Source organism: Metabacillus sp. 22489, from assembly GCF_052044855.1.
GTDB lineage: Bacteria > Bacillota > Bacilli > Bacillales > Bacillaceae > Metabacillus > Metabacillus niabensis.
This window is the reverse complement of record NZ_JBQENT010000034.1, coordinates 1-57,006: the sequence shown is the minus strand read 5'-3', so window position 1 is coordinate 57,006 and position 57,006 is coordinate 1. Positions and strand designations below refer to the sequence as shown.

General features: G+C 35.0%; 48 protein-coding genes, 1 pseudogene and 1 riboswitch. Of the genes and pseudogenes, 42 read left to right on the top strand and 7 right to left on the bottom strand.

Annotated elements, in window-relative coordinates:
• The 17 genes and pseudogenes from ACTJJ9_RS18095 to ACTJJ9_RS18015 all read left to right on the top strand — a co-directional run.
• The coding region (locus ACTJJ9_RS18095; protein WP_440768791.1) for an IS1182 family transposase at positions 1–1,330 on the top strand (1,330 nt) is incomplete at its 5' end.
• A gap of 452 nt (positions 1,331–1,782) precedes the next feature.
• Positions 1,783–2,280: an acetyl-CoA carboxylase biotin carboxyl carrier protein gene (accB, locus tag ACTJJ9_RS18090; protein ID WP_095299880.1), complete on the top strand. Its 498-nt coding sequence runs from the start codon at positions 1,783–1,785 to the stop codon at positions 2,278–2,280.
• 13 nt (positions 2,281–2,293) lie between these two features.
• The gene (accC, locus tag ACTJJ9_RS18085) at positions 2,294–3,646 is read left to right on the top strand and encodes an acetyl-CoA carboxylase biotin carboxylase subunit (RefSeq protein WP_095299881.1); all 1,353 of its coding nucleotides are present in this window, start codon (positions 2,294–2,296) and stop codon (positions 3,644–3,646) included.
• A 49-nt stretch (positions 3,647–3,695) separates the two neighbouring features.
• A complete protein-coding gene (locus tag ACTJJ9_RS18080; protein ID WP_145582604.1) occupies positions 3,696–4,079 on the top strand; it encodes an Asp23/Gls24 family envelope stress response protein in 384 nt (127 codons plus the stop codon).
• Positions 4,080–4,386: 307 nt separating this feature from the next.
• Positions 4,387–4,779 (top strand): transcription antitermination factor NusB, encoded by a 393-nt coding sequence (gene nusB, locus ACTJJ9_RS18075; protein WP_095299882.1) that lies wholly within the window; start codon positions 4,387–4,389, stop codon positions 4,777–4,779.
• A gap of 21 nt (positions 4,780–4,800) precedes the next feature.
• Positions 4,801–5,658: a bifunctional methylenetetrahydrofolate dehydrogenase/methenyltetrahydrofolate cyclohydrolase FolD gene (gene folD / locus ACTJJ9_RS18070; RefSeq protein ID WP_095299883.1), complete on the top strand. Its 858-nt coding sequence runs from the start codon at positions 4,801–4,803 to the stop codon at positions 5,656–5,658.
• 105 nt (positions 5,659–5,763) lie between these two features.
• A complete protein-coding gene (gene xseA, locus ACTJJ9_RS18065; RefSeq protein WP_145582601.1) occupies positions 5,764–7,116 on the top strand; it encodes an exodeoxyribonuclease VII large subunit in 1,353 nt (450 codons plus the stop codon).
• On the top strand, positions 7,109–7,354 hold the full coding sequence (locus ACTJJ9_RS18060) for an exodeoxyribonuclease VII small subunit (RefSeq protein ID WP_145582600.1): 246 nt from the start codon (positions 7,109–7,111) through the stop codon (positions 7,352–7,354). Before xseA ends, ACTJJ9_RS18060 begins: the two co-directional genes overlap by 8 nt.
• Complete coding sequence (locus ACTJJ9_RS18055; protein ID WP_440768790.1) at positions 7,351–8,235, top strand: polyprenyl synthetase family protein; 885 nt, start codon at positions 7,351–7,353, stop codon at positions 8,233–8,235. Before ACTJJ9_RS18060 ends, ACTJJ9_RS18055 begins: the two co-directional genes overlap by 4 nt.
• A gap of 252 nt (positions 8,236–8,487) precedes the next feature.
• Entirely contained in the window at positions 8,488–10,389 is a 1,902-nt protein-coding gene (dxs, locus tag ACTJJ9_RS18050; RefSeq protein WP_145582599.1) for a 1-deoxy-D-xylulose-5-phosphate synthase, read from the top strand.
• Positions 10,386–11,207 (top strand): TlyA family RNA methyltransferase, encoded by an 822-nt coding sequence (locus ACTJJ9_RS18045; protein WP_145582598.1) that lies wholly within the window; start codon positions 10,386–10,388, stop codon positions 11,205–11,207. Before dxs ends, ACTJJ9_RS18045 begins: the two co-directional genes overlap by 4 nt.
• A gap of 232 nt (positions 11,208–11,439) precedes the next feature.
• On the top strand, positions 11,440–11,889 hold the full coding sequence (ahrC, locus tag ACTJJ9_RS18040; RefSeq protein ID WP_095299888.1) for a transcriptional regulator AhrC/ArgR: 450 nt from the start codon (positions 11,440–11,442) through the stop codon (positions 11,887–11,889).
• 56 nt (positions 11,890–11,945) lie between these two features.
• The gene (gene recN / locus ACTJJ9_RS18035; protein WP_145582597.1) at positions 11,946–13,646 is read left to right on the top strand and encodes a DNA repair protein RecN; all 1,701 of its coding nucleotides are present in this window, start codon (positions 11,946–11,948) and stop codon (positions 13,644–13,646) included.
• A gap of 224 nt (positions 13,647–13,870) precedes the next feature.
• A complete protein-coding gene (gene spoIVB, locus ACTJJ9_RS18030) occupies positions 13,871–15,148 on the top strand; it encodes a SpoIVB peptidase (RefSeq protein ID WP_255451930.1) in 1,278 nt (425 codons plus the stop codon).
• A gap of 297 nt (positions 15,149–15,445) precedes the next feature.
• Positions 15,446–16,237 carry a sporulation transcription factor Spo0A gene (gene spo0A / locus ACTJJ9_RS18025; protein WP_095299891.1) on the top strand — a complete coding sequence of 264 codons (792 nt, stop codon included), beginning with the start codon at positions 15,446–15,448 and terminating at the stop codon, positions 16,235–16,237.
• Between the two features lie 276 nt (positions 16,238–16,513).
• Complete coding sequence (locus tag ACTJJ9_RS18020) at positions 16,514–16,873, top strand: hypothetical protein (RefSeq protein ID WP_145582595.1); 360 nt, start codon at positions 16,514–16,516, stop codon at positions 16,871–16,873.
• Between the two features lie 789 nt (positions 16,874–17,662).
• Positions 17,663–17,779, top strand: a pseudogene (locus ACTJJ9_RS18015) (sporulation initiation factor Spo0A C-terminal domain-containing protein); the annotation flags it as partial.
• 72 nt (positions 17,780–17,851) lie between these two features.
• On the opposite strand, the gene ACTJJ9_RS18010 reads toward ACTJJ9_RS18015, so the two are convergent.
• The 3 genes from ACTJJ9_RS18010 to ACTJJ9_RS18000 all read right to left on the bottom strand — a co-directional run bounded on the left by ACTJJ9_RS18010 (position 17,852) and on the right by ACTJJ9_RS18000 (position 21,507).
• Positions 17,852–20,080 carry an alpha-galactosidase gene (locus tag ACTJJ9_RS18010; protein ID WP_145582594.1) on the bottom strand — a complete coding sequence of 743 codons (2,229 nt, stop codon included), beginning with the start codon at positions 20,078–20,080 and terminating at the stop codon, positions 17,852–17,854.
• Between the two features lie 143 nt (positions 20,081–20,223).
• Entirely contained in the window at positions 20,224–21,201 is a 978-nt protein-coding gene (locus ACTJJ9_RS18005) for a ketoacyl-ACP synthase III (protein WP_145582593.1), read from the bottom strand.
• A gap of 153 nt (positions 21,202–21,354) precedes the next feature.
• The gene (locus ACTJJ9_RS18000; protein ID WP_145582592.1) at positions 21,355–21,507 is read right to left on the bottom strand and encodes a YycC family protein; all 153 of its coding nucleotides are present in this window, start codon (positions 21,505–21,507) and stop codon (positions 21,355–21,357) included.
• Between the two features lie 48 nt (positions 21,508–21,555).
• Between ACTJJ9_RS18000 and ACTJJ9_RS17995 the strand changes: the two genes are divergently transcribed.
• The gene (locus tag ACTJJ9_RS17995) at positions 21,556–22,278 is read left to right on the top strand and encodes a glycerophosphodiester phosphodiesterase (protein ID WP_440768789.1); all 723 of its coding nucleotides are present in this window, start codon (positions 21,556–21,558) and stop codon (positions 22,276–22,278) included.
• 103 nt (positions 22,279–22,381) lie between these two features.
• Here the strand turns inward: ACTJJ9_RS17995 and ACTJJ9_RS17990 are convergent, their stop codons facing one another.
• A complete protein-coding gene (locus ACTJJ9_RS17990; RefSeq protein WP_095299897.1) occupies positions 22,382–22,618 on the bottom strand; it encodes a DUF2627 domain-containing protein in 237 nt (78 codons plus the stop codon).
• Positions 22,619–22,804: 186 nt separating this feature from the next.
• Here ACTJJ9_RS17990 and ACTJJ9_RS17985 point away from each other — a divergent pair, with 186 nt between their 5' ends.
• From ACTJJ9_RS17985 to ACTJJ9_RS17910, 16 genes are all read left to right on the top strand, one after another.
• Positions 22,805–24,871, top strand: a complete 2,067-nt coding sequence (locus ACTJJ9_RS17985; RefSeq protein WP_440768788.1) for a sigma 54-interacting transcriptional regulator — start codon at positions 22,805–22,807, stop codon at positions 24,869–24,871.
• 186 nt (positions 24,872–25,057) lie between these two features.
• On the top strand, positions 25,058–25,951 hold the full coding sequence (gene yqiS / locus ACTJJ9_RS17980; RefSeq protein WP_095299899.1) for a phosphate butyryltransferase: 894 nt from the start codon (positions 25,058–25,060) through the stop codon (positions 25,949–25,951).
• Between the two features lie 30 nt (positions 25,952–25,981).
• Positions 25,982–27,076 carry a branched-chain amino acid dehydrogenase gene (gene bcd, locus ACTJJ9_RS17975; RefSeq protein ID WP_145582589.1) on the top strand — a complete coding sequence of 365 codons (1,095 nt, stop codon included), beginning with the start codon at positions 25,982–25,984 and terminating at the stop codon, positions 27,074–27,076.
• Positions 27,077–27,221: 145 nt separating this feature from the next.
• Positions 27,222–28,301: a butyrate kinase gene (gene buk, locus ACTJJ9_RS17970; RefSeq protein WP_095299901.1), complete on the top strand. Its 1,080-nt coding sequence runs from the start codon at positions 27,222–27,224 to the stop codon at positions 28,299–28,301.
• A gap of 116 nt (positions 28,302–28,417) precedes the next feature.
• Positions 28,418–29,845 carry a dihydrolipoyl dehydrogenase gene (gene lpdA / locus ACTJJ9_RS17965; RefSeq protein ID WP_095299902.1) on the top strand — a complete coding sequence of 476 codons (1,428 nt, stop codon included), beginning with the start codon at positions 28,418–28,420 and terminating at the stop codon, positions 29,843–29,845.
• Positions 29,846–29,927: 82 nt separating this feature from the next.
• Positions 29,928–30,923, top strand: coding sequence for a thiamine pyrophosphate-dependent dehydrogenase E1 component subunit alpha (locus ACTJJ9_RS17960; RefSeq protein WP_095299903.1), 996 nt, complete (start codon positions 29,928–29,930; stop codon positions 30,921–30,923).
• A 12-nt stretch (positions 30,924–30,935) separates the two neighbouring features.
• Positions 30,936–31,919 carry an alpha-ketoacid dehydrogenase subunit beta gene (locus ACTJJ9_RS17955; RefSeq protein ID WP_095299904.1) on the top strand — a complete coding sequence of 328 codons (984 nt, stop codon included), beginning with the start codon at positions 30,936–30,938 and terminating at the stop codon, positions 31,917–31,919.
• Positions 31,920–32,024: 105 nt separating this feature from the next.
• Positions 32,025–33,287: a dihydrolipoamide acetyltransferase family protein gene (locus ACTJJ9_RS17950; protein WP_145582588.1), complete on the top strand. Its 1,263-nt coding sequence runs from the start codon at positions 32,025–32,027 to the stop codon at positions 33,285–33,287.
• Positions 33,288–33,488: 201 nt separating this feature from the next.
• Entirely contained in the window at positions 33,489–35,393 is a 1,905-nt protein-coding gene (locus tag ACTJJ9_RS17945) for a methylmalonyl-CoA mutase family protein (protein WP_440768787.1), read from the top strand.
• 25 nt (positions 35,394–35,418) lie between these two features.
• On the top strand, positions 35,419–37,515 hold the full coding sequence (gene scpA, locus ACTJJ9_RS17940) for a methylmalonyl-CoA mutase (RefSeq protein ID WP_255451929.1): 2,097 nt from the start codon (positions 35,419–35,421) through the stop codon (positions 37,513–37,515).
• Between the two features lie 2 nt (positions 37,516–37,517).
• On the top strand, positions 37,518–38,528 hold the full coding sequence (gene meaB, locus ACTJJ9_RS17935; RefSeq protein ID WP_145582585.1) for a methylmalonyl Co-A mutase-associated GTPase MeaB: 1,011 nt from the start codon (positions 37,518–37,520) through the stop codon (positions 38,526–38,528).
• A gap of 104 nt (positions 38,529–38,632) precedes the next feature.
• Positions 38,633–39,070, top strand: a complete 438-nt coding sequence (locus ACTJJ9_RS17930; protein WP_095299909.1) for a BrxA/BrxB family bacilliredoxin — start codon at positions 38,633–38,635, stop codon at positions 39,068–39,070.
• 372 nt (positions 39,071–39,442) lie between these two features.
• On the top strand, positions 39,443–40,234 hold the full coding sequence (locus ACTJJ9_RS17925) for a transporter substrate-binding domain-containing protein (protein ID WP_145582584.1): 792 nt from the start codon (positions 39,443–39,445) through the stop codon (positions 40,232–40,234).
• 187 nt (positions 40,235–40,421) lie between these two features.
• A complete protein-coding gene (locus ACTJJ9_RS17920; protein WP_145582583.1) occupies positions 40,422–41,081 on the top strand; it encodes an amino acid ABC transporter permease in 660 nt (219 codons plus the stop codon).
• Positions 41,074–41,796: an amino acid ABC transporter ATP-binding protein gene (locus tag ACTJJ9_RS17915; protein WP_145582582.1), complete on the top strand. Its 723-nt coding sequence runs from the start codon at positions 41,074–41,076 to the stop codon at positions 41,794–41,796. The genes ACTJJ9_RS17920 and ACTJJ9_RS17915 overlap by 8 nt, the downstream gene beginning before the upstream one ends.
• Positions 41,797–42,064: 268 nt before the next feature.
• Complete coding sequence (locus ACTJJ9_RS17910; RefSeq protein WP_145582581.1) at positions 42,065–43,018, top strand: FUSC family protein; 954 nt, start codon at positions 42,065–42,067, stop codon at positions 43,016–43,018.
• A gap of 128 nt (positions 43,019–43,146) precedes the next feature.
• Here the strand turns inward: ACTJJ9_RS17910 and prli42 are convergent, their stop codons facing one another.
• On the bottom strand, positions 43,147–43,239 hold the full coding sequence (gene prli42 / locus ACTJJ9_RS17905; protein ID WP_170944318.1) for a stressosome-associated protein Prli42: 93 nt from the start codon (positions 43,237–43,239) through the stop codon (positions 43,147–43,149).
• Positions 43,240–43,631: 392 nt separating this feature from the next.
• On the opposite strand from prli42, the gene mce reads away from it, so the two are divergent.
• From mce to ACTJJ9_RS17880, 5 genes are all read left to right on the top strand, one after another.
• On the top strand, positions 43,632–44,054 hold the full coding sequence (mce, locus tag ACTJJ9_RS17900; protein WP_145582580.1) for a methylmalonyl-CoA epimerase: 423 nt from the start codon (positions 43,632–43,634) through the stop codon (positions 44,052–44,054).
• On the top strand, positions 44,044–45,597 hold the full coding sequence (locus ACTJJ9_RS17895) for an acyl-CoA carboxylase subunit beta (protein WP_145582579.1): 1,554 nt from the start codon (positions 44,044–44,046) through the stop codon (positions 45,595–45,597). Before mce ends, ACTJJ9_RS17895 begins: the two co-directional genes overlap by 11 nt.
• 34 nt (positions 45,598–45,631) lie before the next feature.
• The gene (locus ACTJJ9_RS17890) at positions 45,632–46,750 is read left to right on the top strand and encodes a tripeptidase T (protein ID WP_145582578.1); all 1,119 of its coding nucleotides are present in this window, start codon (positions 45,632–45,634) and stop codon (positions 46,748–46,750) included.
• Positions 46,751–47,237: 487 nt separating this feature from the next.
• Positions 47,238–47,918 carry a CAP domain-containing protein gene (locus tag ACTJJ9_RS17885; protein ID WP_440768792.1) on the top strand — a complete coding sequence of 227 codons (681 nt, stop codon included), beginning with the start codon at positions 47,238–47,240 and terminating at the stop codon, positions 47,916–47,918.
• Between the two features lie 240 nt (positions 47,919–48,158).
• The gene (locus ACTJJ9_RS17880; RefSeq protein WP_440768786.1) at positions 48,159–49,307 is read left to right on the top strand and encodes an FtsW/RodA/SpoVE family cell cycle protein; all 1,149 of its coding nucleotides are present in this window, start codon (positions 48,159–48,161) and stop codon (positions 49,305–49,307) included.
• A gap of 111 nt (positions 49,308–49,418) precedes the next feature.
• Here the strand turns inward: ACTJJ9_RS17880 and ACTJJ9_RS17875 are convergent, their stop codons facing one another.
• Entirely contained in the window at positions 49,419–51,113 is a 1,695-nt protein-coding gene (locus ACTJJ9_RS17875; protein WP_145582575.1) for a hypothetical protein, read from the bottom strand.
• Between the two features lie 121 nt (positions 51,114–51,234).
• Positions 51,235–52,527, bottom strand: a complete 1,293-nt coding sequence (locus tag ACTJJ9_RS17870) for an NCS2 family permease (protein WP_145582574.1) — start codon at positions 52,525–52,527, stop codon at positions 51,235–51,237.
• Between the two features lie 157 nt (positions 52,528–52,684).
• Positions 52,685–52,785, bottom strand: a riboswitch (purine riboswitch).
• A gap of 233 nt (positions 52,786–53,018) precedes the next feature.
• Here ACTJJ9_RS17870 and ACTJJ9_RS17865 point away from each other — a divergent pair.
• The 3 genes from ACTJJ9_RS17865 to gndA all read left to right on the top strand — a co-directional run bounded on the left by ACTJJ9_RS17865 (position 53,019) and on the right by gndA (position 56,429).
• The gene (locus ACTJJ9_RS17865) at positions 53,019–53,486 is read left to right on the top strand and encodes a chemotaxis protein CheW (protein ID WP_145582573.1); all 468 of its coding nucleotides are present in this window, start codon (positions 53,019–53,021) and stop codon (positions 53,484–53,486) included.
• A 125-nt stretch (positions 53,487–53,611) separates the two neighbouring features.
• Positions 53,612–54,847: a DNA polymerase IV gene (locus tag ACTJJ9_RS17860; RefSeq protein WP_145582572.1), complete on the top strand. Its 1,236-nt coding sequence runs from the start codon at positions 53,612–53,614 to the stop codon at positions 54,845–54,847.
• Between the two features lie 169 nt (positions 54,848–55,016).
• A complete protein-coding gene (gndA, locus tag ACTJJ9_RS17855) occupies positions 55,017–56,429 on the top strand; it encodes an NADP-dependent phosphogluconate dehydrogenase (protein ID WP_095299922.1) in 1,413 nt (470 codons plus the stop codon).
• Positions 56,430–57,006: the final 577 nt, after the last annotated feature.

Sequence of the window (57,006 nt, the reverse complement as noted above, 5' to 3'; positions counted from 1 at the left end):
AGATCAGTTAGAAGTAATCGCAATTGACCAATTAGTACCACAAGATCATTTGGTGCGTAAAATTGAATCTGCTATTGATTTCTCCTTCATTTATCCATTGGTTGAAAAACTCTATTCAAGACTAGGCCGTCCGAGTATTGATCCTGTTGTATTGATTAAAATGACATTTATTCAATATGTATTTGGTATACGCTCTATGAGGCAAACCATTAAAGAAATTGAAACAAATGTTGCATATCGCTGGTTCTTGGGATTCGGTTTTTATACAGAAGTTCCTCACTTCTCTACCTTCGGTAAGAATTATGAGCGTCGTTTTAAAGAAACCGATCTATTTGAGCAAATCTTTTATCGTATTCTAAAAGAGATTACAGATAAAGGTTTATTGAGCGCAGATCATGTATTTATTGATTCAACTCATGTTAAAGCTAGTGCTAATAAACGTAAATTTGAAAAGAAAACAGTAAGAAAAGAAACTCGAGCTTATGAAGCGAAACTTCAGGCTGAATTAAATCAAGACCGTATTGATAACGGAAAGAAACCTTTTCCACCTGAAAAGTTTGAAAAGGAAGAGAGAAAGGAGATTAAGGAAAGTACTACTGACCCTGAAAGTGGGTACTACGTAAAAGATGAAAGGACAAAACAGTTTGCTTATTCTTTTCATGCTGCTACTGACCGGAATGGTTTTGTGTTAGGCTCCATTGTAACGCCAGGAAACATTCATGATAGTCATATGCTTCAACCATTAGTAGAGAAAATAATGGATAAAGTAAAGAAACCTTTAGCTGTTGCTGCTGACGCGGCATATAAGACTCCTGCAATTTGTAATTTTCTTATAGAGAATGGCATCACTCCTGCACTTCCTTATACTCGACCAAAAACAAAGGAAGGGTTCATCCGTAAACATGAATACGTTTATGATGAGCACTATAATTGCTATATCTGTCCGCAAGGAGAGATATTATCATACACAACAACCACGAAGGAAGGATATCGGCAGTACAAATCCAATCCCTTGAAGTGTTCAAAGTGTCCTTTACTAGAACAGTGTACTCAGAGTCAAAATCATCAAAAGTTAATCCAACGCCATATCTGGGAAGACTATTTAGAAGAAGCCGAACACCTTCGTCATAAACAAGAAGTAAAAGAAATATATGCACGTCGAAAAGAATCCATTGAACGAGTCTTTGCAGATGCAAAAGAAAAGCATGGTATGCGATGGACAACCCTACGGGGACTTAAAAAATTGTCCATGCAGGCGATGCTAACTTTTGCTGCAATAAATCTTAAGAAATTAGCCAATTGGACTTGGGGAAGTCCAAAAATGGCATGAAAAATATGAATAATAGGTAATTTACACATATTTTTAAGATAGATTCTAAGAAGAAATTCAAAAATCAAAAAGGCATTTGGGAAAGAAAGCTTTCCCAAATGCCTTTTGTCTTCAATCTGAGGTCAATCCTTTGGAGGATTGACCTTTTTATATTATTATTTAACATAGTAAGATGACTAATCCAGTGAAAATGTTTGCAGTAAATAATAAAGGGGATCATTATCGTTCGCATTTCCAAATGTGAAAAAAATTTAGTGTGAGTATATAATGAAAAAATATAGGAATAACAAGTATTTTATCCTAGGTGTAGAAGTTGGAGTTAATAGTAATGGTTGAATTTCTTATATAACTTATCGTAAGATGTAATTATGAGACTAACTTTTAGTACTAGATTATAAATTTTACGATCATGTTTACTCATGCATGATCATATGATTAAGGGGTGCCTAAGCATGCTAAAAATACAAGAAATTAGAGAAATTATTAAACTTATTGATCAATCTTCTATTCATGAATTTTCATTTGAACACGAGGGTTCAAAGTTAAAATTAAAAAAACAACAACAAGAAGTTGAAACGATTGTTCGCAATGTAGTTTCTTCACCAGTACAGGAAGCGATCCAACCTCAAGTTGTGCAAAATCAAGCACCAATTGTTGAGACTCCTGTCCAAGAATCAGTAGGTGAATCTACAAAGGCTGATACAGCAAATTTACATAAAATTGTATCCCCAATGGTTGGGACATTTTATTCAGCATCCTCACCTGAAGCTGGTAACTATGTAGAAGTAGGCTCAAAGGTTACAAATGATACAGTTGTTTGTATTGTAGAGGCTATGAAGTTATTTAATGAAATTGAAGCAGAAGTGAAGGGTGAAATCGTTGAAGTTCTTGTTCAAAATGGACAACTTGTCGAGTACGGTCAACCTTTATTCCTTGTAAAGCCAGAGTAAGGAGCTATTAATCATGATAAAGAAACTATTAATTGCTAATCGAGGAGAAATAGCTGTTCGAATTATTCGAGCATGTAAAGAACTTGATATAGAAACGGTTGCTGTTTTTTCGGAAGCAGACAGAGAGGCCTTACATGTCCAGCTTGCAGATGAAGCATACTGTATTGGACCTACATCTTCAAGAGATAGCTATTTAAATTTTACAAATATTATTAGTGTAGCAATGTTAACTGGCAGTGATGCTATCCACCCAGGCTATGGATTTTTAGCGGAAAATGCCGATTTTGCTGAACTATGTAAAGAGTGCAATATTATCTTTGTCGGACCTAGTGCTGATGCAATTTCGAAGATGGGAACAAAGGATGTTGCAAGAGAAACAATGCGTGAAGCTGGAGTGCCAATTGTACCTGGCTCACGAGGAATTATTGAAAATGTCGATCAAGCAAAGCAATTGGCCAATGAAATGGGCTATCCTGTAATTATAAAGGCTACAGCTGGTGGCGGCGGAAAGGGTATTCGCGTTGCTCATGATGAAGAAGCTTTAATTAAAGGAATAGAAATTACTCAACAAGAAGCTGCAACAGCATTTGGAAATCCAGGTGTTTATATTGAAAAATATATTGAAGATTTTCGTCACGTCGAAATTCAAGTATTAGCTGATTCCTTTGGAAATGTTATTCACTTAGGTGAACGTGATTGCTCTATTCAGCGACGTCTGCAAAAGTTATTAGAAGAAACTCCATCCCCTGCTTTAGATGAATCAATTCGTGAGCAAATGGGGGAAGCTGCTGTTAAGGCTGCTGCAGCTGTTAATTATACTGGTGCAGGTACAGTTGAATTTATATTTGACCATATCAATAAGAAATTTTATTTCATGGAAATGAATACGCGAATTCAAGTAGAACATCCGGTTACTGAGATGGTAACAGGTATTGATTTAATTAAAGAGCAAATTAGAGTTGCTTCTGGAGAAAAGTTATCAGTTACACAAGATGAAGTTGTTTTTAATGGATGGGCTATTGAATGTCGAATAAATGCTGAAAATCCTGAAAAGAATTTTATGCCATCTCCAGGGAAAATAGAGATGTACTTGCCGCCTGGCGGTCTAGGTGTTAGAGTAGATTCAGCGGCATATCCTGGATATTCTATTCCACCGTTTTATGACTCAATGATTGCTAAACTGATTACATATGGTGCGACTAGAGAAGAAGCGATTTCTCGAATGAAACGTGCGTTAAGTGAATTTGTTATTGAAGGTGTTTCTACAACAATTCCGTTTCATTTAAGACTTCTTGAGCATGAAAAATTTGTTTCAGGTGATTTTAACACGAAGTTTTTAGAAATGTATAAGGTCATGGATTCATAAAATTAATTGGAGGTGCTGACTTTTGAAAGAAACCAATAATGTTTTAGAAATGAATCAAGATTATAATGGTTTAGGTAAAGTGGAGATCGCTCCTGAAGTTATTGAGGTCATTGCTGGTATTGCAGCATCTGAAATTGAGGGAGTTGCCTCAATGAGAGGGAATTTTGCTGCAGGTGTTGCTGAAAGACTTGGGAAAAAGAATCACGGTAAAGGTGTAAAAGTTGACTTATCCGAAGAAGGGATCATTATTGATGTATATTGTGTAATGATTTTCGGTGTATCAATTCCTTCTGTAGCCCAAAAAGTCCAAGATAATATTCGTCAAGCACTACTTAACATGACTGCTTTAGAAGTGAATGAGGTTAATATTCATGTTGTTGGTGTACAGTTTGAATCAAAAACACAAGAAACAGAAGTAGATCAAGAAATGTAATTTTTGTTGATGAGTTTGTTTATACTCGTCTACTCTAGGGTGAAAGATAAAACCAGAGGGTTCATTCCCTTTGGTTTTTTTAAATATATCGATAAATGTAAAATTATCATTGTTAAAGAATCGTAGGTCTGGTTATATTGATAATAGAGGATTACGAAAAATTACGAATGTTTAAAACGATGTAGGTGCTTTTTATTCGGAAAATACATAAAAAAAGTGATATTTTACATGAATCTAACCAGTAGATATGGTATGATCACGTTATGACATTCGAGATAATTTTTATATATTAAAGGAGCAAGAAAGAATGAAACGTAGAACAGCGAGAGAAAAGGCACTTCAGGCATTATTTCAAGTAAATGTAAGTAAAACGGATCCAAATGAAGCAATCGTACATGCGTTGGACGAGCAAAAGTCTGATCAATTTATGGAGTCTCTTGTTTTTGGCACAATTGAGCATGAAAAAGAACTTGATGAGCTAATAACTCCACATCTTGTGAATTGGACAATTGATCGATTGGCAAATATTGATAAAACGATATTACGTATGGCTGTTTACGAATTAAAGTATGAACACGATATCCCAGCGAATGTCACACTAGATGAGGCAGTTGAATTGGCTAAAGCCTTTGGAGATGAACAATCAAGTAAATTTATCAATGGTGTTCTTTCTAAAATAAAAAAAGACATAGAAAATTGATATTTAGAGGAGGAAATAGGTATGGTTGCAACAATTATTGATGGAAAACAATTATCACAACAAAAGAGAAGTGAACTAGCTAAGGAAGTAGAACAGATAAAAGCAAAAGGATTACTTCCTAAGCTTGTTGTTATCTTAGTTGGGGATAATCCTGCATCAGTTTCATATATTCGGGGAAAGCAAAAAGCATCTGAAGAAATAGGAGTTGGCTTTAAATTAGAGCATTTCCCATCAACCTTAACTGAAAAAGAGCTTCTAGATGTTATTGAAAGTTATAATAATAATGATGAATACCATGGAATATTAGTTCAACTACCTTTACCTGATCATATCAATGAAACAGCGGTTGTTGAAAAGATTTCTCCTTTAAAGGATGTTGATGGTTTCCATCCAATTAACATTGGTCGAATGATGACAGGGCAAGAAACATTTCTTCCTTGTACACCAGCAGGGATTGTTGAGATGATTAAATCTGTAGGTGTAGAAATCGCTGGTAAAAATGTTGTAGTTGTCGGTAGAAGTAATATTGTTGGTAAACCTGTTGGACAGCTCCTTTTAAATGAGCATGCAACCGTAACATATTGTCATTCCAAAACAAATAATTTATCTTCCTATACTAAGGAAGCAGATATCCTTGTCGCTGCTGTTGGACGGGCTAACTTTATTAAAGGCTCTGATATAAAACAAGGTGCAGTTGTTATCGATGTTGGTGTGAATAGACTTGACAATGGTAAATTATGTGGTGATGTAGTATTTGATGAAGCAAAAGAGATTGCAAGCTACGTAACACCAGTTCCAGGTGGGGTTGGTCCAATGACAATTACAATGTTAGCACATAATACTGTTCAGTCTGCTAAGCAATTTTTGAATAGAAAATAAACCTCTTGTACGTTTGAATAAAAAAAGCTATATGATGTTGTGGACGGGGTAGTTGCTCCGTCCTTTCCTTCATTAGGTATTAGAACGGAATAAGGAGGTTGTTTTATGAGCGAAATAAAATATGTAACTGTTACAGCATTAACAAAATATATAAAGCGAAAATTTGATGTTGATCCTCACTTATCAGATATTTGGATAAAAGGGGAACTTTCTAATTTTAATCTACATAGCCGTGGACATATGTATTTTACTCTTAAGGATGAAAAGGCAAGAATCCAGGCTGTAATGTTTGCTGGGGCTAACAAGTCTTTAAAATTCAAACCCGGAAATGGAATGAAGGTTTTAATTAGAGGGGAAATAACGGTTTATGAACAAAGTGGAGGGTATCAAGTATATGTAAAAGAAATGCAGCCTGATGGAATTGGCAGCCTTTATTTAGCATATGAAGAATTAAAAAACACTTTGCAAAAGGAAGGGTTATTTGACCCGATTCATAAAAAACCAATACCGAAATTTCCTAATCAAGTAGGAGTTATTACATCTCCAACTGGTGCAGCCATCAGAGATATTATGACAACAATTCATCGACGTTACCCACTTGCAAAAATAATTCTTATACCAGCCCTTGTACAAGGGGATCATGCAAAAGAGTCGATCGTAAAAGCAATAAAACGTGCAAATCAAATAGAGGGAATGGATGTATTAATTGTTGGCCGTGGTGGTGGTTCGATTGAGGAGCTGTGGGCATTTAATGAAGAAATTGTTGCAAGAGAAATATTTGCTTCTTCTGTTCCTATTATTTCTGCCGTTGGTCATGAAACAGATTTTACCATTGCAGACTTTGTCGCAGATTTGCGAGCTCCTACGCCTACAGGTGCTGCCGAAATGGCTGTACCCCACTTTTCAGAATTGTTAGATCGCCTTTTAGATAGGAAGAATAGATTAAAAAGAACGATGCAAGAAAAAGTCTCCTCAAAAAGGGAAAGATTAAAACACTTTCAAACTTCCTATGCGTTTCGATATCCAAAACAATTATATTTACAAAAGGAGCAGCAGCTAGATATAATAGTTGAACGACTTTTTAAAGATGGACAAAGGGCAATTTCATCTAAAAAAGACGCTTATATAAGCATTAATAATCGCTTGAAGAACGTACATCCAAAAGAGCAAATTAACCGGTCAAAGGATGCGTATCGTACGTTAGTGAATTTATTAAATCGAGAAATGAAAGCAGTTTTATCAGAAAAAGATGCTCAATTTCAACAAATGATAGCAAAATTAAGTGCTTTAAGTCCTTTAAAGGTTATGGAACGCGGATATAGCCTTGTCTATCAGGATGATAAGCTGATAAAAAGTGTAGACCAATTAAAAATTGATCAACAGATAAAGGTTCAATTTATGGATGGAAAAATTGACTGTCAAGTAAAGGGTATAGAGGAGCGAACTGTTAATGAGTAAAGAAATTCAATCTGAAATTAGCTTCGAAGCAGCTATGCAGCAATTAGAAGAAATTGTCGGTAAATTAGAAGAAGGCGATGTACCGTTAGAAAAAGCTATCGAATATTTCCAAAAAGGAATGGAACTTTCTAAAATATGTAATGATAAGTTGCAACATGTTGAAAAACAAATGGATTATATTTTAAGAGATGATGGAGAGTTGAAGCCATTTGAACTTCAGGAGGAAGATAAATCTTGAAGATGAAATTAAGTGATTTTTTAGATCAGAGTAAAGAGAAAATTGAAGTGGCGATGTCAAGTTATGTTGAGAGCTTAAACACTCCAGATTTGTTAAAAGATGCAATGCTCTATTCATTAGAAGCTGGAGGGAAAAGGCTGCGTCCTATCCTTGTATTAGCTTTGCTACATACTTATAACAAACAAGAAGACATTGGGATTTCTACAGCTTGTGCAGTGGAAATGATTCATACTTATTCGCTAATACATGATGATTTACCATGTATGGATGACGATGATTTACGCCGAGGAAAGCCTACTAATCACAAGGTATTCGGTGAAGCGATGGCTGTACTTGCAGGTGATGGGTTGCTTACCCAAAGCTTTTCATTAATAGTAAATGATTCGAAACCTTCACCAGAGAAAAGGCTTCGGATTATTTCCGAATTAGTGTATGCTGCTGGTGTAGAAGGAATGGTCGGAGGGCAAGTAGCGGATATGGAGGGGGAAGCTAAAAGTCTTTCCTTAGAGCAATTACAATATATTCATGAACATAAAACAGCAAAGCTACTAGGTTTTTCAATTGTTTCAGGAGCTATTTTAGCTGATGCACCTGAAGATGATATTGAGAAATTAAGAACATTTGCTTATCATCTTGGAATTGCATTTCAAATACGTGATGACATTTTAGATATAGAGGGACAGCAAGAGCTAATTGGTAAACCAATTGGTTCAGATATCTTAAATGAAAAAACAACATATCCATCAATCTTAACAATCGATGGTGCTAAAGAAAAACTAGATAGTCATATTAAAGAAGCGAAATCGTTATTAAACAGTTTATCTGTAAAATCAGATTTGTTAATAGAGATTTGTGATTTAATGGCAACGCGTAATCATTAATTTAAAATAAAATGAGGAACAAAACCGTTTCCGTTTGGCAGCGGTTTTTGTTCTATAAATAGACCAAAGTATGATTATATATTGTCACCACTAATATTATATGGTAAGTTTTTTTTCTACACGTAAAAGAAACTAAAAATAATTATTCGTTTTCAATAAATGAAGTTTACGATAAAATAAATAGATAAGACTAGTAATAATAGATCAAATACGTATTATAGAATCAAACTGAACCGAAAGTGAGTGATCCATTTGGATCTTCTATCAATAAAAAACCCGCGTTTTCTAAAAAAACTATCAAATAATGAGCTTGAACAGTTAAGCGCAGAGATCCGTCAATTTTTAATCAATAAACTTTCTGAAACAGGTGGACATATTGGGCCAAACCTTGGTGTTGTTGAGCTAACAATCGCTTTACATAAAGTATTCGATAGCCCAAAGGATAAATTTATTTGGGATGTTGGTCACCAATCATATGTTCATAAAATTTTAACTGGTCGTGCTAAAGAATTTGATACTTTACGTCAATATAAAGGGTTATGTGGATTCCCGAAGAGAAACGAATCAGAACATGATGTGTGGGAAACCGGTCATAGTTCAACCTCCTTGTCGGCGGCTATGGGGATGGCGATTGCTCGGGATATTAAAAAAACAAAAGAACATATTATTCCAATAATTGGCGATGGTGCCCTAACGGGTGGTATGGCTTTAGAAGCATTGAATCATATCGGTGATGAGAAGAAGGATATGATTGTAGTCCTTAATGATAATGAAATGTCAATTGCGCCAAATGTAGGTGCATTGCACAATGTTTTAGGTCGATTACGAACTGCTGGAAAATACCATTGGGTTAAGGATGAACTCGAATATATATTAAAGAAAATCCCTGCTGTAGGTGGGAGATTAGCATCAACAGCTGAAAGATTAAAGGATAGCTTAAAATATATGCTTGTTTCAGGTGTATTTTTTGAGGAATTAGGATTCACCTATTTAGGTCCAGTTGATGGGCATAATTATGAAGATTTATTTGAAAATCTCCAATATGCTAAAAAAACAAAAGGCCCAGTGCTTCTTCATGTTATTACAAAAAAAGGGAAAGGGTATCAGCCTGCTGAGACTGATAAAGTTGGTACTTGGCATGGTACAGGTCCATATAAGATTGAAACAGGTGATTTTGTTAAACCTAAAGTAGTAGGGCCAGCTTGGAGTAAACTAGTTAGTGAAACAGTCAGAAAGCTAGCACGAGAAGATAAACGTATTGTTGCTATTACCCCAGCTATGCCTGTTGGTTCTAAGCTTGAAGGATTTGCTGAAGAGTTCCCTGATCGCATGTTTGATGTTGGGATTGCTGAACAGCATGCTACAACGTTAGCAGCTGGCTTAGCGACGCAAAATATGAAGCCATTCCTGGCGATTTATTCTACGTTTCTACAACGTGCATATGACCAAGTTTTACATGATATTTGTCGACAAAACTTAAATGTATTTATCGGAATTGATCGAGCAGGACTTGTTGGTGCAGATGGCGAGACACATCAAGGTGTGTTTGATATTGCCTTTTTAAGACATATTCCAAACATGGTACTGATGATGGCCAAAGATGAAAATGAAGGGCAACATTTAGTTAATACTGCCCTTAAATACGATGATGGTCCGATTGCTATGCGCTATGCTCGTGGAAATGGACTTGGTGTAAAGATGGATGAAGAGCTAAAAGAAATCCCTATCGGTACATGGGAAGTTTTAAGAGATGGCACAGATGCTGTAATTTTAACCTTTGGTACAACGATTGAGATGGCATTAGAAGCAGCAGAAGAAATGGCAAGACGTGGTCTATCTATTCGGGTTGTTAATGCACGATTTATAAAGCCAATGGATGAAAAAATGCTACATGACATCTTCTTAGAGGGTATTCCAGTTTTAACGATTGAAGAGGCTATTTTACAAGGTGGTTTTGGTAGTGCAGTCCTAGAATTTGCACAAGAAAACCATTATGTTCAAGCATTGATTTCTCGAATCGGAATTCCGGATCGATTCATTGAACATGGAAGTGTTTCGAAATTGTTAGAGGAGATTGGCATGACGACAGAAAATGTCATTGAAACATTAACATCAATGATTCCGACAAAGGAGAAAAGAGTATTAAAATCATGAGTAATAGCAAAAAGGAAAGATTAGATATCCTATTAGTCGAGAACGGCTTATTTGAATCGAGAGAAAAGGCAAAAAGAGCGATCATGGCTGGGATTGTTTATGGGAATGAGGAACGACTTGATAAACCAGGCGAAAAGGTTTCACGCGATCTTGTTCTTACGATTAAAGGTAATACGTTACCTTATGTGAGTAGAGGCGGATTAAAGCTAGAAAAAGCATTAAAGGTCTTTGATGTGTATTTAGCTGATAAGATTATGATTGATATTGGTTCCTCTACAGGTGGGTTTACAGACTGTGCTCTGCAAAATGGTGTAAAACTTTCATATGCAGTGGATGTTGGGTACAATCAATTAGCATGGAAGCTTAGACAGGACGAACGTGTTGTTGTAATGGAACGAACTAATTTTCGTTACTCAACACCTGCAGATTTTAAAAAAGGGCTACCTGAATTCGCTTCTATAGATGTTTCATTTATTTCCTTAAAATTAATCTTACCGGTGCTTAAAACAATCCTTATGCCACATAGTGATGTTGTTGCATTAGTGAAGCCACAGTTTGAGGCAGGTAGGGAATTAGTTGGGAAAAAAGGGATTGTTCGTGATCCAAAAGTCCATGAACAAGTTTTACAGGAAATCATTCAATTTTCGATGTCAGAGGGATATGATTTTGTGAATTTATCATTTTCTCCGATTACTGGCGGTGACGGTAATATTGAATTTCTTTTGCATTTACGCTGGGAAGGCACTGAAGAAGGCGGGAGAGACCTTTCTTCTAAGTCACCTAGTGTGATTGTTGAGGAAGCACATAACCAATTGTAAAACAGGGGAATAGCCTTAGCTATTCTCCTGTTTTTTATCAATTAATGTGAAAAAAATTGGGATATTCATGCAAATTAAGATACATATTCATGCAGTAGAACTGTCGATACTATGGATGGCTTTATGCATGATTAACAGTGTTAAATTTGATAAAACTGTACTTTTATTGGTTTTTCATATAAGATGTAAGGTATAAACATGCAAAATGCATCGTTGATAAAGGGGTGCTGAAATGAATAAAGGGCAACGTCATATTAAAATTAGAGATATAATTGCAAACAATGATATTGAAACTCAAGATGAATTAGTGGATTTATTAAAGGAAATGGGCTTTAATGTTACACAGGCGACTGTATCTCGAGATATTAAAGAACTACATCTCGTAAAAGTACCTATGCTTGATGGGCGATACAAATATAGCCTTCCTGCAGATCAAAGGTTTAATCCATTACAAAAATTAAAACGTGCATTAATGGATGCATTTGTTAAAATAGACTCAGCAGGGCACATGATTGTTATGAAAACTCTTCCGGGCAATGCAAATGCGATTGGTGCATTAATAGATAATTTAGATTGGGATGAAGTATTAGGAACGATCTGTGGGGATGATACAATATTAATTATTTGTCGCACTTCAGAGGATACAGAAACGATCTCAAAACGATTTTTGGATATGTTATAACAAAAAATACCATTAGCTAAATATATGAAAATTTTTAATAAGAGGTGTGATTCTGTTTGTTAGCGGAATTATCAATAAAAAACTTTGCCATTATTGAATCCTTATCGATTTCATTTGAAAAAGGTCTTACGGTTTTAACTGGAGAAACAGGTGCAGGGAAATCCATTATTATCGATGCTATTTACTTATTAGCAGGTGGAAGAGGCTCTGCTGAATTTATACGTTATGGTGAAAAACGAGCAGAGCTTGAGGGGCTATTTCTTATTGATGAATTAGATCATCCTGTTTATATGAAGTGTGAGGAACTTGGGATTGATGTTAATGATGGAATGATTATACTTAGAAGAGACTTAACTACGTCTGGGAAAAGTATATGCAGAATTAATGGCAAGCTTGTAACGATCGCTATATTACGAGAAGTAGGACAATATTTAGTCGATATCCACGGACAGCATGATAATCAAGAGCTGATGAATGATGAAAATCATTTGAAATTGCTTGATCAATATGGTGGTCAAAAAATAACAAAGGCATTAGAAGGTTATTTAGAAATATATAAACAATATGATGCACTTCGGAAAAAAATTACGCAGCTTTCAGAGAATGAACAAGAAATGGCTCATCGATTAGATTTGCTACAATTTCAATTAGATGAAATTACGAATGCAAACTTGCAACCAAAAGAGGATGAACTGTTACAGGAAGAAAAAATCCAAATCTCAAATTTTGAAAAAATTTTTGAATCACTTAACAATAGCTATAATTCATTACATGGTGAGCATCGTGGTTTGGATTGGGTTGGACATGCGATGAGTAACTTAGAGGAAATAGCTTCAATAAATAGCAATTTAAAGGAATTATCTGAAGTTATTTCAAATGCATATTATCAGCTTGAGGATTTGTCATATCAAGTGCGAAATGAATTAGAGTCATTAGAATTTGACCCAGAAAGACTAAATTATGTTGAAAGTCGTTTAAATGAAATAAACCATCTTAAACGAAAATATGGACAATCTGTTGAGGAAATTTTAATTTATTCAGCAAAAATTGAAGAAGAGTTAGATACGATTAAAAATCGTGATAACCATCTGAATAAATTACAAAAAGAGCTTGATTCGGTGTTAAAGGATTTAGTCTTAGAGGCAAATAATTTAACGATTATTCGAAAGAAATTAGCGAATGTATTAACAGAAGAAATTCATAAAGAATTAAAAGAGCTCTATATGGATAAAACAACCTTTGAGGTTAAGTTTATCACAAAGCCTCTGTCAGATACTGAACAAAAATTTACATCAACTGGAATTGACAATGTTGAATTTTATTTATCAACAAATCCAGGAGAACCTTTAAAACCATTAAATAAAACTGCATCAGGTGGAGAGCTTTCTAGAATTATGTTAGCAATGAAAAGTATTTTTTCACAGCATCAAGGAATTACGTCAATTATATTTGATGAGGTTGATACTGGTGTAAGCGGTCGAGTTGCACAGGCAATAGCTGAAAAAATATATCGTGTTTCCAACGGTTCACAGGTGTTATGTATTACACATCTTCCTCAAGTTGCAGCAATGGCTGATACACATCTTTATATTGCAAAGGAAATTAAAGATGGACGAACAAAAACAAGTGTGAAGCCGCTTGAGGAGACTGAAAAGATAAAAGAAATCGGACGAATGATTGCTGGTGCTCAAGTAACTGAGCTTTCAAAGGAACATGCTAAGGAACTGCTTGAATTAGCAAATACATCAAAACGGTAAAAGCTGCTATTAGGCGGCTTTTTCTAATATTATTATTCATTTTTCTAATTATAATATAACGAGGCAAAACAACAAATATACATGATACTTAAAAGAAAACCTTTAATTTTCTTATGTTTCCTGTTATAAATCATCATGCAAAAGGCTAAATTAAAACTGTAGCCATATATAGATGTGGTGTGTGTTAGGAGCGAGGAGAGTGAAGGTTTTTGCAGACAGATAAAATGAGAAAAATAATTGGTGTAATTCTCCTTGTTTCACTTATGGGTTTAGGATTTGTTAAAGAAGTTAAGGAATACGTTAAATTACCAAATCAAATCTTTGTATTTGAATCACAGGTAGCAAGCGTACAAAGTTCAATACCTGCTAATACCTCTGAAGAAGTAAAAGAGGCGTTTACAGTTCAGAAAAATAGTGATGGAAAAACAATTGATGTTCACGGGAAAAAAGCTGGTGAAGGAGAAGTTGTTTTTGACTTAGCTGGCTTTCCCGTAAAAAAAATCGGTGTTAATGTCTTACCGGATTTCAGGGTCATACCTGGTGGGCAATCAATAGGAGTAAAACTAAATACTCTTGGCGTATTGGTGGTGGGACATCACCAAGTAAATACTTCTGAAGGAAAAAAATCACCTGGTGAACTAGCAGGTGTACAGGTTGGTGACATAATCACAAACATTAATGGCCAAAAAATTGAGCAAATGAGTGATGTGACACCGTTTATCCAAGACGCAGGTAAAACAGGTAAGCCTCTCGAATTAGTTTTGAAAAGAGAAAATAGTGAAGTGAAGACAAAATTATATCCTTTAAAAGATGAAAATGATAGTTCCTATCGGATTGGTTTATATATTAGAGACTCAGCAGCAGGTATAGGAACGATGACGTTTTATGATCCTAAATCAAAAAAATATGGAGCTTTAGGACATGTTATTTCTGATATGGATACGAAAAAACCAATTGTTGTTGATGATGGGCAAATTGTCCGCTCGACAGTAACTTCTATCGAAAAGGGGAGCAATGGAAATCCTGGTGAGAAGCTTGCGAGATTCTCGGGTGATCGACAAGTAATTGGAAATATTACACGAAATAGCCCATTCGGTATTTTTGGCGAGCTACATCAAGAGATAAAGAACGGGCTTATTGATAAAGCTTTACCAATTGCTCTTTCAAATGAAGTAAAAGAAGGTCCAGCCAAAATCTTAACTGTCGTTGAAAATGACAAGGTGGAAGAATTTGATGTAGAAGTAGTAAGCTCTGTTCCACAAAAATTTCCTGCAACTAAAGGAATGGTCATTAAAATTACAGATAAAAGACTTTTAGAAAAAACCGGTGGAATTGTACAGGGAATGAGCGGTAGTCCAATTATCCAAAATGGAAAAGTTATTGGAGCCGTAACACATGTTTTTGTTAATGACCCGACAAGCGGTTATGGCGTTCATATCGAATGGATGTTAAATGAAGCAGGTATCGATATTTACGAAAAACAACAACAAAAGGTAAGTTGAATGAAAAACTGTCAAGAGTTATTCTTGACAGTTTTTCATTTTACAGCTTTCAATTTCTTTTATTGTTATGTAAAATAAAGAAGAAAAGATTTTTCGACAAAAGTACTTTAATAAAATCTGTCAAATGACATATTTGGTCGAAAAAGTGAGCGTTTTGAAGAAAAAGAGAGATAATCTACATTTTTTAAAGTTTTTTTAAAAAATAAAAGGAATTCTTCTCACATTGTCGAAATTGTTAGGTATAATCTGTATAGATATAAGATAAATTGGCAAAAAGAGACTGAGGAGGACAAATTTGTGAGCAAAATAAAAGTTTGTATCGTTGATGATAATCGGGAGCTTGTAGGGTTACTAGAGGAGTACCTTTCAAGCCAAGATGATATGGAAGTAATTGGTTTAGCTTATAATGGGCAAGAATGTTTAACAATGTTAAAAGATAAAACTCCAGATGTTTTAGTATTAGATATTATTATGCCACATTTAGATGGTTTAGGTGTTTTAGAAAGACTAAGACAATTTGAAGGTCCACAACCAAATGTGATTATGCTGACTGCTTTTGGTCAGGAAGATGTAACTAAGAAAGCAGTTGATCTTGGTGCAGCTTATTTCATTCTAAAACCATTTGATATGGAAGGCTTAGCTAGTCATATACGTCAAGTGAGCGGAAATGCAGCACCTCTAATTAAACGTACTAGTACGACAATTAGAACATCCAATGAATCCCAAGGAAAAGGGAAAAATCTTGATGCAAGCATTACAAGCATCATTCATGAAATTGGCGTACCAGCACATATAAAAGGCTATTTATACTTACGTGAAGCAATCTCAATGGTTTACAATGACATTGAATTACTTGGTTCGATTACAAAGGTGCTTTATCCAGACATTGCAAAAAAATACAACACAACTGCATCACGTGTTGAACGAGCGATCCGCCATGCAATCGAAGTCGCTTGGAGTCGTGGAAATATTGAATCCATTTCGTCTTTATTCGGTTATACAGTAAGCATGACAAAAGCTAAGCCGACAAATAGTGAATTTATTGCGATGGTTGCGGATAAGCTTCGTTTGGAGCATAAGGCTAGCTGAGCGGGCTTGATGCTTGTATTGTCAAGGGATTGAAGTGAATTGTAAAATTTGGATAACTGACACAAGTTATCAACTAATTTTTAATTATATACCGGTTACTGTTAAACCTTCCTATTTATTGGTTAAATACCAAAAAGGGAGGTTTTTTCTATGTCTAAGATTGAATTTTAAATAGAAAATTTAATATTTTACTGTGATTCAAAGAATTGGTCACGAAAAACATTAGCGAGCTATGAGCAAACATTGAAGCTCTTTCGGGTTTATTTGGATTAAGAATTGAAAATTACAGATATCAACAAAGTAAAATCTGTACACATTAGACAATATGTCAAATATTTACGAGAAAGAGGAAAGTACACAGTTGTTTCAAGTGAAAAATCTAGAAAAATAAATCATCCTGATCATAGGCATGACTTTAATAAATCTATTTCGGAATCTACTGTTGCTAACTATTTACGCAATATAAAGGTAGTTTTCAACTTATTTGAATCAGAAAGGGAAATAAAAATAAATCCAGTATCTAATATCAAAAATATTAAGCCTAAAAGAAAGCAAAAGGCATTACTAGATGTTGAGGAAATTAGAAGGGGATTAGAGAGTACATTGGACCTGACAGTTTTCCATTCCTACAGGTGATGGGTTCAAACAAGACTTATGCTTAATATTTAATGCTGTAGTCCAAAATGGTGGATGTAAAGAAAATTCAATTCTTCTAAATACAGCTCAAGAGATAGTTTTTATATTTAAGAACTGAACATCCGTTATGGGATTAGCAGCTTACGATAGTGATTCTAAATCAATGTTGCAATACTAGTGGATTACTCAGTACACTACACCAATCGCTGATTTTGAAGCAATCTGTGCTTATGTAAGACAGAAAAGTTGTATTAGAGATGCCTATTTAACATAACAATGGCGAATAGGCAAGTTATGAATCCTATTGATATGGTATATTGTTTCAGATAACGAAATACCCACGATTTTAACTTTGGCATTTCTAACATGTTTGAATAAAAATACGTAAAAAGAGACAAATTTAACGCAAAAACCCCTGAAACACATACCGGGGTTTTTATTAATTTATTTTTTCTTTCCACAAATTATACACTTTTCAGTGTAGTAATCATATTTATGGTATTTGCGTAAAAAACAAAGAATCGATTTCAACTTTTTCATTTGCTGTAGCTCCTTAGATGTTAAGATGATATTAACGATCATACAGAACTAATGTTATTCAACTATTACGAACGATTTAAAAAATATGACAATACTATTAAATTAAAGTAATAAGTGAATTATTGTATAAAGATTCACATTATTTATTAAAAATTATGAGATTTGCATACGATTGAGATAAAAATCCGCAGAAAGTAAAATGTTATGTATTAAAAATTGTATTTTTTGAGTGAATATTAAGTTTACTTAATCCTGGAGTTAAGTTTTCATATTTATCCTTTATTCGAAAATTTTACAAAAAAATACAACACAACTGCATCACGTGTTGAACGAGCGATCCGCCATGCAATCGAAGTTGCTTGGAGCATAAGGCTAGCTAATCATTATCCATATAGACAAAAAAACCAGTGAGATAATTCACTGGTTTTTATATATTCATTACACTTCTTTTAAAACAAATAACCTTGAAGAGTAATCATGTGGATGTTCTCTTGCCCAGTATTCATTTGCACGGTCTGTGTAGTTTTCATTAAGAATGATGCCGATATTCATTAGTTCATCGCCATAATGTCTTGTATCCATTCCTTCAATTTCATACAATTTATCAGCGTCAAGTCCTTTTAATTTAATGCGATAATATTTGTCATTAGGCTTTGCAAGAACTTTGTAGTAGCCAACAATCGCCTCACTCTTATTCTGTGAAACGACCATCCAAGAAACCTCATTTGACTCAAACGGACTTAATAAACGATAGAAGGCACCACTGCGAATTAAGTCACGTTTCTCCTTAAAGAAGCTTACTTGTTCCTTCACTTTTTCTTTTTCTTCATCGCTTAACTTAGTAATGTCTAGTTCATATCCAAATGTTCCAAAATATGCAACATTTGCACGTGTATCAATTGATGTCATCCGGCCAACTTGATGGTTAGGAATTGCTGAGACATGGCTGCCGATAGAGCTTAATGGGTAAACCATTGAAGTACCGTACTGGATTTTTAAACGCTCAACAGCGTCTGTGTCATCACTTGTCCAAGTTTGTGGAGCATAATACAATAAGCCCGGATCGAACCGTGCTCCACCGCCAGCACATGATTCGAATAATATTTCAGGGTATTTTTCAATTAAACGCTCATACAAGTCATAAACTCCAAGAATATATCTGTGGAATACTTCACCTTGTTGATCGATGTCTAAGCTAGTTGAATAAGCTTCTGTAATATAGCGGTTCATGTCCCATTTTATATATGAGATTTTTGAATCAGAAATGATGTCATCCATTAATTGGAAGATATAATCAACAACCTCTTTCCGTGAGAAGTCTAATACAAATTGATTACGGCCATGTGAAGCACCTCGGTCAGGGGTAGAGATCATCCATTCAGGATGTTCCTCAAATAATTTCGTCCCTTTAGAGACCATTTCAGGCTCAAACCATAGACCGAATTTCATTCCTAGCTCACAAACCTTTTCAGAGAGTCCTTTAATCCCATTTGGAAGTTTGTCTTTATTAACAAACCAGTCTCCTAGGGAGCTTGTATCATCATGTCGTTCCCCGAACCAACCATCATCTAATACAAATAGTTCAATCCCTAATTGATGGGCAGTTTTTGCAATGTCTAATACTTTTTCTTCATTAAAATCAAAGTAGGTCGCTTCCCAGTTGTTAATTAAAATTGGGCGGACTTTATCACGCCAATATCCTCGTACAAGTCGCTCTCTATATAAATCGTGGTATGTTTGACTCATTCCATTTAATCCATGCTCGCTATAAACGATAACACATTCAGGAGTTTGGAATGTCTCATTTGGGTTTAGCTTCCATTTGAATTGGAATGGGTTTATCCCCATCATCACTCTGCTAACACTGTATGTGTCTACTTCTACTTGTGCTAAAAAATTTCCGCTATAAACTAAGCTGAAACCATATACCTCACCGTGATGTTCAGTTGCATCAAGACGCTTTAATGCAATGAATGGATTATGAGCATGACTGCTAGCACCTCTCGTAGAAGATACTGATTGTACTCCTTTAAATAGCTTTTGGGATTCAACATGAGTCTCGCGTGCCCAAGCTCCATTTAAGTGAAGCATTTCATATTGGTCATCTGGAAAATCGATGCTTGCACTCATCGCATTGTGAAGATAGAATGATTCATTCCCTTCATTTACAAATCTTGCGTTGCGGGTAATGACATTTCTTTTTTGATAAATAGTGTAACTTAAGATGAGTTTGCTCTTTAACACTTCATCATATAATGTAACTTCTAATGTATCGGCTTCTTGATTATCCTCAACATATGTTGCAGGCAATTGCTGAAGATGGGGTTTACCAGAAATGATTTGATAGCTATGGAACTGATAATTAGAAATATGGCTACCAATATTATTTTTAATCATATGGGCAGAGTAGCGAAAATCAGTTGACCCATAGCTAGGATATTCTTGTTTAATATGCTCTAGTGATGAAGTATGATCACCTTCAAATAAATTACATGAAGGACGAACCTCACGTTCAATTAAATGATAGAAAGATTCGCGATGTTTTATTTTCTTTCCGAAATAAAGATGTTCTAATAGATTGCTTTTTTCTAGTACTCTAAAAATATAACTTATATTGTCGTTATATAAATGAAACTCCTTTGTTTGCTCATTAATTTTAATTGCCAAATGTCTTCACCTCATCAAAAAAAATTTATGTAACCCTTTACAGAATAGTTTAGCAAGAGGTTGGAAATAAAACAATACATTTTAAGTAAAATAAAGTAATCGATAAGTTTAGATGGTATAAAAAAAGGAGGTAGGACTTAAACCTACCCCCATTTTATTAAATGTCCAGAATGGGACAGCCCACCACCAAAACCATATAATAATAAATGCTGCCCTGCTTTCACTTTCCCTTCTTTAATTCCAATATCTAGAGCTAACGGAATAGAAGCAGCTGAGGTATTGCCAAAGTGAACAAGACTTGTAAGAGTTTTATTGATTGATAGACAGCTTTTATCACAAATTGATTCAATCATTCTTAAATTTGCACTATGTGGGATAAACCAGTCGATATCTTGTAATGGAAGATGACTTTTTTCCATTAATGTCTTTATTCCTAAAGGAACTGTAGAAACGGCCCATTTATAAACCTCTCGTCCATTTTGAACAAGGAGCTTTTTATCCTCTAACTTTGTTGTAAACATTGTATCAGAAAGATTTGTACCGTATAGGCTTAATGCCTTTTCACCTTCAGACGCAACGTGTGATGCTAAAAAGCTTCCTTGCTCATCATACTCGACAAGTACTGCTCCTGCTCCATCCCCAAAAAGAATACATGTTGAACGATCAGTGAAGTCTGTAATTTTTGAAAGTGTTTCAGCTCCGATAACAAGGATTTTTTTATGAATACCAGAAGAAATTAGACCATTAGCCAAATGAAGCCCATATGTAAATCCTGCACAAGCTGCATTAAGGTCAATAGCTCCTGTTTTATTTAACCCCAATTTACCTTGGATATATGATGCTACACTAGGTGTAATATAATCTGGTGTTAAAGTGCAGACGATTATCATATCTACATCATAAATATCCTTGTTATAACGAGTAATTAAATCCTCAATAGCCTTTATACTAAGATCGCTTGTATATTCATTGTCAGCAACAATTCTTCTTTCCTTGATTCCTGTACGACGAGTAATCCATTCATCATTTGTTTCTACCATATTTTCAAGATCATGATTTGTTAAGATTTTCTCTGGTATATATGTGCCAATTGCAGTTATACGAGCTTTAGAAATCATCATTATCCACCTTCCTTCGTCTTTATACCTAATAATAACATCTGTATATAATATCTGGTACTAATTTTTAATTAAAAAAAGGAATGAATTGATAAACAAAGAATTACTAATATGTGAGCTTACGGGAGAAGTCTAAAAAAAGAAAGACATTTATATTTAGTCTTTCTTTTCATTGCTTTCTTTTGCATTCACTTCAGCAAGCTTAACAAGTAAAATATGCTGTGGCATATGCATAATTTGTTCTAATGGGACATTCAAAGATTTTGCTAATTTTTGTGCAGTTTCAGCAGATATTTGTAATGGTCTCATAACAACCCTCCTACTCACTATTTTACACGAAATGAAGGTGCAAACAAGATGAGTTATATATTTGGTCATCGGGGAGCTGCAGGAAATTATCCAGAAAATACAATGTTATCGTTTATCGCTGCAAGAGAAGCTGGTGCTGATGGTATTGAGTTAGATGTTCAAATGACGAAAGATGGTGAATTAGTAGTCATCCATGATGAAACAGTTGATCGAACAACAAATGGAACTGGATTTGTTAACAATTTTACATACAAAGAATTGGCGAAATTGGATGCGAGCTACTCTTACACACAGTATCAAGGAAAAGCTTTTATTCCATCATTAGTAGAGGTTTTGGAATGGGCAGCAGAATCTGGTGTCTTATTAAATATTGAACTGAAAAATGGAGTAATTGATTACCTTGGAATAGAGGAAAAGACAATTGAGTTAATTTATAAATATAAACTTGAGAGCAATGTATTTATATCCTCTTTTAATCATTATAGTCTAGTAGACTGCAAACAAATTTCGAATGAAATCGAAACCGCAATACTATATATGGAAGGGTTATATAAACCGTGGGAATATGCTGCAAGTATCGGTGCAACAGGGTTACATCCTCATTATATTGCCGCTAGAAAAGAAATTATTACACAGGCTCAAAGCAGTGGAATAGCTGTAAGACCTTTTACAGTAAATGAAAAACAGATAATGAAACAGCTTATTGAAAGTGGCTGCACAGCGTTTATTACTGACTATCCCGAACTTGCTGTGTCATTACGTGAGGAATAAGAAAAGAGAGTGGATCGCTCAAATGATCCACTTTCTATCTTAACATTTTTCCTCATATTTTTATGGTATTTATTATTAGAACAACACTTATTTTCACTTCTACTTATTTCTTCGAAAACCTTTTTTGAACCTTATTACGCTTCCGATCTCGATAAAAGATAAAACCTGCTACAAAACTTAACCCACCTAGAAATAAAATCAGTCCAATTAAAAACTGTAACCATAAATATGGAATTGGATAATGGAGAAATCCAAATGTCATATCACGCATTAGCTTAATGCCATATACCGCAAGCGCAGCAGGAATGACCATAATTAGTAGTGCAATTATTCGTGACATATTCATAAAATTCCTTTCATTTACTCAAATTAATTGTCTGTTTCTCTTTCACGTTTGTCAAGAAAAATTCTATACGCTATGATAGAGGTGTGCAATTTTTTGCAAAGTCCTTAATAATGAATGTTTAATACATGTTAATAGATGAAAGTGTTTTAAGTGCGGTAGAAAATAAGGGGGAAAAATAAGGTGAAACGGGTCATAATTATTGGTGCAAATAATGACGGTAAAGAGCTATTAGAACTTTTATCGACGTTAAATGGTTTTGAAATTGTTGCAATAGTTGATAAAAATGAACATTCTGTCGGAAAGAAGCTAGCTCGAAAGTTAAATATAGAAATTAGTACAGATTGGCGAACGTATAAAGATCATTATGTAGACTTTATTATTGATACAACTGGAAGTAAGGAAATTACTGAACAGTTAATGCTTGAGAAGAAGAGGAATGTAACAATTATCCCAAAAGAAACGGCGATGCTTATACGGGATGTATTAAATACGAGAAAGGCGATTTTTGGCAGTCTTGAAAAAAAGGAGCATTTTCAGCAACTAATTTTTGACTCCATTCATGATGGGATGATTGTTATTGATATAGAGGAAAAGATTATTCTTTTTAATAAAAAAGCAGAACTTATTACTGGAGTACTTCGAGAAGGAATTCTTAAAAAAAAGGTATCAGCAGTATTTCCATCAAGTAAGCTTGTTAAAATTCTTACTAGTCGGGAAGTTGAGGTAAATGAGGAGCAAGTATTAGATAACGGAAAAAAAATTATTTCTACAAGAATACCGTTAATTGATAAATCAGGTAATCTCTTAGGTGCTCTTGAGATATTTAAAGAAATGAAGGATGTCGTTCAATTAGCGGGAGATGTAACGAATTTAAATTTTAATCATATGATTCTAAAAGCAATTATAGAATCTTCTGCTGAGGGGATTTCAGTAGTAGACGAAGAGGGAGAAGTTTATTTAATAAATAATGTCTTCAAGAAGCTTGCGAATCTTTCAAATGAAAATGTTATTGGAAAACCTTTAATAGATGAAATATTCGATGGGGAAAATGTTCATAAGAAGGTATTTCAAACTAGACGTCCAGTAAGAGACGTAAGAAAAATTGGACAAGATCAGAAAGAGGTTCTAGTTAATGTAACTCCTGTAATCGTTGATGGCAAATTAAAGGGGAGTGTAGGGGTATTTCGTGATTTATCATTGCAGCAGAACTGTGAAAATGAATTAAATCGTGCTAGACAAATTATTCGCAGTCTTGAATCAAAGTACTCATTTGCTGACATTATTGGTGAAAGTGAAGAGATGAAATTAGCAATTGAACAAGCAAAATTTGCTGCAAAAACTCCCGTAACAATTCTTTTAAGAGGTGAGAAGGGGACAGAGAAAGATAGGTTTGCTTATGCGATACATAATGAAAGCGTGCGAAAGTATAACAAATTTATGCGGATAAACTGTGCAGCTTTTGATGAAAAATCACTGGAAAGGGAGCTCTTTGGTTATGAAGAGGATAGTCTAAATCGCTTAGAGACGACTGAAAATAAAGGAGTATTTGAGCTAGCTAATAATGGAACGGTCTTTTTAGATGAAGTTGGGGAATTATCAGTTGAGATGCAGTTGAAATTATTAAAATTTATTCAGAACAATACGATCGTTAAAGTTGGAGGCGATATACCAATACAAGTAAACGTTCGAATCATCGCGGCAACTAATTTAAATATTGAAAAGGCAATGGCTGAAGGGAATTTTCGTGAAGATTTATATTACAAATTAACCCGTTATCCAATTTCAATACCTTCATTAAGAGAGAGAAAAGAAGATTTACCTGCCTTATGTCATTGGTTTATTAAACTAATTAATCAAGAAAGTGGTCGAAGGATTCATTGTATATCAAATAAAGCAATGAAGCATTTAATGAGCTATAATTGGCCTGGTAATACCCGTGAACTCGAAAATATTCTTTCTAGAATCGTTTTATTTATGGAACCACAGGAAACAACAATATATGATAAACATCTTAATGTGATTCAAGGGCTTATAAATAGTAATCCCCCTAGAGAACATGAAAGTGTCGAATACGAGAATGAAACCTTAGCTGAAGCAATTGAACGTGTCGAAGCGGAAGTAATAAAAAAGTCGTTAATATTACATGAGTATAATCGAACAAAAACAGCAAAAGCTTTAGGTATATCGTTAAGGAATTTATATTACAAAATGGAAAAGTATCAACTTGCAAATAATAGCATGGATTGATAATGAAATTTGCAAAAATGTGCAAATTCGTTATATGATAGTAAGAGAGCTAAGTTTAGGGAATCTAAAAAGTTTTTTTCTTCTTAGTTATTTATGATGAAATTTAGCTAGAAATAAGTATTTAAAAAACATCAAGTATCAGCTTGAATAAACGAATACTTCTTAAATGGAAGGAACCGTGATTTCATGAATTTTGAAAAACTGCTGAATCATATAACAGAAATAAATGGGAGAGTTGTTGCTGTTGCTGCTGCGGAACATGAGGAAGTAATCGAAGCAGTGAAAGAAGCAGTTTTAAGAAAGCTAGCAAAGTTTATCCTTTTCGGTAACAAGGAAAAAATCGATAAACTTTTGCGCTTAAAAGGAATTAAAAACGACAATATTCAAGTTATTCATACTCAAACAAAGGAAGAGGCTGCAGAGTTAGCAGTGAAGTCTGTTCATAATGATGAGGCAACTATTCTTATGAAAGGGATGGTGTCGTCAGCTACTTTGTTAAAAGCAGTATTGAATAAAGAATATGGATTAAGAACAAAACGGGTTTTATCACATGTTGCTATTTTTGAAATACCTGGTTTTTCGAAGAGCATGATCGTAACAGATGCTGCTATGAATATACATCCCAATTTAGAGAAAAAACAGCAAATTATTGAAAATGCTGTAGATATGGCAAAGTCAATAGGGGTAAATAATCCAAAAGTTGCTGTATTGGCGGCAATTGAAAATGTAAATCCGGCAATGGAAGTAACACTTGATGCTGCCTCACTAACACTTATGAACAAAAGGGGACAAATTAAAGATTGTATTATTGATGGTCCACTTGCCCTTGATAACGCAGTTTCAACTATTGCTGCAAAACAGAAAGGGATAGATAGTGAAGTTGCAGGAAATGCTGATATTTTACTAGTACCTACGATTGAGGCAGGAAACATACTCTATAAATCGTTAATTTATTTTGCTAAGGCAAAGGTAGGATCTGTTATTGCTGGAGCTAAAGCACCAATTGTTTTGACTAGTCGTTCAGATTCTGCAGAATGTAAGCTATATTCATTAGCATTAGCAATTTGTTCATCTAAATAATTTAGCAATTGTAATTAGGAGGAAGACATCTTGGAGATTTTCAACTATATGGAAAACTTTGATTATGAACAATTGGTATTTTGTCAGGATAAACAATCTGGATTAAAGGCAATAATTGCGATTCACGATACTACCTTAGGACCAGCATTAGGTGGTACTAGAATGTGGATGTATGAATCAGAGGAAGCTGCAATTGAGGATGCTTTACGATTAGCAAGAGGGATGACCTATAAAAATGCTGTTGCTGGTTTAAATTTAGGTGGAGGAAAGACAGTTATTATCGGTGACCCAAAAAAGGATAAGAATGAAGAAATGTTTCGCGCTTTTGGAAGATATATTCAAGGGTTGAATGGTCGTTACATTACTGCTGAGGATGTTGGGACAACTGTTGAAGACATGGATATTATTCATGAGGAAACAGATTACGTAACAGGGATTTCACCGGCATTTGGTTCCTCAGGAAACCCATCTCCAGTAACAGCATACGGAGTTTATCGTGGAATGAAGGCGGCAGCAAAAGAAGCATTTGGAACAGATTCACTGACGAATAAAAAGGTTGCCATTCAAGGTGTAGGGAATGTTGCCTACCATCTTTGTAAATATTTGCATGAAGAAGGAGCAAAGTTAATCGTCACAGATATTAATAAAGAGGCTATTCAACGTGCAGTTAATGCTTTTCAAGCAGAAGCTGTAGAACCGAATGAAATTTATTCTGTAGATAGTGATATTTTTGCTCCATGTGCACTAGGAGCAGTTTTAATTGATGTGACGATACCGCAATTAAAAGCTTCGGTCATCGCTGGAGCAGCAAATAATCAATTAAAAGAACCTAGACATGGAGAAATCATCCATCAAAAAGGAATTGTTTATGCTCCAGATTATGTAATAAATGCTGGCGGAGTTATTAATGTTGCTGATGAGCTTTACGGATACAATAGGGAGCGTGCTTTAAAAAAAGTTGAAAATATCTACAATAATATTGAATCAGTTATTGAAATTTCAAAGCGTGATCAGATTCCAACCTCTCAGGCAGCAGACAGACTTGCTGAAGAACGAATTGCAAAAATGAAAAATTCGCGAAGTCAGTTTTTATTAGAGGGAAAACATATATTAAATCGAAAATAAACGATATCGTGTGCTTTGACTTAATGAACCCCCCGTAATTACTTCATAGGAAGTTTGGGGGGCAGACTCAATCTTAGGTATATACATAAAAGATAGAAATATAGAGTGATTTTTCAGGAAAAGCATAGGCGGAGGTTTAATGTAATTGATTAATGAATATCGAATTCTCGTACTTAATCCTGGTTCTACCTCAACTAAGATAGGTGTTTTTGATAATGAACGGGCTGTATTTGAGAGAAATATCCGTCATGATAGAGAAAAATTAAAAATATTCCCGAATATTATTGACCAATATGAATTTCGGAAACAGACTATTTTAGAAATCTTAGATGAGGAAAGTATTAATATTTCTAAGATTGATGCCGTTTGTGGTCGGGGAGGTCTTCTTCGGCCAATTGAAGGAGGAACGTACATCGTAAATGAGTTAATGCTTGAGGATTTAAAAAATGGCTTTGCAGGACAACATGCATCTAACTTAGGCGGTATTATTGCTTTTGAGATTGCATCAGGCTTAAATATTCCTGCATACATAGTTGATCCAGTTGTCGTTGATGAGATGGAGGAAATTGCTAAAATTTCTGGACTTCCGGCAATAAAAAGAAGAAGTATTTTTCATGCATTAAATCAAAAGGCTGTTGCAAGGCGTGTTGCATCTGATTTTAACAAGAAATATGAAGACATGAATATTATTGTAACCCATATGGGTGGTGGGATAACGATTGGGGCTCATCGAAAGGGAAGAGTTATTGATGTAAATAATGGATTACATGGTGATGGCCCTTTTAGTCCTGAGCGTGCGGGATCGCTTCCAACAGGAGACCTCGTCTCAATGTGTTATTCAGGTGAATATTTGCGAGATGAAATGATGAAAAAGCTAATTGGACAAGGTGGTTTAGTAGGATATTTGGGGACTAATGATGCCATAAAGGTTGAGGAAATGGTCGAGGAAGGAAATCAAAAGGCAATACTCATCTATTCAGCAATGGCTTATCAAATTGCAAAGGAAATTGGTGCAGCTAGTGCTGTATTAAAAGGGAATGTTGATGCAATTGTTTTAACTGGTAGCCTCGCATATGGGAAAAAAATTGTACGTGATATTGCTACATATGTTGATTGGATTGCGGATGTGCTAGTTTATCCAGGAGAAAATGAGCTTCAAGCTCTTGCAGAAGGAGCGCTCCGTGTTTTGAGAGATGAGGAAGAGGCAAAAAATTATCCATCTTAACAAGTGAATGGCAACCCTGAGTTTTTGTGATGACATACAATGCAAAAGCAAAGTAAGGATATTTTTTGCGAATAACTTTATAGAATACAAATAAATGCTTAAAGGAGGCACCCTATTTGGCAACAGAGTATGATTTAGTCATTTTAGGTGGAGGAACAGGTGGTTATGTTGCTGCAATTCGTGCATCACAGCTTGGCCTAAAAACAGCGATAGTTGAAAAGAATAAGCTCGGAGGAACTTGCTTGCATAAAGGGTGCATACCAAGTAAAGCACTTTTAAGAAGTGCTGAGGTATATGCAACAACAAAAAACAGTAGTGAATTCGGGATAGAGTCATCAAACGTAAAATTAAACTTTCATAATGTGCAAGAGCGAAAAAGAAAGATAATCAATCAACTTCATACTGGTGTAGAGCAATTAATAAAAAAGGGGAAAATTGATGTCTATGAAGGGATTGGTCGAATACTTGGACCATCTATCTTTTCACCTATGCCTGGTACGATTTCAGTAGAAATGAATAATGGACTTGAAAATGAAATGTTACTTCCACGTAATGTTATTATTGCTACAGGATCTCGCCCACGTCTTTTACCAGGACTCGAAAATGAGAGCGAATTTGTTTTAACTTCTGAAGAAGCATTAGAGCTAACAGCATTGCCAAAATCTATCATTATTATCGGTGGAGGTGTAATCGGTATCGAGTGGGCATCAATGTTATCGGACTATGATGTACAAGTTACGGTTATAGAGTACGATGAGCGAATTTTACCAACTGAAGATAGAGACATTTCAAGAGAAATGGAAAGGTTGTTAAAAAAGAAAGGAATTACCGTAATAACAAGTGCAAAGGTGCTGTCTGAATCGATTGAAAAGGATGCGAATAATACCGTTACATTAAAGGCAGTTTGTAATGGAACAGAAAAGGCTTTTTCTGCAGAAAAAATCCTAGTGTCTGTTGGCAGACAAGCGAATACGGAAGGTATAGGTTTAGAAAACACGGAAATAAAGATAGAAAACGGGTTTATCCAAACTAATGAATTTTATCAGACAAAAGAATCTCATATATATGCTATCGGAGATGTTATTGGCGGTTTACAGCTAGCACATGTTGCATCACGTGAAGGAATTGTCGCTGTTGAACATATTGCAAATGAGAAGACATATCCGGTCGATGACAAGCTTGTACCTAAATGTATCTACAGTTCACCTGAAATTGCTAGTGTAGGATATACCGAGGAAGAAGCAAAAAAATCTGGATTTAAAACTAAGGTTGCTAAGTTTCCGTTTAAAGCAATTGGAAAAGCCCTTATTTTCGGTAACTCAGAAGGGTTTGTTAAACTAGTTGTAGATGAAGAAACCGAGGATTTGTTAGGTGTACATATGATTGGACCACATGTTACAGATTTAATTTCTGAAGGAGCACTTGCACGTGTCCTTGATGCGACGCCATGGGAAATCTCCCAAACGATTCATCCTCATCCATCTTTATCTGAAATTTTTGGAGAAGTTGCACTCGGGGTGAATGGAAAAGCCCTTCATTTTTAGTTAGTTAACTTAAATTGTTTTAAATTTAATGGGATAAATAGATTGTTCATTAAGATAGTTTGAAAATTAGGAGGTTACTATTATGGTTGAAAATCGTCATCAATCGCTAGGTCTTTCAGATGAAGATGTGTTAAATATGTATGAAGTTATGGTTTTGTCTAGAAAGATTGATGAGCGTATGTGGTTGTTAAATCGTGCTGGAAAGATTCCATTTGTTGTTTCATGTCAGGGACAAGAGGCGGCCCAAGTAGGAGCAGCTTTTGCGTTAGATAGGGAAAAAGACTATGTGCTTCCTTACTATCGGGATATTGGAGTGGTTTTAGCATTTGGTATGACAGCAAGGGATTTAATGCTATCAAGTTATGCAAAGGCTGAGGATCCAAATTCAGGCGGCAGACAAATGCCTGGTCATTTCGGACAAAAGAAAAATCGGATTGTAACCGGCTCGTCCCCAGTTACGACACAAGTGCCACATGCAGTTGGAATTGCATTAGCAGGTAAAATGAACAAGGAAAATATTGTTTCGTTTGTAACGTTTGGAGAAGGATCATCAAATCAAGGTGATTTTCATGAAGGTGCCAACTTTGCGGCAGTACATAAATTACCTGTTATTTTAATGTGTGAAAATAATAAATATGCAATATCGGTCCCATATAATAAACAAGTTGCCTGTGTAAATATATCTGATCGAGCAATTGGTTATGGAATGCCAGGAATAACAGTAAATGGGAATGATCCACTAGAAGTATATGCTGCTGTAAAAGAAGCTGCAGATAGAGGGAGACGTGGTGATGGCCCTACTTTAATTGAAACAGTAACATATCGTTTAACTGCTCATTCTAGTGATGATGATGATCGTGTTTACCGCGAAGCTGAAGAGTTAGAAGAAGCAAAACAAAATGACCCAATTAATAGTTTTTCAACATACTTAAAGGAAACAGGTGTATTAACAGAGGAAATAGAAGAAACAATTGTTCAAAAAGTAAGCAAAATTATCGATGATGCGACAGAATATGCTGAAGCTGCTCCATATCCGGAACCAGAACAGACATTGAAGTTTGTATATGCAGAAGAGTAAGGGGGAATAAAAATGGCGATCATTTCATATTTAAATGCCATTACTTTAGCAATGCGTGAAGAAATGGAACGTGATGAAAAAGTATTTATATTAGGGGAAGATGTTGGGAAAAAGGGCGGTGTATTTAAAGCGACGGAAGGGTTATATGATAAGTTTGGTGAAGAACGAGTGATGGATACACCATTAGCAGAATCTGCAATAGCGGGAGTAGGGATTGGAGCTGCAATGTATGGCATGAGACCAATTGCAGAAATGCAATTTGCTGATTTTATTATGCCCGCAGTTAATCAAATTATTTCAGAAGCAGCAAAAATCCGTTACAGATCTAATAATGACTGGAATTGCCCAATAACAATTCGGGCCCCTTATGGTGGAGGTGTACATGGTGCACTTTATCATTCACAATCTGTTGAAGCGATTTTTGCAAATCAACCAGGTCTAAAAATTGTCATCCCCTCAACACCATATGATGCAAAAGGACTGTTAAAAGCGGCAATACGCGACGACGATCCAGTACTGTTTTTTGAGCATAAACGTGCATACCGTTTATTAAAAGGTGAAGTCCCTGAAGATGATTATGTTTTACCTATTGGAAAAGCAGATGTGAAGCTTGAAGGTGAAGATATAACAGTTATTACTTATGGATTATCTGTTCATTTTGCTCTTCAAGCCGCTGAAAGATTGGCTAATGACGGGATTTCAGCACATATATTAGATTTAAGAACAATTTATCCTTTAGATAAACAAGCAATAATCGACGCTGCTTCAAAGACAGGTAAGGTATTGTTAATTACTGAGGATAATAAGGAAGGTAGTATTATCGGTGAAGTAGCAGCAATTATTGCTGAAAATTGCTTGTTTGATTTAGATGCTCCGATTATGAGATTAGCTGGACCAGATGTCCCAGCAATGCCATTTTCACCATCAATGGAAAAATATTTTTTAATTAATCCGGATAAAGTGGAAGAAGCAATGCGTAAGCTTGCTGAATTTTAATGGACTTAGCGAGTTAAACATATAATGTAAAAAACACTAGACATCGATTAGTGACATTACTTTTTCCATGTATATGGATAGCTTGTTAATCTAGGAGGTTACATAGTGGCGATAGAACAAATTAAAATGCCCCAATTAGGTGAAAGTGTTACAGAAGGAACTATCAGCAATTGGCTTGTATCGATAGGTGATAAAGTGAATAAGTACGAACCACTTGCAGAAGTTACAACAGATAAAGTAAATGCTGAAATTCCATCATCTTTTTCAGGGATTATTAAAGAACTTATAGCAGAAGAAGGGCAAACATTAGCTGTAGGTGAAATTATTTGTACGATTGAAGTAGAGGAAGACGAACCCAAAAAGGTAGAAGTCGATAAATTAGCTGCAAATAAAAGTATTTCTTCAAACAGTGAGCCTTCTTCTCACGATAAGGATGACTCAAATAAAAAAAGGTATTCTCCAGCAGTTTTAAGAATAGCTCAGGAACATGAGATTAATTTAGATTTAGTGAATGGAACAGGTGCTGGTGGTCGAATTACGAGAAAAGATCTTATGAATTTTATTGAAAGTGGTGCAATTGAGGAGCAACAAAATCGTAAACCGGTTATTGAGCAGCCGAGCAATCAAGCGATTGAGTTACCTAAAACGCAAACACCTCGCATACATCAAGGAGATATCGAAATACCGGTTACAGCGGTTCGTAAGACGATAGCAGCAAATATGGTACGTAGCAAGCATGAAGCGCCTCATGCTTGGATGATGATTGAGGTAGATGTAACAAATCTAGTAGAGTATCGTAATAAGGTTAAGAATGAGTTTAAGAAAAAAGAAGGCTATAACCTAACATTTTTCCCATTTTTCCTTAAAGCTGTCGCAAAAGCATTAAAGGAATTCCCGCAAATTAATTCAATGTGGGCAGGGGACAAAATTATACAACGAAATGAAATTAATATCTCAATTGCGGTAGCAACAGATGATTCGTTATTTGTTCCGGTAATTAAGGCAGTTGACGAAAAGACAATTAAAGGAATTGCTCGAGACATTACAGAACTTGCTGCAAAGGTCCGTAGTGGGAAAATTAGTATAGAGGATATGCAGGGAGGAACCTTTACAGTAAATAACACAGGTTCATTTGGTTCTGTTCAATCAATGGGGATTATTAACCATCCTCAAGCAGCGATTTTACAGGTTGAAACGATTGTAAAAAGACCTGTTGTTATCAATGGGATGATCGCCATCCGTGATATGGTTAATCTTTGTTTATCTCTCGACCATCGGGTTTTAGACGGAGTCATTTGTGGACGATTCTTAGCACGGGTAAAAGAAATATTAGAATCGACTTCAGATGAAAATACTTCCATCTATTAATAATGATAGTCCAATGATATAGAGTCTGATTCATAACGATCAAAGCATTTTATAGATCGGTTATGAGTTAGACTCTTTTTATTTTAAGTTTGCTTTTAGTCATTATTTTAGACAAACTAATAAAACATACATTTGCTTCTTTCTCCTGCATAAAATCTATGATAAGAATAGATTTCTGCCATAAGGGGGTGAACTTCCAAAATGGAAGTGAAGCACAATCATTCAGAGGAAAAAGGGAAAAGGAAACTGTGGGAAGAAGAGGCAATAAAGGCATTGAAAGATAGACCTTTTGAAGCTCTTTATTCATCAACCTATGAAGGGATTAAGATTGAACCAATCTATACAACTATACAAAATGTCCAATATTGGACAGAAAACAGTTACTATCGGGCAAATAATTGTTGGAAATGTAGTCAGGAAATTAAAGGTGAAACTAGTGAAGAGCTAAGTAAACAGGTCAGATATGCAATTGAGAGGGGACAGAACTCCTTTTATTTTAAAAATCTTCAAATTCATGATATGAAGGGTGTAGAAAAAGCTTTCGGCCAAATTGATATAAGTAAAAGCTCATTTTTAATTGATGTTGGTTCAAAACAGGAATTAATGCCACTATTGTTTCAATATTTTAACGGAAAGAAACATGATAAAGAACCAATTGGAACAATTGCGTTTGACCCATTTGAAGAGGTTCTGTTAAAGAAAGAAATTTCCATTTCACTATCCGATAAATATGATTATTTAGCCGAAGCAATGAACTGGTGTGAAGAGAATCATTGTCAGATTCGCTGCTTATTAATTAAGGGCAATAATTTCCATGAAGCAGGTGCAACTTCATTGCAGGAATTAGTTTTTACTTTTTCACAAGCACTGGATATTATAAATGAGCTTTTGAATCGTGGAGTGTCTTTAACAACAATCGCCAAAAATACAGTGATATCCTTTGCAATTGGTTCTCAATTTTTTATGGAAATAGCAAAGTTCCGAGCTGCAAAGCATATTTGGGGATCACTATTATCTGCAATTGGAGATAGAAACGGAGATGATCCTCTTTATCTTCATGCAATTACATCTAACTTTAATAAAGCTGCTTTTGACATTCATATGAATCTTCTCCGAACTACGACTGAAGGCTTTTCCGCAGTTGCTGCAGGCGTAGATGAATTAACGATTACCCCATTTGATTATGTTTCACAAAAGCAAGACGATCTTGCAGGAAGAATTGCGAGAAATATCCATTTTATTTTTCAAGAAGAGAATCATTTATCTAAAGTAGTAGACCCAGCTAGTGGTTCATACTACATTGAATCATTAACAAATGAATTAGCTAATCATGCTTGGGAGGAAATAAAAAAAATAGATAAAAATGGTGGGTTTTACACTGCACTTGAAAAGGGCATACCACAAAATGAGCTAAAAAGGACATTTGCAAAGAGACAAATTGATATAAATCAACAGAAAACAACAATAATAGGTGTAAATAAATTTATTGAGCTTGCTCCAATACAAAAAAAAGAAGAACGAGAAAAGAGAAAAGTGAAAAAAATAAATAAAATCATGAGTAAGCAGGTTACTACTTTTCGAGAAGTAATTCAATTTGTAGAAGAAAAAAATGTTGTCCCAAAACTTCTTCCAAAGATTCAAGCAAATCAAATACAAATATTACAGCATACTCGTTTAATTGAACACTTTGAGAGGCTAAGATTTGCTGCAGAAGACCATTTTCAAAGATTTGGACACTATCCAAAGGTGGATGTTATGCAATTTGGAGAGTTAAGAGATTATAAGTCTCGATTTGAATTTGTTGTAAATTTACTCGCTTCTGGTGGGATTGAAGCAAATGTAATCCGCGATTTTGAAAGGGAGTATTTGGTTAATATTGTCATATTATGTGGTTCTGATAAAGAATATCAAAAGATGAATGAAAATTCTGTTGCGAAACTTTTAAAGTGTAAAACAAAGGAAATTTATTATGTAGGAACAAACAAGGTTGCAGGAGAATTAAAGGGCTTACAACGATTTCGTATGCTTTCAGAATCTACTGATGCTTATATATTTCTTAAAAGATTGCATCAATTATTGGGGGTAACTCTAAATGAAGCGACGTGATCTAGCAAATGCTAAGCTAATTAAAATGGTCCCTATAGGAAAAACAAAGTCAATCTTTCAAACAAATGAACAGATACCGATTGATAATCATTATACAAATGAGAATCTTAAAACGGCTGAACACATAGGTACGTATCCTGGAATAACCCCTTTTTTACGAGGACCATATGCAACGATGTACATTAATAGGCCATGGACAATCAGGCAATATGCTGGGTTTTCTACAGCAGAAGAAAGCAATGAATTTTACAAAAAAAATCTTGCCAATGGTCAAAAAGGACTGTCAGTAGCTTTTGATTTACCGACACATCGTGGCTATGATTCCGATCACCCTCGCGTATTTAGCGATGTAGGGAAAGCTGGAGTAGCAATCGATTCTATTATGGATATGAAGCAATTATTCGAAGGAATTCCATTAGACGAAATGTCAGTTTCTATGACAATGAATGGAGCAGTTTTACCAATTATGGCGTTTTATATTGTAACAGCTGAGGAGCAAGGAGTGGCTAAGCATAAATTAACAGGGACTATCCAAAATGATATTTTAAAAGAATATATGGTACGTAATACGTATATTTACCCACCAGAAACTTCAATGAGAATTATTCGAGATATTATCGGATATACGGCAAAACATATGCCGAAATTTAATAGCATTAGCATCTCAGGCTATCATATGCAGGAGGCAGGTGCACCGGCTGATTTAGAGTTAGCCTATACACTGGCAAATGGGATTGAGTATATAAGAACTGGATTAAGGGCTGGGCTCCATATTGATCAATTTGCTCCTAGATTATCATTTTTCTGGGCAATTGGAATGAATTATTTCATGGAAGTTGCAAAACTAAGAGCTGGAAGATACTTATGGTCTAAGTTGGTTAAGCAATTTCATCCTGAAAACGAGAAATCTCTCATGTTGCGTGCTCATAGTCAAACATCAGGCTGGAGTTTAACTGAGCAGGATCCATTTAATAATATTGTAAGAACATGTATGGAGGCACATGCAGCAGTTATGGGACATACGCAGTCACTTCACACGAATGCACTGGATGAGGCTATTGCTTTACCTACTGAATTTTCCGCCAGAATCGCGCGCAATACCCAATTGTATTTACAAGAGGAAACTGGCATAACTAGTGTTATTGACCCTTGGGGTGGTTCTTATTATGTAGAGTCATTAACAAAATCATTAATTGAACGGGCAAACTCTCATATTAGTGAAATTGAATCACTTGGTGGTATGACAAAGGCGATTGAAATGGGGCTTCCCAAAATGAGGATTGAGGAAGCAGCCGCAAGAAGACAAGCTAAAATTGATTCCGGAAAAGAATTGATTATCGGTGTTAATAAATTTAGGTTACCCAATGAAGAACCCCTCAATATCCTAACAATTGATCAACAAGAAGTTAGAAATAAACAAATCGAAAAGCTAAATCATTTAAAAAAGAGTCGTAATTCAAAACTTGTTGAAGAGGCGTTAAATGCAATTACGAAAGCAGCAGCATCTGAGAATGGAAATCTTCTTGAACTAGCAATTGAAGCAGCTCGAAAACGGGCAACATTAGGTGAAATATCATTAGCAATTGAAAAGGTTAGTAAACGTCATCGAGCTGTTATTCGTTCGATAAGTGGTATCTATCAAAGTGAATATGATAATGAAGAAGATATAAGAAAAGTTAGGGATAAAATCGATTTATTTTATGAACTAGAAGGTAGAAGGCCAAGAATATTAATAGCTAAAATGGGTCAGGATGGTCATGATCGTGGTGCGAAGGTCGTTGCAACAGCATATGCAGATTTAGGCTTTGATGTAGATATCGGTCCCCTCTTTCAGACACCCGAAGAGACTGCACGACAAGCAGTTGAAAATGATGTTCATATAATCGGGATGAGTTCGTTAGCTGCGGGACATAAGACATTATTGCATCAGCTAAAAAGCGAATTAAGAAAGCAAGGGCGAGATGACATTATTGTAATTGTTGGTGGAGTGATACCTTATAAGGATTATGAAGAATTACTAGAAATGGGAGCCGCTGAAATTTTTGGACCTGGAACGATTTTACCGATAGCAGCATTGAAAATTATCGATCGATTATTTGAAATGTTTGGTTATGAGGGTTAAGCATGGAGGATTATAGATTAAAAAATCGTGATTTAGAGGTTAAGGATTTTATTGAAGGCATTTTAAACGGCAATCGCGTTTTGTTAGCAAAAGCAATTACACTAGTAGAAAGCAATAATAGTAAACATTTTCTAAAGGCGCAAAAAATTATCGAAATATTGCTGTCACAAAAAAAGGAATCTATTCGGATCGGGATTACCGGGATACCAGGAGTAGGGAAAAGTACATTTATTGATACATTTGGTTGTTTTTTATGCAATATGGGATATCGTGTTGCCGTACTTGCAATTGACCCAAGCAGCCAAGTTTCCAAAGGAAGCATAATGGGTGACAAAACACGAATGGAACGATTAGCAAAACATCCAAATTCTTTTATTAGACCATCTCCATCTGGGGGGAATTTAGGCGGAGTAAATCGAAAAACGAGAGAAACAATTATTTTATGTGAAGCTGCTGGCTATGATGTCATTTTAGTAGAAACGATGGGTGTTGGGCAAGCGGAGTATGTTGTGAGAGAAATGGTTGATTTCTTCTTACTTCTAGTTATAACTGGCGCTGGAGATGATCTTCAGAGAATAAAAAGAGGCATTATGGAACTACCAGATTTAATTGTTGTTCATAAGGCAGATGGAGAAAATTTGGAAAAAGCAATCATGACAATGCATGAGTACAATCAGATGCTTCGTTATATTACTCCATATACGTTAGGATGGACTCCACAAGCTGTAAATGCTTCTTCAATAAACGAAACAGGTATTGATGAAATATGGAACATAATTAATAAATTTGAAAGATATACAAAAGAATCGAATATTTTTGATAAAAGACGTGATGAACAAAAATGGAATTGGCTTCATGATTTAATAAAACAAGAACTTTCTGACCGTTTCTACCAGCATCCACAAGTTAAACAACAGCTCGAAATTTACGAAGAAAATATTATAAAGGGGAAGAAAAGTGTTTCTGCAAGTGCTCTTGAATTAATTAATCTTTTTTTATTTGATGCCAAATAAAGTATGATTTTATTGATAGTAAATTGAGAAAAGGAGTTTCTATTTGCTCAATCCGGTATAAGCTTGGTAAAATAAACATCATCATATAAAAGGAGATGTTCAACGTGAGTATGGATTTTAACATATTTATGAATGACGTTGTGCAGCAAGCTCGTAAGGAAATTGTTGCAGCAGGATATACTGAATTAAAAACGGCTGAAGAGGTAGATGAAGCACTTAATAAAAAAGGTACAACACTCGTGATGGTAAATAGTGTTTGTGGTTGTGCAGGAGGAATTGCTCGTCCAGCTGCTGCACATGCAATTCATTACGATAAGCGTCCAGATCAGCTTGTGACTGTATTTGCAGGTCAAGATAAAGAAGCTACAGCCCGCGCAAGAGAAATGTTTACTGGCTATCCACCTTCTTCACCATCTTTCGCATTATTAAAGGATGGTAAGTTAGTAAAAATGGTAGAACGTCATGAAATTGAAGGACATGATCCAATGTCAGTTGTTGCTAATCTACAATCTGCTTTTGAAGAGTATTGTGAAGAAGTATAAATTTAATAGGAAATAGGGGAAAGAGGCTAAGCCAAAATGATTTTGGTGCCTCTTTTTTATTTGTAAGAAAATCCAACAATAATATTGTAGTTTTCTATAATCTCATGTATGATTTGGTTCAATTATAGTGCTAATTAATACATATAAATAACATCTTTTTCGTAAAATAAAATAAGGAAGCGAGGATAAAAATTAGATTAGCTACCTTTTTTCAATATAATTAATTATCGAAATCTTTTAACAATTACATTTTTATGAATAAATATTGCATAAATATAAAGCTGTGTTAAAATACAAAATATCGAATAAAAATTAATTAAGTTTATACAAAATTTCTATTTATATAGTAGGAAATTATTGGAGGATATTATTATGAGAAAATTAAAAGTCTTTTTGACAAGTATTTTAATCATTGGATTATTAGCTGCTTGTGGCACAAATGCAGATGAATCTAATGAGCCAACATCTGGATCCAAAGATGGTGAAAAGAAAGTATTAAAAATGGCTACTTCTGCTGATTATCCACCTTTTGAATATGTCGATACTGCAAACGGTAGTGAATTTATCGGGTTTGATATTGATCTTGTAAAGGCATTAGCAGAAAAAACTGGTTACGAAATTGAAATCCAAGATATGGATTTTAACAGTTTAATTCCTGCACTTCAAGCAAAGCAAGTTGATTTGGTGCTAGCTGGAATGTCAAAAGATCCAAAACGTGAAAAAAATGTAGATTTCTCTGATGTTTATTTCACAGCTAAACATATGATTGTTTCATTAAAGGACAATGAAATTAAAAGCATCGATGAGCTAGAAGGCAAAACACTCGGTGTGCAATTAGGCTCAGTACAAGAAGAAAAGGCAAATGAACTTGCAGAGCAATATGACATAAAAATTGAAAATCGAAATAAAATCTCTGATTTAGTTCAAGAAATGAAATCAGGTAGAATTGATGTAGCAATTATCGAAGATTTAGTTGCTGAAGAATATTTTGAAAAAGATAAAGACTTAACAGGATTTACTCTTGAAGAAGAGGAAGAGGAAGGTTATGCAATTGCCTTCCAAAAGGATAGTGACATTAGAGACGAATTTAACAAAGCTCTTGGTGAAATGAAAGAAGCCGGTGAAATCGACGAGTTAGTTAAGAAATGGCTTGGTGGAGAATAATAATTTATCTTTTTTAGTGCCACTACATTATATATAATCCTCATCCCCACATGGTATATACGTTATACGTATACTATTATGTGGGGATACGTATGAGTAATTAGGTACAACGAACAACGATTTAGAAAATACTCTAAATCGAGTAAAATATATATTGTATTAATTTTAGAAGGGAATTAAAGATAGTATGGACATAAACTTTTCCTCAATCGTCCCATCAATACCTTTTATTTTGCAAGGTATTGGGGTTACGTTACAAATTGTCTTCCTATCGCTCATTATTGGTTTTGCATGGGGAATCATCCTTGCGTTATTGAAAATTAGCCGAATTAAACCTTTAATGTGGTTAGCGGATGCATATACATCTATTTTTAGAGGAACACCATTAGTTTTACAATTGTTAATTATTTACTTTGGGCTTCCACAAATTTTGGGGATTACGATTGATCCGTACCCTGCAGCAGTAGCGGCTTTTTCTTTAAACTCAGCTGCTTATATATCTGAAATTATTCGCGCTGGTATAAATGCGATCGATAAAGGCCAGACAGAAGCATCAATGGCACTAGGAGTTCCTTATTCAAAAATGATGAAGGATATTATTTTACCGCAAGCATTTAAAAATATTTTGCCTGCATTAATGAACGAATTCATTACATTAACAAAGGAATCTGCAATCGTTACTGTTATCGGTGTTCAGGATATAATGAGACGTGCTTACCAAGTAGGGGCAGATACGTATAACTATTTTGCGCCATTAATCTTTGCTGGACTCATTTACTATGTGTTGGTAATGGTTTTAACACTCCTAGGTAAAGGAATTGAAGGGAGAATGAAACGAAGTGATTAAAGTTGAAAATTTGCATAAGTCCTTTGGTAAGCTAGAAGTTTTAAAAGGGATTTCGACAACGATTTCTCAAGGTGAGGTTATCGCGATTATCGGTCCTTCAGGATCTGGTAAATCGACATTTCTTCGCTGCTTAAACTTACTTGAGAAGCCAACAGAGGGCAATGTATGGATTAATGGAGAAGAAATCACAGATCCTAAAACAGATATTGCAAAAGTTCGTCAAAATGTCGGAATGGTATTTCAACATTTCCATTTATTCCCACACAAAACGGTTTTGAATAATTTAACATATGCACCTATAACAGTTAATGGATTATCAAAACAAGAAGCGGAAGCTAAGGCGAAAGAATTGCTGCAAAAAGTTGGTTTAAGTGATAAAGCAAATGAATATCCAAATCGTCTTTCTGGTGGGCAGAAGCAACGTGTGGCAATCGCACGTGCTCTTGCAATGAATCCAGATGTTATTCTATTTGATGAGCCGACATCTGCCCTTGATCCAGAGATGGTTAAGGAAGTTCTTGAGGTAATGAAGGACTTGGCAGGATCTGGGATGACTATGGCAATTGTTACACATGAAATGGGTTTTGCTAAAGAAGTTGCGGATCGTGTGTTATTTTTAGATGGAGGAAAGCTTGTCGAAGATGCAAAGCCAAGTGAGTTCTTTATATCGCCTAAAACAAAACGTGCGCAAGATTTCCTTGAAAAAATGTTATAATAACAAAAAGGTGATCAATTGATCATCTTTTTTTATTAGGCTGTTTTCAAAAACTTTGTTGCTTTTAATTAGCCGTCGTTCTGGTTGATTTTCTTGTGCTGTACTGGCTTTTCGTTTGTGGGGCTGGTGAAACACTTGTTGAAAATTTAACTTACCCCAAGTATTGAGTAATCAGCTTTTACAAAGTTTAAGCATAAAAACAACATTATTTTAGAAAAAAGCCTTTCATAATTTTATCAGAATATAGAAGGATTAGAGGAGTTTATAAATGTTTAAAATTGGTTATCGAACAGTGAAAACTGCACTTGGGACGACGATTGCTGTCATGCTAGCACAGTTTCTTCAACTTGATAATTATGTTTCAGCAGGGATTATAACAATTTTATGTATTAAAATTACTAAGAAAAAATCATTACAAAGCTCTTGGGAAAGATTTCTTGCTTGTTCGATTGCGATTTTATTTTCATTCGTTTTCTTTGAAGGAATAATGTATCATCCGATTATTATCGGAGCCATGCTATTAGTGTTTATACCAACAACCGTTATAGTTAAAGCATCTGAAGGTATTGTGACTAGTACAGTTATTATTTTTCATTTATATAATTCAGGTGGAATTACATGGGAAGTCGTCACAAATGAGTTTCTTTTAATTTTAATCGGTATTGGAATTGCTCTGATCATGAATCTATATATGCCAAGTATGGAGCAAAAGCTTAAAAATTATCAAAAGGAAATTGAAGCGAACTTTGCTGCAATTTTTCAGGAAATTGAAGAATATCTTCTAGAAGACGACCGTGATTGGGATGGTCAGGAAATCATAAAAACTGCGGAATTGATAAATGAAGCGAAAACAATGGCATTCCGAGATGTCGAGAACCATTTTTTGCGCCATGAGAATACCTATTATCACTATTTTAAGATGAGAGAAAGACAATTTGAAATTATTGAAAGAATCATTCCTCTAGTCACATCGATCCATACATTGGTAGATCAGAGTCGAATGGTAGCAGCCTTTATTCATAATTTAAAGATGAATATACATCCTGGAAATACTGCACATAAATTTCTTGTTGAACTATTAGATATGAAGCAGACGTTTCAGGAAATGGAATTACCGAAGACGAGAGAAGAATTTGAAGTACGGGCAGCACTTTTACTATTTATAAAAGAAATGGAAGAGTATTTAATTATTAAAAGTCAATTTAAAGGAATGGATGCCTAATGTTGTTTAAATAGTATCCACATGAAAAAAGAGTCTTATTACAAGACTCTTTTTGGCATTTTAACATATACATATACAACATCTTGTATATTTGTTCTTCATAAACTAAACACCTTGATCACATCTATTTAAAACCACATAGATACTCCTGCCAATAATGTAGAGACAAGCATTATGCCAATCATGATATAAACAAAAAATTTCTGGGTTTTCCGAGACATATTTCTTCACTCCTTGTCCTATTATTTTAACGTGAAAGAAGTTTTTGAACAATAGTTTGTAGGTCGTTTCTCTATATAAACTGTTGTCAAACTCTAACTTTATATCTGATTAACAAGTACATTGTTATCTATTTACTTAATAAAGCTTGTTTGTTTTTGAAAATGACTGTTTTCGCAATTCTTCTTGCATTTTTAAAGTGTAGTCGTTCGGGAGGGGATTTCTTCGTACAGCATCCGCTTTCCGTGGGTGGGTAGTGTACCTCCACAGTGTTAACACCTGTTCAACATTATACAGGAGTCTTGCCATCAGCGCTCCAATCAATCCATATTGAGTTAAGGTTAAAAACAACAACCTATTGGAAAAGAGCTTTGAAAATTATAGGGGGAATGAAATGATGAATCAAATTGACCATATTGGCATTGTTGTTCGCTCAATTAAGAAAGCCTTACCATTTTATCAGGATATGTTGCAACTTACCTTTCTAGGATTTGAAGAGATTCCTTCGCAAAATGTGAAGGTAGCCTTTTTAAAAGCAGGTCATACAAAAATCGAGTTATTGGAATCCACTGATGATAATGGACCGATCGCTAAATTTCTTGAAAAAAGAGGAGAAGGTGTTCACCATATTGCATTTCAAGTGAAAGATATACAAGGGAAGCTAATTGGATTAAAAGAAAGAGGAATAGAGCTTATTGACGAATGTCCGCGAAATGGGGCTAATAAAACTCAAATTGCGTTTCTTCACCCGAAAGTTTCCAATCACGTATTAATTGAGTTATGTGAAAAGATAGGTCGTGATGAAGATGGCAGATGATATGTTTTTCAAAATAAATGAATTATATGATAAACGACGAGAAATTGAATTGGGTGGTGGGGATGAAAAAATTGCTAAGCAGCATGACAAAGGGAAATTAACAGCTAGAGAAAGAATTAACCTTCTCTTAGATGAAGATACTTTTGTGGAGTTGAATCCATTTATTCGTCATCGTTGTCATGACTTCGGCTTAAATGAAATTCATGGACCTGGTGATGGCGTAGTTACTGGGTTTGGAAAAATCAATGGCAGATCAATTTACTTATTTGCACAAGATTTTACTGTCTTCGGTGGTGCATTAGGTGAAATGCACGCATTGAAAATAGCAAATGTCATGGATTTAGCGGCAAAAAATAGAACACCTATCATAGGACTTAATGATTCGGGCGGAGCGAGAATTCAAGAAGGTGTGGTATCATTAGATGGTTATGGGAAAATTTTTTACCGTAATACAATATATTCAGGGGTTATTCCACAGATTTCTGTTATATTAGGACCATGTGCAGGTGGGGCCGTCTATTCTCCAGCAATTACAGATTTTGTTTTTATGGTTGAAAAGACTAGTCAAATGTTCATTACTGGTCCTAAGGTAATAAAAACCGTTACTGGTGAGTCGATTTCTTCTGAGAATCTAGGAGGAGCTTATGTGCATAATACAATTAGTGGTAATGCTCATTTTTCTGGAAGCTCCGAACAGGAAGTTTTAGCACAAGTTCGCATGTTATTAAGCTATTTACCGCAAAATAATGAAGAAAAACCACCTTCTCTTCCGTATCAAAAACAGGATGAGTATCGCAATGTTCTTGCGGAAATAATTCCAGGTGACTCATTAAAATCGTACGATGTTCGAAATATCATTAAGCATGTTGTTGATGCAGATTCCTTTATGGAAGTACAGAAAGATTTTGCAAAAAACATTGTTATTGGCTTTGCAAGAATAAAAGGAGAAGTCGTTGGACTGATATGTAACCAACCTAAATATTTAGCAGGCAGTCTTAATATAGATGCTTCTGATAAAGCAGCAAGATTTATACGTTTTTGTGATTCTTTCCAAATCCCGCTAATTACTTTTGAAGATGTCACCGGCTTTTTCCCTGGAATTAAACAGGAGCATGAAGGGATTATCCGCCATGGTGCGAAAATTTTATTTGCTTATTCAGAAGCAACAGTCCCAAAAATTACTGTTATTTTACGAAAAGCATACGGTGGTGCATATGTTGCGTTAAATAGCAAATCAATTGGTGCTGATTTAGTATTTGCGTGGCCATCTGCAGAAATTGCCGTTATGGGTCCTCATGGTGCAGCAAATATTATTTTTTCTAAAGAAATTCAAGCATCTAACAATCCTGAACAGACAAGAAGTGTTAAAATAGAAGAGTATCGTAGGAAATTTGCCACCCCATATATAGCAGCTAGTCATGGAATGGTCGATGATGTTATAGACCCTAGGGAAACAAGGATAAGGTTAATTCAGGCTTTAGACATGCTTCGTACTAAAAGGGAGGAAAGACCACGCAAAAAACATGGGAATATTCCTCTTTAGGCATGGAAAGTAAAAATTTGGAGGCGTTATACATATGGTTAATAAGCAACGATTACTAGATGAATTTTTAGAGCTCGTACAAATTGATTCAGAAACTAAATATGAAGCAAATATTGCAAAGGTACTTAAAGAAAAGTTTTCAACTCTTGGGTTACATGTTGTCGAGGATCAAACAACAGAAGTTACTGGTCATGGTGCAGGAAATTTGGTGTGTACATTAGATGCAACAAAAGGAGGCGTCGATACAATCTATTTCACTTCACATATGGATACAGTTGTCCCTGGTAATGGTATTAAGCCTAGTATTAAGGATGGATATGTGGTAACAGATGGCACTACAATTTTAGGTGCGGATGATAAAGCAGGCTTGGCAGCAATGTTGGAAGCAATTAAAACGATAAAAGAAAACAATTTGCAACATGGAAAAATTGAATTTGTTATTACTGTTGGCGAAGAATCAGGTTTAGTCGGTGCAAAAGCTTTGGATCCTTCATTGATGACAGCAAAATTCGGTTATGCTTTAGATAGTGATGGAAAAGTTGGAACGATTGTTGTTGCAGCACCGACGCAAGCTAAAGTAAAAGCGACTATATATGGAAAAACAGCCCATGCTGGAGTTGCTCCAGAGAAGGGTGTTTCAGCGATTACGATTGCTTCCAAAGCAATTTCTAAAATGCCTCTTGGAAGAATTGACCATGAAACTACTGCAAACATAGGAAGATTTGAAGGGGGTACTCAAACAAATATTGTTTGTGATTTAGTTCATATTCTTGCTGAAGCACGATCTTTAGTCCCTGAAAAAATGGAGCAGCAAGTACAGAAAATGAAGGATGCATTCGAAAGTGCTGCAGCTGAAATGGGAGGACGCGCTGAAATTGAAGTTGATGTCATGTATCCAGGTTTTAAATTTGGTGAGGGAGACCATGTAGTTGAAGTGGCGAAGCGTGCGGCTGAAAAAATTGGTCGTCAAAGTGAGCTTCAAACAAGTGGTGGTGGTAGTGATGCCAACGTAATTGCAGGAAATGGCATTCCTACTGTTAATCTCGCAGTTGGTTATGAGGATATTCATACAACAAATGAAAAAATGCCAATTGATGAACTTGAAAAAACGGCAGAATTAGTTGTGGCGATTATTCAAGAGGTTGCACAATAAGTTTTTAGAAGGAAGTAGGCTGTTAGCTTACTTCTTTTTATTAAATTTAAGCATAAATTTATTATCAAATTTTAGAAATCTTCTTCCATTTTTCAAGTTTATTACCACCTATACTTTTTCATAATTGAAAGAAAATAAGAGCGTATGGGGATATGATGAAAAAAAGGAGGGGTTTCTAATGATAATGAAAAAGGCTTCCCTGTTCATTACAGGAGCGTTAGTAGCAGGTTTGGTAGCATGTAACAATAATGAGGCAATGGATAATGGTAACAATACTCCAATTGGAACTCTAAATGTTGCTGATGATAATAACAGAACAATTTGGGATAATCGAAATGAATTCTACTCGAGGAATGTAGATACGAGGAATAATGGTGTGCCAAATGAGTTAGAAACAGCTCATCGAGATAAGGAAAACAACCGAGCTGATGATAATGATTTTGATCTTGTCCGAGACAATCGGAAAAATAATGATGATGGTTTTGAAATATCTAGTTCAAAAACAGATCTATCAAGTAAAGAATTCCCACATACAAGAGCAATTGTTGTTCAAGAAGCAAAATATAAGTATGAAAAATTAAATGCAAATCAAACTAATCAACATCAATATCGTCAATGGTTTGCACAACAGCCAGTACAGCAGCAACAGCAGCAACCAAGACAACAGCGACAAGAACAACAGCAACCAACTCAACAACAGCAACCAACTCAACAACAGCAACCAACTCAACAACAGCAACCAAATAACGCAACGGATCAGCAACAAAAAGCTGCTCCACAGACTCAAGGTGTTAGTCAAGCTGTTCAACAAGTAATTGATCTTACAAATGCTGAACGAAGAAGAAATGGTTTAGCAGACTTAAAAGCTGATACGAAATTAAGCGGAGTTGCTCAAAAGAAATCAGAAGATATGCAGCAAAACAATTACTTCTCTCATACAAGTCCGACATATGGTTCCCCATTTGATATGATGCGTGATTTTGGGGTAACGTATAAGACGGCTGGTGAAAACATCGCTCAAGGTCAACAAACTCCGCAACAAGTAGTACAAGCATGGATGAACAGCGAAGGTCACCGTAAAAATATTCTCAGCAGAGATTTTACTCATATTGGGGTAGGCTATGATTCAAATGGTCACCATTGGACGCAAATGTTTATTGGAAAATAGGCTATGTAACATGAAGAAGTAGATAAGCTTAATTATCTACTTCTTTTTAAGCTAAGAAAAGAAAACACCCTAGCTCGAAACTATTTTATATACTAATACGTCTAATTTTTTAGGGTTAAGAAATAATTAAGAAATGATTTATAAAAAAATTATGTATTTTTTATATAGTCATGGTACTCTTTAAATGATAGTAAAAATTGTATGAAATTGTTAACTTTATGATAAAGTACGGTGATGTTAATGTCTTCTAAGAAAGGTAATTATTTTGATGTTTCTTTAGTGTTTTTTTTGTTTTTGTTAATGATTTGCAGCTGTGTAACGATTTTTAGCGCACAAAAATATGCTCAATATGATGATAACTTTTTTTTGAAGCAGATTATTTGGTTCGTATTAGGGATTATTATTGCTTCTTGTATTTTTATTTTTGATTTTGAACAGATTAGTAAAGTGACACCATTTTTGTATGGATTTGGTCTTTTGTTACTTATTGGTATCTTAATAGCTCCTTCAACTCTTGTACCCGAAATAAATGGTGCAAAATCATGGTATGTAGTTCCGGGGATTGGCTCTATTCAACCATCTGAATATATGAAAATATTTTTAATTATGATGCTCGCTAATGTAACTAGTAAGCATTATGAAAGAGGAGATGGAGATTTTATTCTCTTATTAAAAATAGCTGCTGTATCATTACCACCTGTACTCTTGATTCTCCTTCAAAATGATTTTGGTTCATCGTTAGTAATGGTAGTTATTACAATCGCAGTCATCTTCTTATCAGGTATAAACTGGCGCTATATACTAGTTATCTTCATGTTAATCTTAACAACTGTTGGATGTCTAGTTGCTACTTTTATATATAATCCTGACTTTTTATTAAATATCTTTGGGGAATACCAATTAAATCGAATTTATTCGTGGCTCGATCCTTTTGAGCATGGAGAAGGAATAGGCTTTCAGTTAAAACAGTCGTTATTAGCAATTGGTTCTGGAATGATTGACGGAAAAGGTCTTCAGCAAAGTAATGTCTATACTCCGGAGGCTCATTCAGATTTTATTTTTACAATTGTTGCCGAGGAATTTGGCTTTATCGGGGCATCTGTTGTCATTTCATTGTATTTTTTAATCATTTATCGCATGCTTGGGATTGCTATGTATGTACGTAATACTTTATATGAATTTTATATATGTATTGGAATGGTAGCATTATTTACATTCCATACGTTTCAAAATATTGGGATGGTTACAGGGTTAATTCCAATCACTGGTATTCCATTGCTATTAATGAGTTACGGTGGTAGCTCAGTTATGGCTAGTATGCTAGGGATGGGATTAGTATTAAACGTTTCCTTGAAAAAGCGTGACTTTATGTTTTCAAGCGATAAATAGTAGGGAAGTATTCGAAACAACTTTTATACTATCTTTAATATACAAAAAAGCTGTCAAAGTGGGTAAGACCCATTAATGACAGCTTTATTTGTTATATTTCATTTCTCTTAATTATTCGAGTAGCCCCTCGATCGTTAAGTTTTTAACTGGTAGAAAATCCTCCTCAGTGTCTAAATAATGAACGTTTACGCGATCACCTTCTTTAAGGTAAATAGCAAGGGAGTTACTCTCTGACGAAATAATGAAGTTTTTGTTATTATCTAACAAGAATGAAATCAATGTATAGTCACCAGATTTCTCCTTGTATACTCTTACTACTGAACCGGAAACCTGTTTTTCTTCTGCCGTCCCGCGTCCATCAACTGAACTGCCACCCTTTTGTAATGCTGTTTTGTATTGCTTTAATGCCTCATTAGGTGTATTAGCATAGACTGATATTTCGGGATTAGCTGCTGAAACAATAAAATAATTTTGTAGGAATCCATTAGAATCAAGTACAGGGACTAACCAGCTTGCTTCTCCATAAAAATTATAAAGTACAGGCATTTCTCCTTGCCATTTTTTTTCAATGAATTTCTTCTCTATAATTTGTAAGGCACCTTGTGAATCCATATAGGATTCTTCTAAATTTCCCGTATAGTAAGTTGCTTTTCCAGTTCTGGAATTTGTAAGTGAGTACCCTAGCATTGAATCAACGCCCTCTTTTGGGCTTGTAAAATCAGTGAAATAATACATTTCACCTTCCTCGTTGAAAATTGGGCTGACATTTGCCTCAGTTCCTTCATCTGAAGGTAGTTTAACATCAGATTTACCAAAAAGACTATTCCAGAAACCATGAATATATTTTCCATAATAGCTATTTTGCAGACTAACTGCTTCAGGAGAGACAGCACCGTCAATAAACTTTGGAACATCAGCTAATTTGTAATCCATAGTCTCACCTGTTTTAGGGTCAACCATTACGATTCCTTCAGCTTTAAAGCCATTTCGGGCCGTTACAAAACTACCATATGTTCTAATATAATAGGGTTTACCTTCATCATCAATTTCTAATTGTGTTTGTCCATAGAATATCCGTTTCGGATAGTTCATACGAATATGGCGTTCGAGATTCTTTTGGAAATATGAAGAAGGTGTGTAAACCATATCAGCTTTAATAAACCTTGGATTAGCAGATGAATCAGTAGCACTTAGTGTGAAATATCCAGGTGTTTTATCCCCGTTCCACCATTTGAAGAAACCCGAAAATTCTACAGGTGCAATATAGACAAATTCATTATTTACTTTTTGAATTTGTAATTGTCCAAGCTCATAATAGCTAGTATTCGGTACTTGACCAAATGCCTTTTTCATCTTATTGCGAGCAAATTGTGGAGGGACACTTGCAGGTGTTTTTGTTTCATCAAATGCTTGAATTTCAACCTGTTCCTCCATTTTTACCTGTTTGAATTTTTCATTGGCATTAAAAACAGGTGCGATTAGGAAGTAGATACCTATAATAAAACTAGCAGCAAATATAATACCTTTTATTAGCCTTTCCTTTCCGTTAGATATGATAGTCGCTATGGCTGTTACGATGATTGTAAATATCCATAATGATGTAAAATTGCGATCTAGATTTGTAAAGTAATAAAAGGTAAAGGTTAACACCATAGTTAATATCGTTATGGTAATAAATGGAGTGATAAAAGATGGTTTCTTTTTATCTTTTTTCTTTGCACCTGAGAGATGCTCCCTCATAATCGGAATAACTACTAGGGCAGTAATCAAGCCGATTATTAACGAAAACAGAAAGATATTACTCATTATTGTCTTCCCTTCATAATTAAATGTTATATGTTATATACGAATGATTAACAAAAAGGTTCCATGCCGTCATTAGATAAAAAAATGGTGAAGGAAATTTCCCTCACCATTAACGAAGATATTAAACAAATATAAAGTATAGGATAAATAATACACATAGAACATACATAATTGGATGGACTTCTTTAAAACGTTTTTGTGCAATCATTGCAAATGGATATAAGATAAAGCCAAGGGCGATCCCTGTTGCCACACTCGATGTTAATGGCATCATAATGATCGTGACAAAAGATGGTATGACGATCTCTAATCTGCCCCAATTTATTTTGCTTATTTCCATAGCCATTAACGCACCGACAATAATGAGAGCTGGTGCTGTTACTTCAGTCGTTATGACGGAAAGAATAGGTGAGAAGAATAATGCTATTGTAAAGCAAATTGAGATAACAACAGCTGTAAAGCCTGTACGTCCCCCAACTGCGATCCCTGCTGTTGATTCTACAAATGAAGCAGTTGTTGATGTACCGAAAATCGCTCCGGCAACTCCTGATGTCGAATCAGCCAATAAAGCTCTCCCTGCATTTGGTATTTCATTATCTCTCATAATGCCTGCTTGACTAGCTACTGCAATAAGGGCACCAGCCGTATCAAAAAATGCTACAAATAAAAATGTAAAGATAACTGTAAGGACTTGAGGTGTAAAAATATCTCCTAAATGTGAAAAGACAACGCCAAACGTTGGTTCTAAGCTAGGAACGCTGCCAATTATTGAACTAGGAACATCGATAAAACCTGCAATCATTCCAATAATTGTCGTAATCACCATACCGTAAAAAATACCACCATTTATCCCTCTTACTAGCATCATTAATGTAATAATAAAACCAACGACTGCTAACCCTGTACCTGGAGAAGTTAAATCTCCGATTGAAACAAAGGTATCTGGATTAGAAACGACAATCCCGGCATTTTTTAATCCAACAAATGCGATAAAAAATCCAATACCTGAAGCGATTGCATATTTCAAATCTTGTGGTATAACATTAATAATTTTCTCGCGAATTTTTAATAAACTCAATATCATAAAAATAATGCCAGCTACAAAAACTCCGGTAAGAGCAATTTGCCATTCGATTCCCATTCCTATACATACAGAAAAAGTAAAAAATGAATTAAGCCCCATACTTGGTGCAATTCCAATAGGATAATTTGCGAGTAGCCCAATTAAAAGGGAACCTACGATAGCGGATAAGGCAGTAGCAGTAAATAACGCACCCTTATCCATTCCAGCTTGGCTTAATATAATAGGATTAACAACAAGAATATAAGCCATTGATAGAAATGTAGTTATTCCTGCTAATGTTTCCCTTTTATATGAAGTTTGTCTTTCTTCGAATTTAAAGAATTTTTTCATGATGTGTTCCTCCAAAATATAAACAATGATGTTAAGAATTGAGACTAATTAATAGTTTGAACAGATATTGGGTTATTATTCTAGTAGAACGGGTTTGTCAACGCATAAAAAAAACTTTGGCTACTAAAGCTGCCAAAGTTGTCTTTAAAAGGAATAGGTGATAAGTCACTATCCTTGTAGACAAGCCATTTAAGGTAGCTGGTAGAAACGTTCAAGCCATATTCTCGAACTTATACAAGGGAATTTATAAATAGATAATAGTCGGATTTTATCAGTTTTCGACAACGTTCGTCAATAGCAAGTAAAATAGTTTATATATTCATTTAATTTAAAAAGGAAATTATCACCGTGCTTTCAATAATATGTATTATCATATAAATCTCAAAATAACAGATACACCGTGCTTCACATCCTATATAAATAATAGTATGATAGTCATCAAAGAATGGTAATTATCTTACATATTGATTTTTCCGAGAGGAGTTTTAAATATGGATATTTCAAAAGTAGTTGTGTTTCGAGCTGGAAATGAAGAATACGGAGTACCTATTGAAAACGTTATTTCTATTGAAAAATTAGAGGACATAAACGTCATCCCAAATATGCCTTATTATATGAAGGGTGTTGTCATGGTGAGAGGGGAATTAATTCCTACACTTGATACGAACAATATCTTATATAAGCAGGAAACGACTATTACAGAAAACATAAAACTTATCGTTATTCAATCAGATGAACTATCAGTAGCTTTAATAGTTGAAGATGCAAAAGAAATTATTGATATTGAACAAGAACAACTGAAGTCTATATCAGTGGGTGCTTTTCAAGCAACAAAATATTTTGTTGCTGTTGCAAGTATTGAAAGCCGGTTAATTACGATTATTGACCCGAATCAATTTATCTCTAGTCTTGAAGGGATTTCCCTCGTAAAGGACGAAATTATCAGTCACCAATTATAAAATTGGTGATTTTTTGATGAGAAGTAAGTGGTGCTTACATAAAGAATTGGATTTCTTAAAGAAGCTTAACTATGTTAAAGTGTTCATATAAATGAAGAAAATTAATATCGTGTGGTGTATTATTTATGGAACGATCACATAGTGGAAGAATCATTCTTCATGTTGATATGAATAGCTTTTACGCATCTGTTGAAATAGCCTTTAACCAAGCATTAAAGAATAAGCCATTAGCCATTGCAGGAAATGTAGAAGAACGAAAAGGAATCATTGTTACTTGCAGCTATGAAGCAAGGGCTAAAGGCGTTAAGACAACGATGCCACTATGGCAGGCAAGAAAATTATGTCCAGATTTAATTGTTATGAAACCTAATTTTGAAAGATATCGAAAAGCTTCGAAAGCAATGTTTGACATCTTAAGGGAATACACGGATCTTGTTGAGCCGGTTTCAATTGATGAAGGATATATGGATATTACAAATTGTGTTGGGCAAACTCCTCTGGAAATTCCTAAGCAAATCCAGCAACGATTACTTGATGAGTTATTGCTACCTTGTAGCATTGGGGTAGCTCCAAACAAATTTTTAGCTAAAATGGCCTCCAATATGAAAAAACCATTAGGAATAACTATTTTAAGGAAACGAGAGCTTTCAGATAAACTGTGGCCATTACCTGTAGCAGAGATGCATGGAGTGGGTAATAAAACAGCAAAGAAACTTGAGACAATAAATATTAAGACTATTTATGATTTAGCACATGGTGATTCTATACAATTGAAAAAATTACTTGGAATCAATGGAGAGCTGCTTAAACAGCGCGCTAATGGAATAGACACTCGTGAGGTAGATCCAGATTCAATTTATGAATTTAAGAGCATTGGAAACTCAACAACATTAGCAAAGGATACAACTAATGAAAAAGAAATTAATGATGTTCTAAGAAGGCTTGCACATTCTGTAATGGTAAGAATGAAGCGAAAGGAAGTACTCACGACTAGAATTTTTATTAGCATTCGGTTTGGAAATTTAAAAACAATTACAAGAAGTAAAAAGCTTGAGAACCCAATTAAAAATGAAGAAGATATATATTCAGTCGCAAAACAACTCTTTTTTGCAAATTGGAACGAAGAGCCGATTCGACTATTAGGTATTACAGCACAAGACCTGTTAGGGAAAAATGATGCTATTAAACAGTTGGATTTGTTTTCCTTTGAGGAAGATGCAAAGGAGGAGCCACTGCTATCTGTTATGAATAAAATTAACGAAAGATATGGAAATCAGCTGATTCAACGAGGTGTTAAAGGTGCCTTAGAGACTGATATTTCACCTGGAACTAGCTTTAATAAAGATTTTTTAAGAGATTAAGCGATTACATTGGTTATGTTACTTGAAAAGTATACGAAACTTATGGTATTTTCTATTATAGTCATAATAAATAATTCGAATTGTGTGTCAATTTCGTAAGTTTTGTCAAAAGGGGCAGATATATGTCGGCACCTTTTCATATTCTAAGGACTAGAAGGGACGTAAGTAAATGTCAAAACAACAAATTGGTGTTATTGGTTTGGCTGTAATGGGGAAAAATTTAGCTTTAAATATTGAAAGTCGTGGATTTTCAGTATCAGTTTTTAACCGTTCAGCAGAAAAAACAGAAGAATTTCTAAAAGAAGCGGAAGGGAAAAATGTTGTTGGTACATACAGCATTGAAGAGTTTGTCCAATCTTTAGAAACCCCTCGCAAAATTTTATTAATGGTAAAGGCTGGAGCTCCAACTGATGCGACAATTGAATCACTATTACCACATCTTGATAAAGGTGATATTCTAATCGATGGTGGTAACACATTATACACAGATACACAGCGTCGAAATAAGGAGTTAGCTGAAAGTGGCATCCATTTCATTGGAACTGGTGTATCAGGTGGGGAAGAAGGGGCATTAAAAGGTCCTTCAATTATGCCTGGTGGACAAAAAGAAGCATTTGATCTTGTTCAACCTATTTTAGAAGCTATTTCAGCTAAAGTTGGTGGAGATCCTTGCTGTACATACATTGGTCCAGATGGTGCTGGTCACTATGTGAAAATGGTGCATAACGGAATCGAATACGGAGACATGCAATTAATTTCAGAAGCTTACTTTATTTTGAAAAACGTTTTAGGCTTAAATGCCGAAGAGCTTCATGAAGTGTTTGCTGAATGGAATAAAGGAGAGCTTGACAGCTACTTAATTGAGATCACTGCGGATATTTTCACTAAAATTGATGAAGAAACAGGCAAGCCGCTTGTAGATGTGATTCTTGATACTGCAGGGCAAAAAGGAACTGGAAAATGGACAAGTAAAAGTGCTCTTGATTTAGGTGTTCCACTTCCTATTATTACAGAGTCTGTATTTGCACGTTTCATTTCAGCTATGAAGGAAGAGCGTAAAAAAGCAAGCACAATTCTTTCAGGTCCTACTGCAAAATCTTATACAGGAAACAAAGAAGAGCTTATTGAAGCAGTTCGTAAAGCATTATATATGAGTAAAATTTGTTCTTATGCTCAAGGTTTTGCACAAATGAGAGCAGCTTCAGAAGAGTACAATTGGGATTTAAAATACGGTGATATCGCAATGATTTTCCGTGGTGGTTGTATCATCCGTGCTGCATTCCTACAAAAAATCAAGGATGCATATGATAAAAACCCACAATTAGAAAATCTTTTACTTGATTCATATTTTAAAGAAATTGTTGAAAGCTACCAAGGGGCTCTTCGTCAAATTCTTACTGTAGCAATTGAAAATGGTGTTCCAGTACCATGCTTCTCTTCTGCACTATCTTACTATGATAGCTACCGTACTGAAACATTGCCAGCTAACCTTTTACAAGCACAACGTGACTACTTCGGTGCTCACACATATCAACGTGTTGATAAAGAAGGTATTTTCCATACTGAATGGATGCAAAAATAATAAAGAAAATGTGATTTTGGGCAAGGACTTATGTTCTTGTCCTTTTTTAATGAGAGGGTATATTAATGCTTATTGTTGACTGTCATGTGGCTTTATTTATTGCTGCAAGTTCTATAGACGAAATAATAACCTAGCTTAACAACGTCTAAATAAACAAAAAGAGCTATTACAGTTCTACTGTAATAGCCAATAAGGAGATACTTTGGGTTGCATCTTACATTAATAGCTTATGTGGATTCCATTTAAGATGTATGAGACAGATAGACGAGCAGATTCGCACATTTTTTATATTATATGAGTAAAACATAGAGTGTTTAAAGAAGTTAGGTGATGAAGAGCTGTATAAAAATAGAGGTTCTTACAAATTGAAAAGGCTGGAGCAATGTGCTTCCAGCCTTTGTTAATGTGCGCCCGGCATGGGTACAGTCTATAGGGTGCAAGTCCCGAGCCACGAAGGCAGTAGTAGTGGTTAGTTTAACGCAAGGGTGTCCGTGGTGACGCGGAATCTGAAGGAAGCGGGCGGCAAACCTCCGGTCTGAGGAACACGAACTTCATATTAGGCTAGGTACCATTGGAT

Bases quoted from the DNA above. Each gene is read 5' to 3' on its own strand.
- ACTJJ9_RS18060 (WP_145582600.1), top strand. From the start codon at position 7,109: ATGAGTAAAGAAATTCAATCTGAAATTAGCTTCGAAGCAGCTATGCAG.
- ACTJJ9_RS17880 (WP_440768786.1), top strand. From the start codon at position 48,159: ATGTCTTCTAAGAAAGGTAATTATTTTGATGTTTCTTTAGTGTTTTTT.
- ACTJJ9_RS18080 (WP_145582604.1), top strand. From the start codon at position 3,696: ATGAATCAAGATTATAATGGTTTAGGTAAAGTGGAGATCGCTCCTGAA.
- accC (WP_095299881.1), top strand. From the start codon at position 2,294: ATGATAAAGAAACTATTAATTGCTAATCGAGGAGAAATAGCTGTTCGA.
- yqiS (WP_095299899.1), top strand. From the start codon at position 25,058: ATGAATTTTGAAAAACTGCTGAATCATATAACAGAAATAAATGGGAGA.
- ahrC (WP_095299888.1), top strand. From the start codon at position 11,440: ATGAATAAAGGGCAACGTCATATTAAAATTAGAGATATAATTGCAAAC.
- ACTJJ9_RS17945 (WP_440768787.1), top strand. From the start codon at position 33,489: ATGGAAGTGAAGCACAATCATTCAGAGGAAAAAGGGAAAAGGAAACTG.
- mce (WP_145582580.1), top strand. From the start codon at position 43,632: ATGATGAATCAAATTGACCATATTGGCATTGTTGTTCGCTCAATTAAG.
- ACTJJ9_RS17955 (WP_095299904.1), top strand. From the start codon at position 30,936: ATGGCGATCATTTCATATTTAAATGCCATTACTTTAGCAATGCGTGAA.
- spoIVB (WP_255451930.1), top strand. From the start codon at position 13,871: ATGAGAAAAATAATTGGTGTAATTCTCCTTGTTTCACTTATGGGTTTA.
- ACTJJ9_RS17890 (WP_145582578.1), top strand. From the start codon at position 45,632: ATGGTTAATAAGCAACGATTACTAGATGAATTTTTAGAGCTCGTACAA.
- ACTJJ9_RS17920 (WP_145582583.1), top strand. From the start codon at position 40,422: ATGGACATAAACTTTTCCTCAATCGTCCCATCAATACCTTTTATTTTG.
- meaB (WP_145582585.1), top strand. From the start codon at position 37,518: ATGGAGGATTATAGATTAAAAAATCGTGATTTAGAGGTTAAGGATTTT.
- ACTJJ9_RS18000 (WP_145582592.1), bottom strand. From the start codon at position 21,507: ATGAGACCATTACAAATATCTGCTGAAACTGCACAAAAATTAGCAAAA.
- gndA (WP_095299922.1), top strand. From the start codon at position 55,017: ATGTCAAAACAACAAATTGGTGTTATTGGTTTGGCTGTAATGGGGAAA.
- ACTJJ9_RS17860 (WP_145582572.1), top strand. From the start codon at position 53,612: ATGGAACGATCACATAGTGGAAGAATCATTCTTCATGTTGATATGAAT.
- ACTJJ9_RS17925 (WP_145582584.1), top strand. From the start codon at position 39,443: ATGAGAAAATTAAAAGTCTTTTTGACAAGTATTTTAATCATTGGATTA.
- ACTJJ9_RS17865 (WP_145582573.1), top strand. From the start codon at position 53,019: ATGGATATTTCAAAAGTAGTTGTGTTTCGAGCTGGAAATGAAGAATAC.
- ACTJJ9_RS17895 (WP_145582579.1), top strand. From the start codon at position 44,044: ATGGCAGATGATATGTTTTTCAAAATAAATGAATTATATGATAAACGA.
- scpA (WP_255451929.1), top strand. From the start codon at position 35,419: ATGGTCCCTATAGGAAAAACAAAGTCAATCTTTCAAACAAATGAACAG.
- prli42 (WP_170944318.1), bottom strand. From the start codon at position 43,239: ATGTCTCGGAAAACCCAGAAATTTTTTGTTTATATCATGATTGGCATA.
- ACTJJ9_RS17960 (WP_095299903.1), top strand. From the start codon at position 29,928: ATGGTTGAAAATCGTCATCAATCGCTAGGTCTTTCAGATGAAGATGTG.
- ACTJJ9_RS18045 (WP_145582598.1), top strand. From the start codon at position 10,386: ATGAGTAATAGCAAAAAGGAAAGATTAGATATCCTATTAGTCGAGAAC.
- nusB (WP_095299882.1), top strand. From the start codon at position 4,387: ATGAAACGTAGAACAGCGAGAGAAAAGGCACTTCAGGCATTATTTCAA.
- accB (WP_095299880.1), top strand. From the start codon at position 1,783: ATGCTAAAAATACAAGAAATTAGAGAAATTATTAAACTTATTGATCAA.
- folD (WP_095299883.1), top strand. From the start codon at position 4,801: ATGGTTGCAACAATTATTGATGGAAAACAATTATCACAACAAAAGAGA.
- xseA (WP_145582601.1), top strand. From the start codon at position 5,764: ATGAGCGAAATAAAATATGTAACTGTTACAGCATTAACAAAATATATA.
- ACTJJ9_RS17910 (WP_145582581.1), top strand. From the start codon at position 42,065: ATGTTTAAAATTGGTTATCGAACAGTGAAAACTGCACTTGGGACGACG.
- ACTJJ9_RS17995 (WP_440768789.1), top strand. From the start codon at position 21,556: ATGAGTTATATATTTGGTCATCGGGGAGCTGCAGGAAATTATCCAGAA.
- ACTJJ9_RS17990 (WP_095299897.1), bottom strand. From the start codon at position 22,618: ATGTCACGAATAATTGCACTACTAATTATGGTCATTCCTGCTGCGCTT.
- ACTJJ9_RS18005 (WP_145582593.1), bottom strand. From the start codon at position 21,201: ATGATGATTTCTAAAGCTCGTATAACTGCAATTGGCACATATATACCA.
- ACTJJ9_RS17870 (WP_145582574.1), bottom strand. From the start codon at position 52,527: ATGAAAAAATTCTTTAAATTCGAAGAAAGACAAACTTCATATAAAAGG.
- ACTJJ9_RS17875 (WP_145582575.1), bottom strand. From the start codon at position 51,113: ATGAGTAATATCTTTCTGTTTTCGTTAATAATCGGCTTGATTACTGCC.